This window comes from Candidatus Methanoperedens sp. BLZ2 (assembly GCF_002487355.1).
GTDB lineage: Archaea > Halobacteriota > Methanosarcinia > Methanosarcinales > Methanoperedenaceae > Methanoperedens.
The window spans coordinates 1-57,671 of sequence record NZ_NTMG01000054.1; the positions used below are offsets into that span (position 1 = coordinate 1).

Below are 57,671 nucleotides of genomic sequence, written 5' to 3' on the forward strand. Positions count from 1 at the left end.
CCCAAACGGAAGGGGTAGCTCTTGGCAATACATGATGTAACTTCTTGTCACGGGCGTTCTTTGCGCCCTTTGCGGTGAAAAGCGCAATACATTTATAATACTTTAAATATAATTTACATTCAGCTGACATGCTACCGAAGCAACAAATGCGAATCAAAGACAGAGCAAGACCCCCATTTCGACAGGATGAACAGGATCGACCGGATCCGAAACCCAAATACATCTTCGCCATATATTTATAACAATTAGAATATTATTACCCCGGCGCACCCGTGTTCCCGCGGCAATCATCTTCATATTATGAGCATGGCCGGGGAAATATAAGAAAAACCTAAATACATGCTAAATGTAGAGGAAGATAACCTTAGAAGCTGCCTTTTGTGCATCAACCAGGTAATTGTAGGACCCAGGGTCCAATGGTGGTAAAAAATGGTAAATTTCAGTAAATTGATCTCCACAGGCATTCCCGCATTGATCCTCCTGTATGTTTTTTACCTCATCGCATTTAACGCCCCTGTCATCTATACCATCGATATCGGCTCAGAAGGAGATGTGGACGCAGGCAAAGATGCCTACCTGCGTAATATGACGAGTCAGGCCAGGTTAACCCAGAGCATGTCGATCGAAGGCGATACCTTCAGGAACATGACTGGATCGCCGATAAATTTTTACATTACGCCCGGGAACAGCATCACGGATGAAGCAAAAATAATGACTGAGCTCAGGTTCATGGGGAGGACTTAAAAACCGATACCAGCGTGTGTATAAAAATATTGGAGGCCCCTACACATAAGTCTTCTTGATATCCATGAACAAATTCAGAGATTCATTAAAGAGCAAGATATTTATAAAATATAGGATAAAAGAATTGAAGAGAATGAACAATATACCAACAATAATTTCTTGAAATGTGGATTATGCGGATTAATGAAATCTTGTGGATTGAGAGGTTTGTAACCAAGATCCGAAAAAAGCATAATGTTACAAATGATGAAGTGGAAGAAGCTATGCATTCAAATGCACTCTTTCGCCGAGTAAAAAGGGGCAGTGTGGATGGGGAGGATGTTTATGTTGGATATGGGAGAACTGTTGCAGGTCGATATCTTTTTATAGTTTTCGTATATAAATCATATAATACTGGACTGATAATATCCGCGAGAGAGATGACACTTAAAGAAAGGAAATACTACAATGCCAAGAAAGCCTGAGAAAATACCTGAAGAATTCAAAACATACGAGGAAGCCGCAGATTTCTGGGATACTCATGATAGCATGGACTACATAGATAACCTTGAAGAAATTGAAATGGAAGTAAATATTCAAAAGAAACACTTTCTAATAGAAGTTGATATGAAAATTGCTGGAATACTTCAGGAAAGCGCCAGGAAAAAAGGGGTATCTGCAAGTTATTTGGCAAATGAACTCCTTCACAAACAACTTGCTGATGCAGTTTAAGAGCTCTCCATACGTTGTTAATTCCAATTATATATTGCGCCAGAGAATTATTAAATCCTAATCATTCAATTGCCGGAGCCAATGCTTCCCTCACACAAAAGAGCCTTAGCAATCCGAACCCGCATGTGAACGCAGATAAAAAAACCCATTGCTGCGCAAATATATGTGCCCTCTCGCATAATTATTACTTATAAAATATTTATACCCTGGCGCAGACGCATACCCAAAGCAACAAACATGAGTCAAAGCCATGTCAAGAACCATATCGACAGGATCGACCAAATCCAAACCGAAAATACATCTTCGCCGCACATTTATAACAATTAGAATATTATTACCCCGGCGCACCCGTGTTCCCGCAGCAATCACCTTCATATCATGAGCATGGGGAATTATATAGAAAAAACCTAAATACATGCTAAATGTAGAGGAAGATAACCTTAGAAGCTGCCTTTTGTGCATCAACCAGGTAATTGTAGGACCCAGGTCCAATGGTGGTAAAAAATGGTAAATTTCAGTAAATTGATCTCCACAGGCATTCCCGCATTGATCCTCCTGTATGTTTTTTACCTCATTGCATTTAAAGTCCCTGTCATCTATACCATCGATATCGGCTCCGAAGGAGATGTGGACGCAGGCAAAGATGCCTACCTGCGTAATATGACGAGTCAGGGCAGGTTAACCCGGAGCATGTCGATTGAAGGCGATACCTTCAGGAACATGACCGGATCGCCGTTATATTTTTATATTACGCCCGGGAACAGCATTTCGAACCATACAAATATCACCGTCGAGCTAAAGTTCAAGGGAGATTCAGATCTGGATATCGGCGTGTACCCGGATTATGCATGGAAGCCCCTGCATATAAAAAATCTTGAGAACTATACTCCTGTCAAGCAATTTGGTGATGTTGTTATTTATGCGAAGAATGACAGCGGGAATTATACAGATTATGATACTATAAATGAATGGATATCAGAGAATATACCCGGAGGTTCAACAATAGGATTGTATGATTATGAGATGGACTCTGAAATACTTATGAACAGGTTTGTCACGGATGAAAATGCATATACGGAGATCAACCAGACATTTCGCGGGTCACTCTCTTTTTTAATAAACCTGAATGACAGCCTTAACCTAACGCTGAGCAAGCAGGATATGAACTGGTATGACGGCAGCGATGAGTATTTGATCGAGCTTTACGATGCTGATGGCGGTCTAATCTTTAGCGATATCATACCCGATGACGGGATCATTGATAACTCCAGCAAAAGAAAGCCTCCGCAAATTCAAACGTTTTTCAGAGGTAGTATCAGAGAAGGGTCATACGAACTCAGGCTTGTTAATATTCAGGGAGAAAACAAAGCCGCAGATTCGACCATAACAAGCTTAGGAATAAATACAGACAAGATCATAACACAGGGGACTATTTTGCCTTTAAACCCAGCTAAACTATTTTTCGATCTTAAACAAAATACAACATTGAAATTTAATGTATGGCAGGGTAAAGCAGTACAGAACATAAGCATCCATGGGGAAATGGATAAAGAAATTGTTATCAATAAGAGTCTCTTAGGAAAATGGGTGCCAGTTGAACTGCCTGAAGGTAGTTACAATATGGACATTAAAGGCAATCTCTATATTTCAGGCGCTGACTTTGCTTTTATTCAAGAATCTCTTTTTCAGCCATATAAATATGAGATCAACAATGAGAACAACCAGTGGGTTATAATCTCAAATTATCAGATTGAGAAGGATAGTTACGGCTGGACTTCAGCAAAGAAGAACTTCAAAGGCTCAGACCTCGAACTTTATAACGACAAAATGATCGTATTTGGCTTAACGAACAAAACGAATAGCGAGGTGATGTTAAACGAATTTAAAGTTACCCTTACTCCCAGATAAAGATACACTTTCAAAGCTAATCTTTGTGATTTTAAGAAATCTGCTGGTCGTTTATGTTATACTGCTTCTATTTGACAATATATCCCCAGGAAATGTAGGGTTCTATTTTGATTTGAATAATTTTCTTTATCTTTTAATCGGGCTGGGGGCTGTATATCTTCTCTTTTATTTAGAGAAACTTGAGAAATTTGACAAAATTAAGTTTGATATTGTCAATAAATACATCTCTTATGCATTTCTTGGATTGCTTATGATTCTGGTGGTGCAGTCAATATTACCACAAATTGTACCTGAATTGGCAAAGACACCCCTGATGGTTGCGGTTGTTGCAATGGGAGCGGTTACTTTCTATCTAGGCCGGGATAAGCTTGAAGCTATTGAAAAGGAGGCACAACAGGAAAAAAATGATGAGAAAAAACGAGAGATGGAGTTTAGGGAGGTGTATTCGGGAGTAAATCGAATATGGGGTGTGCGGTATGTTGCTAAGAAGATATATATAGAGGGATTTTACTTTTGGGGATTAATATCAATTTTCATATTATTAGTAATTCTTTATTTTTTAAATTTAAGTACAATAAAATATATCAATACAGATGAAGCGAGATTATTTTATGATGCTAAATTAATAATAGAAGGAAGTATTCCTTTCAAGGATTTTGATGCCAGATCTCCATTAATTATTTACTTTTTATCCATTTTTATTAAAATTTTCGGTGAATCTTTAGAAAGAATATATATAATATCAATTTGTTTAGTTATTTTAACCACTTTTCTCCTTTATATTCTGGTAAAAAGGTTAACTAATAAGCAAATCGCTTTGATTACAATTTTTATTTTCGGAATCGCACCCATAAATATAATGATGCTTTATGTAAAAACACAAACTTTTCAGATTCCATTAATATTGTATTCAATACTATCGTATGATAATTATCTGATAAAGAAAAATAACAAATATTTAATTTTATCCGGTTTATTTATGTTATTTGCTCTAGTGTGTCGAGAATCATCTTTGTTTTTTTTATCTGCATTTATGGTATTAATATTTATCAGAGAAAAAGAACAAAGAATAAGTAAACTTAAAGTCTTAATAATTTTTTCAGCTATTATTACCGTCATATTTTTTGTAATCTTTTCTTTGTTTTTTACAAATAAGGATGTACAAATGACAAGTTATTTAGCAAAAATTTCATTGAATATTGATATGGAAAATAATGCAAGAATCCTAAATGTCCCCTTTTATTTTTCTTATGGATATTTATTATTATTCTTTATTTCTTTTATAAACTTACCTCTAATTCTACCATACAGGAATAAACTCAAAGATAAAATCTATCCTATCTTATTACCATATATTGTTATTTTTTGTCTAATTCCATTTTATATATACCTATTGTTATATAATGGTTTTTGGGAACAATATTTAATGGAATTTGCCCCCTTTTATTCAATGATTATCGGTATAACTATCTATATATTAATAAGATCTATGAATACAAAAATTTTAAGAATTTTATGCTTTATCTTAATTTTTGCTCTAATAATACCTTATAATTTGGATTCATATATATTCATTAAAGGTGATACTGGTGCATATAATCTTGAAGGGGTAAAAGCAGTTTCAGCTTATATACATGAAACAACATTGGAAGGAGAATATATTTTTGGAGGTAACCCTATATATTCCTTTTTAGCAGATAGGCCGCATTTTATGAAGTTGTCTGCTATGTACTATGAACCGGAAGATGTGATTAGGGTTTTTCAAAACATGGAAATAACTCCACCTGTAATTATAATTGAAGATTCTTATATAAGGAGATATTATTTAATAAATGATGAGTTTAAAAAGTTCCTCGAATCAAAATATTCAATAGATAAAGAATTTTCATATGAAGCATATGGAAGAAAATGGAGTGCCAAAGTGTATAGATTTATAGAATGATTCTATTTCTATTATTTCATGGAAATTTATAATATCAATTTGAAATTATGAAGCGAAAATTACTAGCGACTCTTATAGGTATTACGATCACAATTATTTTAGTTAGCTTACTGCTATCACAAATTCAGATGGATGATATTGTTAGTACTCTGACAACCATTAACACTTTGTATATATTATTCGGTTTTATTTTGTATATTATTATAAATTTTTTTAGAACTTTGAGATTTTATATATTGCTGGACCGAAAGATTGCGATAAGGAATTTATTTAATATCGTTTGTGTGCATAATATGGTAAATAATATTCTACCAGCAAGAACCGGAGAATTATCATATATATATCTCTTGAAAAAGCATTACAATACAAAAATTGGTGATGGTATTGCAACATTATTTGTTGCAAGAATTTTCGATTTTATTGCTATTTTCTTGATGTTTTTTATTGCTTTTATATTGACAAAAGATTTACCTATATTAGTCACAAAAGTTGTATGGTATATTGTTTTTTTATTTATAATATGTATAGTTTTATTAGTAGGTTTATTATTTTTTGGCAAATCTGTTTTAAAATTGGCCATCATATTTAGTAATAAAATGGGATTGAAAGAAACACGAATAGTAAAGTATTTATTAGGTAAAGGAAGGGAAACTATGGAAAGTTTTGAGGAAATTAAATCAAAAAAGTTAATTTTTTCGCTTCTTCTGTGTTCAATCTTAATTATTGGTTTTAGCTATCTTTTAATTTATATCATACTTTATGGTATGAACATTTTTTTACCATTTCAAAAAGTTTTATTGGGATCTACTTTTTTATTATTGTCAACTGTTTTACCAATATATGGGATAGGAGGATTTGGAACAACTGAAGGATTCTGGGCATTAGTATTTGTACCTTTAGGTCTTACTCTAGAAACTGCAATAATATCTGGATTTAGTTATCATATTATCATTTTAATTTATTTATTGGTTACTGGAGGCTATGGTCTATTGATAATCTATCTGAGCCACAAGCAAACATCGTAATTACAGCTTGAGACTCAAAAAAACCTAATCCAAAACTTAATCCTAAATGCCTAAAATGTTAACCGCGGAGTAGATTTCCTCAATTATGGCGGAATAATTTTCCCTACATATGTCTTTTTCTCCAGAGATAATATCCATACAGTGCACTAGAAATCGCTATTGTTAAGATAACTCCATTTGACGGATTTGGTAACGATTTCTGATTACTTTCACTTGCATAGAATTGTATTTCAGAATAACCATCTGAATAGATGAAAGTAATAGCACCTGTTGAATTGCTAGGGAAGTTTCCATATGTGGCCCCATTTTTTAGAACAATCACATTTGTATGTATTGGGAAGTCGCCAATTGTATGCTGTGTGGTTACACTGTGATTTGATGATGATTCATTCCAAACTTTGCGATAATCTCCCGTAGTGTTCCATATGGATACAGTAATATTAACTGAATCAGATGATGGAATCAATGATATATTTATAGCCTGATTTATTGATGGTCGTTGAGAATTTCTATTCCAAGTTACGACACCAGCGGAATCAATTGAATAACTACCTACTTTTGATATTTTTGGATAAGGATAGGTTAATCTTTTGAGTGGAAACATTATAGATACTTGACCTGAACTGTCCGCTGGATTTGGTACAATGAAAGAAGTCACGTTTGTGGTTCCTATAAAAACTGAGGTAGTGATAGGTACATTAAATGTAATCCCTTCTAAATCATCTACAGTAGGCGTAAAGTTTCGTATAGTGCTATTTACCGAATTTATTGTTATCTTACTTCCATCATAAGTATAATTTAAAAATGTTGAAACCTCAGCATATCTCAATAATTTGCCTGTAGTCGTAACATAAATACTTTTATTCTTTCCATTTGTTCCTTTATTGTAGTCAGCCAATGTATGGAGCTGTGTAGTTGTGTTAGAATCAAAAATAGTTCTAAATGTGTTTGTTGAAGTGTTGCCAGAACTACCGAAATGTGATGGTATGATAGAATATAAATTATGTTGAATTAAATTATTTAAAATTAAATCAGTAATTTGTTTCGATAGGTTTCTATTATATGCTGAATTTGGGTATGGGTCTATACATTGTTTACCTTTAGAACAACGGCCTTGATTCCTCCAAAATCCATAAATTAAACTTGAATCGTTTAGAGTTGCAAAATATAAGGGATTTGATATACCTGGATAGAATTTATATGAGACCACAGGTGAATTCTCCCAAAAATATACTAAATTCGGAAGCGATGTTTTTGTTCTATTCCAATGATAATGGGCACTATTTTCAGGATTATCCCCCACAAAGTTATTATTATAAATTCCTATATTTTGAGGAACTTCTGAATGGTCGACCCAATAAGTAATTGGATGGCTACTTTGATTTAGAACTGAAATGGCATCCAAATACCAAGATAAATTTGTAGCCATATCCACATTATTTGGGGACATTGTATGTGGGGCATCAAAATATCCCATATTTAAATAATCTAAAAATATATTTGATTTATCACACAATAAGGTTGTTTCAAGTGTATTATCAGAATAATAACACAATGTATCAATAGCTCCTGAAGCTGAACCTCCATTCATCCAAAAGTTTTGTGATACTTCTAAATCTACTCCACTATCAGTACCATTTACAGAATGATTTGTATTAAGATAATCAAGCGCATCATAGGTTTCATTCGTATCCATGCTGTCAATATCACTTGAAATGGACATTGCTGAAACATATGGGTATGGGAATTTTCGGGTTGTTTCTGGTAGATTTGGTAGCGAATCATCATAAAATGAAATATTATCTAAGAATAATGAACAATTTGAATACGCACGAGTACCAACTGAAACATGATTTAATTCGGTAACATTATTTATATAAATCCCAGAATTTAAATATATTCCATCTAAATACGTATCCATTGTAAAATTTACTGAATTAAAGACCGTAGTTAAATTATGCCAATTATTCAAAGTATAATATCCTAAAAGAATATATGTTGTAGAATTTCTATATTTTAACATATTATAAGTCGAATTATATCTAGTTGAATAATAATAATATCCCATAACGGAACCAATCGAATTTTGGAAATAATCCCAATCAGGATTAGTTGAACTGTTTATATTTGTGAGATTAAACCATATAGTAGTAGAACCTTTCACTATATTTTTTGTAGGATATATTTTTGCAGATGCAAACCCTGTTGAATAATTAAAATCATCTAATCTTAAACTTTTATTTCCGTTATTTGATGTTGTGTTTGATACAGTTATATCCACCCTAAGTGAAGATGAATTTATTAAACTTAAATATCCTGTTAAAGAATCGATTGGTGTATACGTTCCTACTGTATCGTTTTCAAATGAATAGGATATATCTTCAATTGCTGACGCAAAAGGTAGCATCAAAAATAATACAATAAGTCCGACTTGTATTATATTTACTTGTTTCATATTATATCAACTCATAATCAAATTATTTATTTTATATTTACATAATCAATCTTTTGGGAAAACCGTAGACAGAGCTTATTTTAGATGAATTCACACATTACTTTTTTGCTTCTACCCAAAAATTTGAATTTAAATATACAGGCATTTTATTTAATAAATATAAAATTATTACTAAGAGCTTTCCAAAATACTTAATTTTCTTAACCTTGTTTATTTTGTATTCTGTCAAAATATGACGCTTTCTGATGGAAATGTCAACAAATCCATTATCTTTTAAAATGTTTCTTAAATCCCAATATGTTTGTAGTGAACAATGATATATTTGCCATTTAGTCAAACTTTTTGTTATTAAGATTGTCCATGGGATATTGATAATTTTATTTGGAGTTTGAAAAAGATACATTCCATTGGGTTTTAACACTCTATTTACTTCTTTAAGATGATTATTAACATTTGGTATATGTTCTAAAACATCAAAAGATATGACAATGTCAAATTCGTTATCATTAAATGGAAGTTTATCCCCATTATAAATAAATAATTTATTTTTCAAATTTTTGTATTCATTCATCCCATAAGACACAGCAGCGGACGTGATATCAACACCAATGATTTTTGAATAACCAGACTTTGATAATAAGTTCAATAAACTTCCAATATTGCATCCAACTTCTAGAATATTTGAATTTTTTGGGAGTTTATTCTCCATTAAGAAATTATAACTGTCACTTATATCCCCATACTCTTTACGATATTCTATATTCTCTAAAAAAATTTTGTCGTATATTGAATTTGCAATCATCAAAATTTCCTAGCATTATATTAAATTTTCATATTATTTTTTTTGAAGCCCACAGCTATAATTGACTTAGTAAAAATCTTCGTCTTTCTGCCGTACATTAAAAAAATTATTCTGAAAGTTAAGTTCATAAATTTTGAAAAATATTTTGCTATATAATTCAAAGGATTAGTGTAGAAGATATAAATGTCTTGGGGATATACTTTGACGTCTTCAAAACTACATACTTTTAAAATTTGAGATAAGCTTTCTTCTGTAAAGCTAATTTCATGAGTGAAATCTATATATCTTCCACTATTAGCTAAAAATGGATTTGAAGAATTTAACGTTTTTACAATTACTTTTCCATTATCACATAAATTATTATTGATAAGGTTCAATATTTGAACTATCTCATTTTTATCAAAATGTTCAATAATATCATTCATTACAATCACATCAAATGGTTCAATATTTTTCTCTAAGAAATCAAATGCATCAATATATTCAACATGAAATCCTTTGTTCTTACAAAATTCAATATTTTCATTACTGATATCTATTCCTAAATTATTTTTATAACCCTCTTTTTCAAGAAAGTAAAGAAAATGTCCCATACCAGACCCGATATCTAAAATTTTTAGTTTTTTATCTTCATTCAAGTGTTTTGAGTAATTAATCTTGAAATATTTATGGTAGGTTTTAAATTCATTATACTCATTTTCATGCGCTGCCTGAAAATGGGTTGTTAGGTATTTTTCATAAATTTGTTTTTTTTCAATAATTTTCATAAGATCAACTCTTTGTCAATAAAGCAAATAGCAGCTATGATAACAGACATGTACACTTCATTGTTAAATTTTATTAATTTTTATGTTTTCTTTTTCTTCGATTTCACTTTTGTAAATATTCTCGTATTGTTTTGCAACTTTTTTCCAATTAAATTTCTCTTCCAATCTTTGTCGAGCTTTATTACCAAATTCATTGAAAAGTCTATCATTACTTATGAGTTTATTTAACGCATTTCTAATGTTTTCCGAACTGTTAGGTCTTACAACTAATGCACTATCCCCAACAACTTCCGGGCATCCACAAACATCTGTTGTAATAATCGCACAGCCAGCCGCCATAGCCTCTAATAGCACAGTCGGAAAGTTTTCAGCAGTGGATGGAAATACAAAAATCGAAGATGTCTCATACAATTTTTTTAGCTCTACGGATTTATTATCTAACCAACCAATAAAATTTACCTTTACTTTAAGATCTTTTGCTTTTTGCACCAATGCCTCTTTATACGGTCCCTCCCCCACTATATTTATCTCATAATCGATATCCATATCCTCAATTGCATCCAAAAAATACTGGAAGCCCTTGAATTCGAATAATCGGCTTACTAATAATATCTTCTTCTCTTTTTTCTTTGGATCAAAATTGAATGATCCGATATCAAATCCATTAGGAATAACTGTTACATTATCAGTATCGACGTTTTTCAAGATCATATCTTTTAGATATTTCGATGGTGTTACTACACACTCAGCATTTTGAACTATCTTTCGCCAGAATGGTTTAAGTAGTTCGTGCTGTATTGAAAACCTGTTGGGATTATGACCCGGGACATCACTCCCATGACTTGTAATAATATATGGAATTTTACTTTTATTCAAATAAGAAACAACACCAGTTGGAATAATAAAATGAGTATGGCAAATATTGTATTTATTTTCCTTCAATAATTTCGGTAGAAAACGATATGCAGAATAGCAATATGAAAGCATCTCATGCGTTTGGCATACACTCTGCTCCTTTCTGATACTTGGAACTCTATAAACTGTTACTCCATTAGTCTCTTCTTTCTGCTTCAGTCCCTTAAAGCCCATGGTAACGACATCTACAGTATGACCCAAATTAACAAGCTCTTCAGACAACGATTTTGTTACTGGAGACGCGCCTCCCCCCAGCGGCGGGTACTCATAATTCAGCATCAGTATTCTCATGTTCTCTCAAAGTAATTCCATGCTTTTTATCTCAAGCACGCCCTTTTTGAGACTTCGCCGTTTCTTCGGCGGTCTTAATTCCCCTCGTGAACCGATCATAACTAATACTTGCTTTAACATGGTATTTTTCCAGGAGTTCATTTACTTCATACATATCCAGGTCAAGCAGCTCTGCCAGTTTATCCTTGCTTGTTTTGCCGTTTGAATATTGATTAATAAGATATAATTCAGCACCTTCTCGGATCATCTGTTTTAATACAGATAGGGTATCAATATGCTCTTCCCGTGAACGCTGATGCAAAACTGCATCAATATTTTTGGGTAAATCAATCGTAACACTCATTTTAATTCCTCGATTTTACTTTTTATAAAGAACATGTGCTCTTCCTTTATCATAGGTTTTAACAATTCTAAATACTTTAAACCTTTCTCCTTGTTAAACAATCCATTCATAACACACATTAAAATTATACCGGCTACAGGCGTAAAAGGTATCTCATAAATATCCAGCATCCTGAGGAACGCTTCATCATCTGAGACAATTAAATCCATATCGTTCGCCAGATAATAATCCAGCACACTTTTTTCTCCCGCGCCCAGCCTAAAATTTTCAACTGAAGATTTTCCTATAACCTCTGATACTGTAATTTTACCTTCATGGACAAGTTTTTCCATTCTTTTTGCATCTGGAAGATTCCTTTTCAGACCTGCAGTCACCTGTTCTTTATACACCTGCTCAGTTAAGATTACATCAAATCCAGAAGCAACTATCTCCATGACATTAATTTTTGTCAACTTAATAGATGCATCGGTATCCAACAATATCCTCATTCCACCACCCTCTCTATCAAATAATTCTTCCTCTGGTTCTGCCCATAATAAACCTTGAGCATAATATCAGCAAGTATCCCTGAAACAACAAACTGCACCCCGATTATCACCATCAATACAGCCAGTAAAAATAATGGCCTATCCGAAAGACTTTTCCCAAAAAACAGCCTCTCCATGCCCATAAACCCTCCCAGCATTGCACCTGAGATGCCCAGCAGCAGCCCCAATCCCCCGAACACATGGATCGGTCTTGCTGAGAACTTCTGCCAGAAGCTGATAACGATGAGGTCAAAGAAGCCTTTTGCTAGTCTTTGCAACCCATACTTAGAAACATATTCTTTATTTCTTATGGAGCCTTTATCAATAAAGTAATCTACACCCAGCGGCGGGTACTCATAGTTCAGCATCAGTATTCTCTTATGCGTCATTTTCATTCGTTCTGCTGGATTTCCCAGCGCCCTCCTTTACTTGGTCCCTTCCATGAAATAATGCCTTCCTTTGTCAATTTCCTGATATGATACTTGACACCGTCTAACTTGATATTCAACTGCCCCGCAATTTCTTCCTTTGTCATAACCGGATTTTCCCTGATAAGAAGCAAAATCTCATCCCTGGTTTTGGGGGTAGTTTTGGGGGTAATGCCCTCCTCTGTTCTGTAAAATACAACTAAAAATCCCGTCTTGAGGTCTTTGAATTCAACCTTCATGTTACCGGCCTTACACTCTTCACAAATCCTTTTCAGCCCGGAGCCCCATCGTTCGATCTCTTTTGATTTATATAATATTTCAGCGATCAAAGGATTTCTAAGGACTGACTGCTCATCGCCCGTAATGAAATCCTCAGGCGTGAGTCCTTCTGGAAATGTTCCAGGATTCCATATTTCCACACGGTTCAGGTTTTTTAATGTATTGCTTAATTGTTCATAGAGCGGTTCAATGTTATCTTCTTCGTTGTAAAAAGGGACGATGACTGACATCACTGAAAATTACTCCTGTGCTTTTGCAGGAGCCATAGACTGAATTTTATGTTTTTCATCTTAGATACCACCTTGATCCAATTCATGCAATATTTGCCTGGAAATGCAGGAATCTTAATGGTATGTTACTATTTAATAACATCTATGGTATATCATTGAAAATATTAAAATAATTATGCTTATAATGATAGAAAATTAATGGCATAATATGGAACATGTGATCTTATATTCAAGCCCGCCATCGGCGGCGCATCCCCGGGGTAAGGGGTCGTAACCCCGGCGCAGTAAAGATGAAATTGAGTGCTTTAAAAAATTTTTAATAAAGCTGTGCGCCTTCAGCCTGTATGTTATGATTTCCCGCTGGGTCCAGTAGTGGATGTCCTTTTTATTGATTGGAAGTTTGTAAATGCTGATAGTACTGCCCATCTTTTCTGTCTCAAAGGTATTCGCTGGAGAAGATGTAACAAGATCAACTTCAAGATTCTTCTTCGCAAATTCCTTCAATATATATTTGCAGGCATTGCTCCCGCCTCCCCCCAGTGGCGGGTACTCATAATTCAGCATCAGTATTCTCACGAGTTCCTCCGATTAATCTTGCCAGAGCTTGTCCTTTGCTTGAGTTCCTTATGAGAGATCAAAAAGTATCAACTTCCATTTTGCGTATTTTTTTGCGTAATTTTTGCGTAATCTGGCAAGACATAGAGTATGTTTCGCTTTCCATCGCCCACTCTGGTCAATAATCCTTTCATGACCAGTTGTTTCAGGTCAGTCGTAGCAGTCTTACGTGAAATAATGTTTAGAGAAACATATTCTTTATTGCTGATAGAGCCTTTCTCAATAATGTAATTCATTGCTTGTATTTGTCTTTCATTAAGCCCCATTTTTTCAAGTTCCTCTGGATTATGAGGCAATCTAAAAGTAACCACAAACGCTCCTGAAATATGTTCAAACAAAGGTTCAGGGATCCCCCATTCTCTGCATTGGTTAATCATATCCAGAGTTCCTCCACCTACATCCTCCACATATTTTACCCATAACAATTGTTTGAATAAGAGAGGATTACGTGGTACAGATATGTGTTCTCTCCTGAGGTCTTCTATAGTGATTTCATCCGGAAGTTTTCCAGGATTCCAAACTTCTAATCTATTATCGAATATCCTGACCTGTACCTTGGATGGCGATTCATAATCCCTGTGTGCAATAGCATTAACAACAGCTTCCCTTATCGCATCGGATGGGTACTGATATTTTTCTTCTCTTTGAACCTTCCCGGGCACCAATCGTATTGATTTTCCGATATTACGCAACACAAAGTCCATTGCTCTATCGATCAAATCAAACACAGTCCCTTCGATTGTCTGGAAATCAATATACGGCTTAACAGGTTCATTTCCAGAAAACCTTATGCATTTCACTTCTGATTGTAAAAAAAATGATTCCTTATAAAATAGCAAAAGTGCGGCGTTTGTCAATTCCCCATTTTTCAATAATTTCAATTTCATTAAAGATTCTTTGATCGGAGAATCAACTGGAAGATTTAATCCTCTCTGTTTTCTGGATTCTTCTAAAAACCATCTCAGTTTTTCTCTATCGATGAAATCCAGATTTCCTTCTTCACTTATTCTTTCATCCCAGTAATTTTTTGCGCCACTTTCTTTCGCCAATTTTCTTATTTCACTCGATGAAATTCTTAAGTTTGTAGTTCCAACTCTTTTATAAGCATGGTTTTTGAAAAAGACTGGCTTTTCTGGATTTTCTTTTATTTCGACCTTAATAATATCTCTTTCATCAATATCGATTGTATTTATACAAGGGAATATCTGTGGATCAGTATTCCTTTTTATGTAATTCGCTAATTCTTCTAATGAGTTATTTCCGATGTCAACTCCGAGAATTTTTCGATTGTCTGAAACTCCAATAATGACAAACCCATCATTTGAATTCGAGAATGCTGAAATGGTTTCTCCGATTTCGTTTAATAATCCTAATGATTCTTTGAACTCAAGACACTGTGATTCACCACCATCAATGAGTTTTTTTAAGAGCATGATCCTCTGAATTTTGTTATGTTTTTAATAAAGCTGTGCGCCTTCAGGCTGTATGTTATGATTTCCCGCTGGGTCCAGTAATGGATGTCCTTTTTATTAACTGGAAGTTTGTAAATGCTGATAGTACTGCCCATCTTTTCGGTCTCAAAGGTGTTCACTGATGAGGATGTAACAAGATCAACTTCAAGGTTCTTCTTCGCAAATTCCTTCAATATATATTTGCAGGCATTACTCCCGCCTCCCCCCAGCGGCGGGTACTCATAATTCAGCATCAGTATTCTCATCTAAATCCTCTGGTGCATGGGCATTTCACAAATCCATATCTTAAATATATCAATGAGATCATAGCAACCGTTTCCTCATATCGTCACTGAATTCGTAATAGTCTTTAATTTTCAAATCTTGTATGATGCACGAAATCTCATAAGTATTCAGAAATGCTGCACTTTTACACGCAAGCAAAAAAGCTGGTATGTTGATTGCCATTACACCTTGTTTTCTGGCTATATCGAGTGCCTTTTTATCGCTTGTCAACAACAATGATTTTCTATAGTTTTTACAAAGAGCAATACATTCTTTTTCCCCATTGCCCAAATTATCAAAATCCATGTCCAAATTCGCAATGCTTTTTTCGTCAACTGTCTCTATTTGCAGATATTTCACTTCAAACACATGTTTTACAAGTTTCGTTCTTGCGATTTCATTGAAAACTGCAACTGGAATAAATAATTTTTCCACTTTGAAAAAATTCTTTATTAAAGCCAATTTGCCTATTTTTAAAAAAGAGCTGAGGAAGTCAGCATCTATAATGACAACGCTATTTTCTTCCTGCAAATTTCACCGCCTCTTCGGCAATAAATTCAATTTCTTTTAGTTCCATTCCTGATTCCCTCACAATCCCTTTTTTATGCAGGATTTCTTTCATTTCTTCCATATCAACTTGGGCGATCTCAACGGCTTTTCCGAATGATATCTCACCTTGCTTATATAATTCGCTGGCGATAGCGACCCTCACGTCTTTCCTGGCAGCTAAAAGCGTATTTATGGCATCTCTGATAAAATCATCCCCGCTTTTATAAAGCCCCGTACTCGGGATCACACTTATTTCTTTGTCTATTAAGGTTCCTGACATCATTTAAATCACTTCAATCAAACTAGATGTTTTCATATTAATAAGATATCATCATAGCAATAAATATATCTCGTAAATTATAGATGTACTCATAATTCAGCATCAGAATTCTCATTCCACCACCCTCTCGATCAAATAATTCTTCCTCTCGTTCTGCCCGTAATAAACCTTGAGCATAATATCAGCCAGTATCCCTGAAACAACAAACTGCACGCCGATTATCACCATCAATACAGCCAGCAAGAATAACGGCCTGTCCGAAAGACCCTTCCCAAAGAACAGCCTCTCTATACCCATATATCCGCCCAGCAGCACGCCTGAGATGCCCAGCAGCAGCCCCAATCCCCCGAACACATGGATCGGCCTGGCTGAGAACTTCTGCCAGAAGCTGATAACGATGAGGTCGAGGAAGCCTTTTCCAAGTCTCAACAATCCGTACTTCGTCTTTCCGTATTTCCTGGGATGGTGTTTAACTTTCACTTCCCCGATCCTGTAGCCTTTCCAGGAAAGCATTGCAGGGATGTATCTGTGCGTCTCTCCATACAGATCAAGGTTCTTCACACATCCGTTCCTGTACGCCCTGAAAGTGCATCCTGAATCGTGTATTTTGCTATTTGTAGTCAATTTGCGCAGCATGTTGGCAAATTTTGAAGTGATTTTTTTAGAAAACGTGTCTTTACGGTCAGCACGCCATCCGCACACTACATCATAATCCTCCTTCCCGATCTTCTCGATCAGCTTCGGAATATCAGCAGGGTCATTCTGCAGGTCGCCGTCCATGCTGATAGTGATATTCCCCTCTGCATGATCAAACCCGGCCTTCAGGGCTGCGGTCTGCCCGAAGTTCTTCCTGAACTTTATTATCCTGACATTGGTATCCTTCTCACGAGCCTTTAGCATATTCTTGAAGGTATTATCAGTTGATCCGTCATCAACGAAAATGATTTTGTGCTCCCTGTTCAAACTTTTCAGGACATCGCTCAATTGCGCGTGCAGGGGTTCAATATTATCTTCCTCGTTGTAAAAAGGAACTACTACCGATATCATCGAGCCACATCCTTATACCAATTTACAAAATTCTCGATCCCCTGTTCAATGCGAACCTCAGGTTCATAACCGAGAAGCATTTGCGCTTTTGATATATCAGCATAAGTCACTGGAACATCCCCTGGCTGATCTGGCATTTTTTGGATCCGGGCGCTCTTTCCCAGGTTCTCTTCAATTAATTGTATCAAATACCTCAATTCCACTACATTTGAATTACCGAGGTTGATTATTTCATAACCCAGTTTCTTATTAACAGCCGCTATTATCCCGTTCACGATATCGCTGATATAGGTATAATCCCTTCTTGACTTACCATCGCCATACATTTCAATAATTTTACCCTCATCTATTGATCTTGTGAATTTATGGATCGCCATTTCAGGTCTTTGCCGTGGCCCGTAGACAGTGAAAAACCGAAGACTTGTTATCGGTATTCCATAAAGATGATGATAGGTATAACAGAATGTTTCACATGCTTTCTTTGTGGCTGCATAGGGAGAGATGGCTTTATCAACGGGATCATCTTCCCCAAATGGTATTTTTTCATTTATTCCATATACAGATGAACTTGAACCGAAAATAAAGTTTTTAATGCCATGCTCTCTGCTTATTTCAAGGAGATTCATCGTTCCTCTGATGTTTACATCCTGGTATAGCAATGGATCCTGTATTGAAGGCCTCACCCCGGCTCTTGCTGCAAGATGGATCATGGTATCGATCTCATCATTATTAAATATTTTTTCCATCCGGGCTTTTTCCCTGATATCTGCCCTGTAAAAAGTGAAATTTTCGTTATCAAGATTATGATGTATATTTTTCATCTTGATAGGCTGATCATAGAATGGGTCAAAATTATCAATACCCACAACATTTTTTTCCATATCCAGGAGTTTATCCACCACATGCGAGCCGATAAATCCTGCGCAGCCAGTTATTATGATCGTCATATTCCAGGAATCTGAACTTCATCAAAAGCGCCAGAATTGTCGCCAAATGTGGCGTTTCCTCCAGGGAGATTCAAAATATCTTCTTCCGGGGCTGAGCTTGCCGATATTGCAGAAGCCGACTGCATGAAAAATGCAATAATTGATACAACAGGTAAAATCATTTTTCTTTTCATTTGATACCACCTTTGACTTATAATAAAGTCATGAATCTAATTTATCTGTACATCAAAAAGATACATAAATCTTTCTACTTTTAAAAATTTTTTATTATAATGATTATAATCACTACCCCCGGGTGGTTTGAAGAATTATAAATAAGTTAATGTTAATTATCTTAACCTTGAAACGCCCTGCTTTACTTTGAGTATCAAATTGTCAGGAACACTATCAAGAAGTTCAGGAGAAGTATATACGGCTTTAATGAACGCCTGTGATGCTTTCTCATAACTCTTAAGTTCATAAAATGAAAGTCCCATTCCATAATGAGCATCTGCAAAATCAGGATCGGTATCCAGGGCACTCTGGAATTCTTTTATTGCTTCATCATACTTGCCCGACTCCAGGAAAAAATTCCCGATATTCGTATGGGCAGCAGGATAACTGGGGTCAATACGAAGCGCCTCCTTGAACTCGTTTATTGCTTCCGTACTTCTTTTTTGAAGAGCGTAGATCTCTGCGAGACTATTATGGGCTGGAGCATGTTCGGGATTTATCCTCAAAGCCTCATTAAGTTCAAAAAGCGCTTCCTCCAATTTACCTGTACATGCATAGATATTTCCAAGGTTGCAGTGTGCTTCCGGATATCCGGGATTAAGCCTTATAGCTTCCTTCAGTTCCTTTTCCGCCTCATCTATCAGACCCATTTTATAATAAGTTACCCCAAGGTTATTGTGGACTTCAATATAACCCGGATCAAGATGCAAAGCCTCATGAAGCTCCTGTATTGCTTTTTCGAACATTCCTATTTTATCATAGGCAAGACCGAGGTTATTATGGATATTATGGTTCAGGCCAATTCCTGAAGTCAACTGGAAAAATGAGTAATATTCAGTTAGATAATGCGCAGTCTCTGGATCAAGAGCCGATAGATTCCGGTCTTTTTTCAACTTCCAATTTTTTCCATTCACATCATAAAGGCTTACATTTACTTCTCTAATCGAATCTATACTGAAATCAACGAATATCTTTGAATCCGCACGAAAACTATCAATTACCAGGAAAACATGCTCTCCCGAACTTGCGGCTTTTACTTCGGAAACAAGACATTTTAACAGGATATATCCAAGCTGAGTAATGGCTGCGCATGATGCAAGAAACTCCATTTCCTTTAGTTTTTCTTCCATTGGTATTTTTGCCCTGGCAATGATATAAAAGATGTCTTCGTTGTTGATATTAAGTCCATTGACCAGCTGCTTTATCAGGTGTATGGGCGCATCGGGACGGTAAATGCTTTTTCCTTCAAGAAGGAACATGAGGTCCTTAAGGGATTTGATGAATCCATCCGTATCCTCGACCCGGGCGGCCTGGCTTGCTCTTTGTTTTATGCTGTCAAAATCTATATCTTTAAACAATTTATTAAGCTGTGCGCTTATGTCTTCTATGAAGTTCACAGGATAACCAAGATCATGAAGGCAATTTATTAAGTTATTAGTCTCCTGTTCCATAATTTGCCTGACCTATGGATTTGATGATATTTTTTTACTGCGGAAAAGTGGCTCTATAAGCAAAATATCATCCTGTGAAGCATCTTTCAATTCTCCATTTTCAATTTTTTCCGCAAGTATCTCATAAAGCCTTCTTGGTTCTAATTTATCCAGAAATTCTTTTTGTTTATTACGATAACATTTATATTTGTACCATACTGAAAATAATTTTTCATCAATGGCGCTTGTTTTTCCGGACGGAAATATAATATTTATCTTCAAAAAATAGAGGATCAGGATAAGAGAACTAAATAGCATGAAAGTAAGTACTCTGGAAGCAATTAAAATATTATAGTCAATTGTATTGGGGTTTATTAAAGGCATATTTTTCTCAATTGTATAAACGATAATAAGAAATGTGGCACTGATCAAAATGAAAATAAGCAATATCATATCTGTAAGTTCACAGATTTCCCTGGAATAAGATTCTACTTTGCTGCATAATGCTTTTTTATCAGTATCAGAATTATTCTCTGGATCGGAATAGACGATTTCTTTAATCCATAGTGCATAAGCTTCCCTGTACTGGATAATATATTGGGAAGATATGACTCCGAATAAGCCGAAAAGCAATACCAAGAAAACAAGAAGACTCATCATAAAAATACGGCCATTGAAATACGCAAAATATACTTTAAAATACGAAAATAAGAATTAATGCTATTATCAATGTTCCAAAATAAATAATTTGTAGATTCTTTGCGAGTCTTATAATTCCCATTTTTTTTCTCCTGAATCGATTATATTATTATTAGCGGTAAGTATTTATAATTTATCTACCTTTAACATTTTTATCAGTTTATTAGAGTTCATTCCTGGTCTGATTGCGCCACAGTCCTGATTCTCTTTACACCTTTGATCTCTTTTATGATCTCTACAACATTTTTCGGTACAAAATGCTCCCATTTTTCACCTTTTAACATCCTGCGCCTGATCTCTGTACCGGAATAACTGTTTCGCATAAAAAGAGGCGATTGTTTGACTTCTATTCCGGCTTCACGCAGCAATTCTATCACGAGAGAATTATTAGTATATGCAATATCAAAAGGCGGCACCATGGATTTAACATGCGATACCCAGAGGGAATTGCGCTGGATATCCTCTATTGGTATTACATAATGCTTGATATCAAATTCCATGAGCGCACTTGATACCATGAGAACCCTTTCACCTGCTGTGAACGGATTCTCTACCTCATGGCTTTTCTGGGCGCTGCCGATGCCAACGATGATTTCATCTACTTCATTCACAATCTGTTTTAAGACCTCATGATGCCCTAAATGATATGGCTGGAATCTTCCAAGATAAATCCCGCGGCGCATATTATTAAGTTGGTTGTGCAGCCGGAGGCTTTGTGGCAGGCGGCTTTGCTGCTCCCGGTGGTTTTTCGGCTGATGGCGGGGGTGGAGGCGGTGGCGGTGGGATATTAGCGAGTCTCTCTGTTCCCCATGGCCTGACAGGTGTGTCGCGATTCCATATCTCTTTCATGAATGTGCGCCAGTCCCAGCTGTTATGTTTATGCTTCATATCTGCGAGTTTCTTGACCATTTCCTTGTTTATTGGTTTGTCGGTCCACTCAATATCATTGACTTTATCAAGGTATTTCTCGCCGATCTCCGTTCTTACAAAGACAGTGCTCCAGCCTTCATCCGAACCAACCGAGCCTACGGATATGTCTGCATAATATGAGGTATAATCTTGGCAAAAGTGGCATCCTTTCCTGGCAAGGGGCGCAACGACCTTGATAGGGACTTCTTTTACTTCTTTATTAGTTTCGACAATAAAATTACCTTTATGGAAGTTCATCTTCCTGACATCCCTGATATCAACACCCATGATCTTCGGGACCATTTCCTCCAGCATAATCTCTTCAGAAAAACTCTCCATGCATATAAGTCCGATTATCAAATTGATCCTGTCATAATTCTCACGGAAAAGTTTTGCGCCGTGGATCTGGCATGGTACTCCCACGAATGCGACTTTTTTATGTTTTTCCAGTATTTTCTTAATCTCAACGTATGTCCTTGGTTTCTCCTGCATTGTACCATCCGGCGCGATAAGAGGCGATTCGGCGCTGTCAACATATGCTCTGTGTATGTCCCTCATTGTTGAAACAGCAGGTTGATATGTATACTTCGTACCGCTTGCGGCTGTAACATCCTCAGGTTTGGTGAACACCACAATTTTTGTTTCCCATTTCTCGTTTCGCACCACACCGACTGCACAGTCGATCTCTCCCTGTTCAAGAAGAGATTTCAATATCTGGGAAACAATTGCTCCATCCTGGCCGTGAAGGGTTTTGCTTTTTCCTGCTTTCATTACCCTTATATTATTGAACTCATCTACCGGGAAACCATCAAGTATGGGGCAAACGCGTTCACATGCATAGCAATTCACACACGGGTTTATTTCCTGTTTTGTAGGATCGACATCCTTGAAAAGAACCTCGGTTTTTAATTCCATTTTATTATAATTGTTCTTTTCTTTTGAGATATCAACAGGACCCCTGCGTACTACGGGGGCATTCACCGGACAGATAGCTTCGCATGTACCGCAGGAAGAGCAGTAGTTGAATTCAGTAACATCTGCAATTTTTGGCAGCCCAACGTCGGGGGCATACATATTGCCCAGTCTGATGAGTACCTTATCCTGATCGGATTTAATGACGCCCCTTTCTGTAAGGGGTCCTGCGACAGCACTGTCCGGTTTTGCTTCCACTTTACTTTCCTCCGATGATTTCCTTTCCTATTAATTTGATAGCTGTTTCCTTGTCAGGACCAATTGGTGAACCTGCAACGATCTGGGTGACGCCGATCTTCTGGAGGGCCTGAACTTTTGCCTTGCAATCAGCTGGTGTCCCGCATATGGAGAAAGCATCGATCATCTTATCAGTGACAAGTGCGTTCAATCCGGGGAAGTCACCTTTTGCAATTGCATCGCCGATATTCTTCTTTGCACCAACATCAATCTCATGTCTTTGAAGAACGGTATCCGGTGAACCTGCAACGATGAATGCAACGACGACTTTTGCTGCGTTCTTTGCTTTTTCCGCATCCTTGTGAATCGAGAAGCATGCATATGCGCCTACGTCAACGCTCTTGGGATCGCGTCCGGCTGCTTTTGCACCCAGTGCAATTTGTTTGATTGCAAATTCAAAGTCTTTTGGATGTGATGCATTAATAAGTACACCGTCAGCGACTTTACCTGCCAGTTCAAGCATCTTCGGACCCTGGGCTCCCATATAAATCGGGATGTTACCTGTTTTGAATGCCAGTTTTGCGCCGCCGATCTTTACGCGTTTTCCATCCTGTGCAACCTTCTTACCACCAAAGAATCCCCGAAGAGCTGTTATGCTTTCAGCGATCGTGGTCATAGGCTCGACCCACTCAATCCCCATAGCATCAAAAGTGGCCTTATCGCCAGGACCGATCCCAAGAACTGCGCGGCCGCCGGAAATCTCATTGATCGCGCCAATGCTCTGGGCTGTGATAGCAATATTCCTTGTATAAGGATTTGTAACGCCTGTTCCGAGTTTTATCCTGTTGGTGTTCATTGCCAGTACGGCAAGTGTGGTATATACATCACGATTATTGTAGTGATCTGTAATCCATACATTGTCAAAACCATTTTCTTCTGCGAGCTTTGTGTAATATGCTAATTTTACGACCGGGTCTGCCGGTACAAATTCAATACCAAACATATTTTCCTCCTGCGTTTTAGGGTCATTCGTCTTTCTTTATTTAAAAGCATATTGGTTTTGTTCTGCAATTTCTTCTGGAATTCAGTGGTTTTCCAGCAAGCTATGAATTTTGGAAATAAAAAAAAAGAAAGGGGAAAATAGCCCCTTTATGTTACTTCTTCCTGATCATAAAGAAGTATGCTGTCGCCCCAACGGCTGCCACGACCAGTAAATAAATTATCCAGTTCCATGGAGTTGGCGGTGTTTCCGGTAGTAATGCAGGTGTTCCCTCTACAGCAGGAATGGAAGTCTCTGCAGCCGCTGGATTTGTGGTAATTCCCGTAATCCCGGAAATCGCAAACGGCGAGAAACCATCGGTTCCTGATTCAAAGTAGGTGGTTGTTGCATCCTTCCTTATTTCATTTGTATCCAGTGTGATCCACTTGCTTCCGTCCCATCTGAGGAGTTTGAGCTGACTTGCGGTAATCTTATTATCTGTAAGCCATGAGTTTTGCACATTGAACACGATCTTTGATTCCTTTAAATTAGCTGGCGTGGCAAAATTTTTCGTACCCACCCATATATTGACATTTTTGTATACCTTGCCAGGCGCTGCGCTTGAAACCAGACTCGATGTGCCCTTGAGGACTTCAACAGTTGTGGTTATCAAACCTGCATTGACATTGCCCGTAACATTACTGAATCTTATCGGATTAAGGGCATGGGTGAATCTATATGATGTAAGAATGTCTTTGAAAATCTCAAGTTCGTAGGATTCTTTCACATCTATATTGGATAGGTTCTCTCCTGAAGTTGTTCCTCCACCGCCTCCACCACTTGACCCACCGTTTGAACTTCCGCCCGGGCCTGATGGGACTGTGAAACTCAAGTCAACCCTGTTATCAGTCTCAGGCCCTGCGAATGTGCTGGTCTGCTGAGCTGCTACATCATTCAAATAGAAAGTCACAGTAGAGTTAATTTCATTCTGGTATCCTCTTATCCAGAGTTTTGTCGGACCCTGGTTGTCACCATAGAAACCTGATGCTTTGGTGGTTATGGAACCTCTTACTTCTCCTCCAATCTTAGCAATAATTGTTGTCCCTTGAGGTGCTGGCTGCCCGTTCACTGTCACAGTTCCGTAATAACTCGATGGATTTAAAGGTTCATTTTGTGCTGAAGCTATCCCTGAAGTTATTAGAATGGTCAATACCATCATTAAGATTATATTTTTTTTCATTTTCATTGTATCACCAAAAATTAGAAAAGGGATTATTCGATTCCCTTTTCTTTATTTAATTAGGCAGCCATGGCTTTCCTGCCCAAACCAGGCTGTCCTTGTTTGTACCGGTCAATGTATTCATAAAGAGCCAGTATCCCTGTCCCTTATTCAATGGTGTACGAGCTGTCAGATCATCGCCGACAGTGTAAGTATTGTGGGGATCCTTATAGGATACCAGGTATGAATACAGCGGTTTTCCATCTGCCTGGAGGGGCTGGAAAAGCAGGCCTGCGTCCAGTTCTCTATTCTGCTCCTGCTTACTTGCAACGACCCCGATAAGATTCCAGCCTTCAAAGAGGTCCCTGCTTGGCGGTACGGATCTGATATTCGTATCTGCAATGAATCCAATACTCTGGTTGGGTGCAGTAACATTGATCCAGTACCCATACAGGGGTTGCAGGTCAGCAGGCGTGGAGAAGGTCTTATTTCCAGGATCGTATCCGGCAACTCCGTTGTTCTTCACGTTCTTCAGTATCATGTCAACACTGCCCGGATCTGCGAAGTTCGGGACAGATATTAAATTCCAGCCCGGATCCAGGTCAAATACCATGTCTGCGAATGCGATCTCTGTGCTGCCTGTTATGCTGCCGCTTGTTGCTGTAACCGTTACGAACTGAGCCATATTTGAAGTCACTGGCAGGATAGCGATCCCATTGCTGAATGTTACGTTTGGCTGATATATTACAGCGCTTGCATTCTTGCTTGCATTAACAGTTATATTCGCCATTTCATTAAAGGTCGTATCTGTTACATTAGCATTTAGAGCTTTTATGGTTATGGTTATGGTGCTTCCTTTCAGTGCAGCAGTTTTACCGGGTGTTAACTCGAAGGATGTTACATTTGGTTGCGACGGATGTGCTGATACTGTAACATTTGCACTTCCTGTGATATTGCCGCTTGCTGCAATTACCATTGCGGTTCCTGCTCCTGCTGCCTTGAACGCGGCTGTTGCGATTCCGTCTGCGCCTGTTATTGATGTCTCAGGAGATATAGTTCCAACAGCGGTATCATTGCTTGTAAAGGTTATATTGATTCCCGCTATCGGAGCGCCATTTTGATCCAGTGCTGTTGCATTGAATACCTGACTATTTCCAACATTCATTATGGCAGTTGACGGTGAAATTGTTATTGATCTCAATTCTTGAAGAACTCCGGATGCTGTAATCTGTCCCCGGATCTCGCCTCCAGGATACTGATTTGTATGGACATTTACATAGGTGTTACCTTTTATCATAGCTCCTAACAGGGCATTGAGAGGTTGTCCTGCCAACGGACCGGAAAGGTTGATCGACGTGATATTTCCTTCAACAAGGAGCCCGTCGAATCTTCCGGGAATCAATACTGCTGGCGGAACCTCCGGATATAGCCACGCAACAACAGGACCATCTACCCCGGCAGGAGCTAGATGTATATGAGCCATGCTTACATTTTCAATATTTTCCACCATAATCTTGTAATGCAGCCTTGTGCCATTATCACTGAGCTCAAAAGTTGCATTGCCTTTTGCAGAGCTGACCACTGGTTGCTGCACGATCTCGTTACTCGATAGGTTGGCTGTGAAATTATTGGGTATTGTGAACTGCTTGATCTTGTATATCTTGCCAGTATTGTTCGTTGGTCCCAGCATCTGCGAGGTCAGAACATACAACTCATGGTCAGCATCCTGTCCAAAGGAGCGCACGAATTCATTGATGCGTCCATTGCTGCTCGTGGCAACCCGCAACTCTTTAGTTGACCACATTCCTTCTCCGGAAGAGGGGGGCCTGGCAACGAACAAACTGCCGTTGCCTGCGGTAGGTCCTTTGCTGAAGTCGCCAAAGATATAATTCCCGTTGAACTGCGGAAGTTCACTTCCTCTATAAACATATCCGCCAACAACCACTACGCCAATTCCTCCGGGTTGTCTGGCATTCGCATATTCGATAACCGGATCGATCAGGGGCTGGCCATTTGCATCTACATCCGGACAGCTCTGGTTCGAGAGGTTGGGATTATTAGGATCGAAACAATGGGCACCTTCCTTGATGTTCCATCCATAATTTCCACCTCTGGCAACAATATCCACTTCTTCCCAGGCATTCTGCCCCGCGTTGCTGGCGAACAGGGAATGGTTCCCGCCAGTATCGAATGAAATGTGGAATGGATTTCTGAATCCTGAGGCAAAGATCTCATCAAGCCCATCTTTCCCTACATATGGGTTGTCCGGAGGAATACCATAGGGATCTCCATTATCAACATCGATACGAAGGATTTTTCCGAGCAAAGTTGAAGTATTCTGTCCATTGCCAGGGGGTGGATGGCCAATGCCGAAATCATCCGCTCCACCTCCATCTCCCAGCGGTATATAGAGGTATCCATCAGGCCCGAAGGCGATCTGGCCGGCATTGTGATTGGCCTGGGGTTTATCAATCTGAAGCAAAACCCTTTCTGAACTATCATTGGCCCTGTTCTGATTGTCCTGTAAGACCTTGAATTCAGATACAATACTGGTGTGATTCCAGTTAGAAGGCGCCTGAGTTCGCAGGGGCGAACTGTAGTAGACAAAGAAGCGTCCATTTTGCGAAAAGTTAGGATGGAAAGCCAATCCCAGCAGGCCACGCTCATCATACTGTGGTGCTAATGCCACTATCCTGGACCTGAGGTCAAGAAATGGCTCTTCAATTACCTGTCCGCTTGTATTGATGATTTTGATCAAACCTATCTGGTCGACAATGAACCTCCGTCCCGTTCCATCTTCAGGAGAAACAAGAGCAACTGGGGATGTGAAGTTATCAGCTACAAGTTCAAGCCCGATTCCAATTTCCTCCATCGGAGGTATGGTTGGAGCCGGAGCGGCTATTACGATTATTTCTCCATGCATAGTTGGATGGAGCGCACAATGATACTTAAAAGTCCCGGTATCATTGAACATAAATTCAAAAGTGTTTCCCTGATTGAGAGTACCTGAATCAAAGACTCCGGTATCGCTCGTCACAGTGTGTGCATCAACATCATTATTCGTCCAGGTTACAGATGTTCCTTTTAATACCGTAATGTTTGCTGGATTGAAAGCAAAACTTTGGATGGCAATGTTCACAGCTGTTGGAGGCCGTACTATCCAATCCCATTTATGTATATCCGTTCCATTAATGTTCGAGGCAACTGCTGTAACATTCCATGTACCCACAGCTGCACTGCTTACATAAGAAGATGAGATCACGTTTGTAGCGCTGGATACTTCAGTGCCGTTGATCTGCCAGGATATATCCGCCAGCTGGTCAACTGTAATGCTGAAGGTTCTATTTTCGCCAGCCTGATTATTCACGATTTCAGTGGATGGTAATATACTGATAATATTCGCGCCTGAGATGTTGGGTTTTTCTCCTGGCTGTAACTGCCTGTTAGTGAAATTCTGGTTCATCATATCTGTGCCGTTTATGGTGACTGCCATAGGCATCACAGATACATTCATCCATCCTGGCTGCATCTGTTCCGCGATAGTATATGTGCCGTTTGACAGATTCATGAACTGGTACATGCCACCTGCATCGGTTACATTGTTCTGGATTGTGCCATCTGGTTTTGTCAGGCTGATATTCCAGTTCGCAAGACCCATTCCTGTACTATTATCGATCTTGAATCCTGAAATGTTGAATGTTCCTTCTGGCGGTAATGATGGTGTCAGGGCAAAGTTCTGCGTGGCTGTGGCTCCAGAGGTTACTGTGACGCTTGTGCTGTTGCTCTGGTATCCGGCTGCACCTGCTGTTAAAGTGTATGTCCCGGACCCGATGCTTATAGTGTAGTTGCCATTGATATCTGTATTATTGCTCTGGCTGTCTGCTGCCACGGTTGCATCTGCTATCGCTGAGCCTGATGCGTTGGTCACTGTCCCAGCTATTGTGCCGTTAGCAGCAACCACTGCAGGATCAACGAACCCGCTTGCATCTCCTCCAGGGCCATTGTGGCACTTGAAGCACCAGCCACCGCTTGAAGTGTTTAGCGGGATTATATTCGCATAATTCGGCTGTTTAAAGGCCAAGTTACCATGGCATCCACTGCATGTGTCTGTGCCATTATACACTATTCCATGATTATTTGATCCAAGGATCCATGTCTGGAATGGATGTGTGATTCCGGTGGTTGAAAAGTTACTCAATTCCTCTGAAGTGTTAACTGCGCGCACTTCGATCTTGCTTGTAAGTGCCGAAACTATCACAAAGGGATACTTTGTTTCATTCGCGCCTGTATTGTAATTCACAACCGGGTGTCTTCCCCCCGACCTTGCCTTGATCCTGTAGATCGCCGGGGTCGTTTCATTACCGATGACGCTATTTATCAGCCTCATTCCGACGGACTGGTTGATGTCGGATTCGTTGCTGTCAATGCGCGTAGGCACGCGGTCATCTGCAAGACCGTTGACTTCTATAAAGTAGTCACCCGGTGTTATGCCATTCAGGTCAAACTGTGCTGTCATGTTGTCTGGTAATACTGCTGTTTCGATGATTGCGCCCGCCCTGTCAAGCAAGACTGCACCAGTGATGCTGGTCACTGTCGCATTCCCACCATCCATTGTGCTATTCAGGGTCAGGGTAATGTTTGGCGCGGCCGAAGCCATTGCACCTAATATGGTTAATATAAATACTGATATTACTATTCGTTTCATATTCTCACTCCCTTGTTACTTTATTATACTGTTTAATAGGATTTTGCCACCCCACAGGTAAAATACATGATTAAATGATCATGAAATAACTGTTAGCTTTAATCCCACTAGCTTAACGTTACCACTCGTTTTGTTGGCTATTAAATGTTATAGTTTTTACTCTTTATAAATCTTGCGGTTGCTGTTTATAAACCCTGAGGTTATTTATATTCAAATATATTCAAAAAAATCGGTTGATTTTTAAGAACAAAATAATGGTAACAAATATCATCATTCCCCATAACATTCGGTTGTAGCGCCAGACTTTTGCCCCATCAAGCGGTCCGAAAGGTATCATATTGAAGCCTGCAAGGAATACATTGATAAAGGCTGCTGTTAGCAGAACATCATATGCAACAGGTACTAACATGAAATTTGAACTAATATAAAAAATCGTTGCAAGAACCAGGTTTACCGCAGCCCCTGAAACAGATATGTATGCCAATTCTTTTTCGGTCTGTTCCATATTCGGGTATTGTTCATAAGGACTGTAAGATACTTTTTTTCCCCTGATCATCACTGCGCCAGGTGCTGCGAATACAAAATTCCCACCGGTGAAAATTGACAAACCAATAGCCATTACCAATCCCATGGGGCTTGCCTCGTAATCTGCTACATAGCCGTATCTCCGGGCTGTGAACTTGTGAGCAAGTTCATGAAGAAGAAAACCCGTACCAACACCAACGGCGGCTATAGCTAATGCTGCAAAACTTGTACTGGGATAAGAAAACGCAATTGTTAGAACAAGTAAAGAAGCTACAAGATGTACAATCTCCCGCAAACTGTTTCTATTCATGAGCCTCAAGTTAGTTTAAAAATATATAAATCATACCATGCCGCATGCAAAGTTTGACAATAACTCATCATCCTGTGGGGCCTTAACGCCATAAAGGCATTGCCGTGCATCCTTGTAATAGAGTCGCTCTTCCAGTATCCCTTCTTTCTTAAGTATACTCAGGGCATATCGCACAGTGCGGGGAGGAAGGTAGCTTTCAGCGACAATTTCTTTCTGGGTCATGAGTCCTTTAAATTCAAGAACTTTGAAGACAAGTTTTACTGAAGGTGATAATTGTAATATTTTCCGTGTATAAACGTTTTGCATTGCCGCAGTTTCAGAATATGTATATCCAGCTGTTGATTTTGTCATGTTAAATATTTGGATTACGATATGATATGATTTAAATCTTTAGGCAAAATATGCCTCTATTGAAAAAACAAATAATATTTACTTAACAGTAAAAAAACTGATAATTCAGATAGGATATCCGAATCCGAATTATATTATACTATTGCCTTCAATAGATCTTTATCGCGTACCAGACCCAGTAGTTTTTTTGTGTTGGTGACGACGGGCAGCTGATCTATTCTATGACGCCTCATTTTACGAGCGCATTCGCTTACAGACGAGCTTAACAATGCAGTTTCAGGTTCACCGGTTAACTTTATTATTTTTTTCACAGGCGAATTCGGAAGCTGGATCTTAGAGACGCTGTAATATAAGCTCATAGTGTCCCGCATGGATTCCCATGTCCAGGCATCATCATCAGATCCTGCAGACATATTGGACATCTCTGTCTTGTCATCAATTATACTGGCACTAATAAGATCTTTATCAGATGCTACCCCAACCAGTGTAAGTGCTGAATCCAATATTGGAACAGCTTTAACATCGGCAATCTCCATGATCTCACCAACTACGCAAAGGGGTGTTTCGCTCCAGACCGAAACCACGCCATTTCCAATATGATCACTTATCGGGGAAGTGATATTCAGTCTTCCTATTGCGCCCACAATATCGGCTATTGTAATAAGGCCTGTAAGGACACTATCTTCAACAACCGGCAAACGCCGAATTTTATTATTCAGGATTATCCTGGCTGCATCAACGATTGACTTGTCGGGTGTGATCGTAATGGGATTTCTCGTCATCAGGAGCGCTATCTGTTCCTCTTCGGGATGTTTCAACAGATCAGTTCTTGTTACGATACCTACAAGTTCGCTACCCTTTACTATCGGAACTCCCGAAATATGCTTTGACTTCAGGATTTCAAGAACTTCATCCCTTGATCCTGGCAATTCAGCGCGGGCAACGTCCCTGACCATCACGTCATCAACTTTTATGGTATGTGGCGTATTCGGCATTTTTGTCTCCTTTTGTTATTTTTTAGCGTGGACAACCAGCACTGGTATTTTTGAATTGCGAACTACTTTCTCGGCAACACTCCCCAGAAGGAACCTGTCAAGCCCGCTCTTCCCCAGTGTTCCCATTATTATGACGGAAACCGAGTTTTTTTCAGAATATTTTATTATTTCATCCGCAGGGTGGCCTTCAATCAAATTCCCTTCAGCTTCTACTCCTTCTGCTTTTGCTTTATCTATCACATATTTTATGGCTGCGTCGCCTTCCTGTCTAAGAAGTTCATACATGCTCTCCCACGCTGCATCCATCGGGATCGAAGCAAAAGCAGCAGTATCAACCACAAAAATTGTAAGCAGCTTTGCTCCTGTGTTCTTTGCCAGGTCGATACCGTAATCAACCGCATTTTTTGTATATTCCGAACCATCTGTTGCAATCAATATTTTTTCATACAATTTACTAGCCATAATGTTCCTCCTTCAAATTTTTAAATTATTCTAATAATATCATCCGGTCTGGCCCGCCTCACTAAACCGCTCAATGGATCTCGTAATCCCTGCATATTATAGGATTTTTTAGTTAAGATCATCAGTCTTGCTTTTTTCCCCATTTTTATGGAACCTGATTCTTTATCCATACCTAATAGTTTTGCTCCATTTAGCGTGCACAGCTTAAATACTTGTCTATCATCGTAAAGATTAGTTTTAACAAGAAATTCCATCTCAGAAAACATATTAACGGAGTTAAGCATTACATTATCAGTGCCCACAGCAACAAGAATTCCTGCATCAAGCATTTTTGCAACCGGGGGAATCCCCGACCTCGTGATGTAATTCGAGCGCGGGCAGACCACAACAGGAATATTGGCATCTGCGATATCCTTAATATTTTTTTGTCCAGCCGTCGTAAGATGTATCAGAAAATCCGGATGAAGTGCAAGTGCACTGGAAATATCTGTTTGATCCCTTTCGCCTGCATGTATTGCAAATTTCTTTCGCCTTTCCCTCGTTTGTTTCACAATATCCCGGATGTATTCATATTCAAGGTCGTTCGTGCTGCTAAGTCCTGTCCCATCGCAGGATTCAAGATAATTCATACCCTCATCATCCGGCCGTCCGAAAATTAAAGCTTTAATGCCTGAACCGATTCCGAGGGCGTCATTAAGCGCCTGTATTCCTGTAGAACCGCCTTCACGAAAGTCACAAAAAGCGTATGTTCCTGTTTTTATCATGTCCTGAATGCTTGCCTTTATTGAAGAGACAAGGTCGGAATAAGAGGTTTCCCTTAATATCCTGTGTTTTAAACCATCAGGAGGCTGCACGAGTTCGGGAAGAGGTAAAAAAGGAGGGTCTTTCAGGATTGAATCACCTATATGAGTATGCGCATTCACAAAGCGGGGAGCGATTATTACATCAGTCGTGATGGTACTTTCTTCAATGTTTTTGATTATGCCATCCTTAATAGTAATATAACCATCGATAGGTTCAAACTCATCGCCGTATATTATTGTGCCCTTGAGGGTTTGCTCCATGTGTAGTTATTTTTTCTTACTGTGCATTCGGTACATTCCTATCACTGCTAACATCAGTAAGACCAAAACCGGGAATTCAAATTCAAATCCTGGAGACTCTTTTGTTTGTGAAGGTTTAACCGTTGTAACAGTCGGGCTGGCAGTTTGTGCTGCTGGCAGGGGTGTTGTTTCCTTAACAGCAGGCGTTGAGACTCCCACAGTTCCTGAATACGCAAACAATAGCCCGCTATGGGTTGCTGCGAACAGCATGTTGCCCGATATGGCAGGAGAAGTTATGTAATCCTTATCATTCTGGCCGGTTGAATTTTTCCAGAGCGTTTTTCCTGAGTTGGCATCAAGTGCATATATAAAATTATTTCTTGTCCCAAAATAGACGATATCATTTGAAATTGCCGGTCCGCTAAGAACAGAGCCGGAATTTGGGAATTTCCAGATGGCATTTCCGGTTAATGCATCAAGTGCAAAGAAATTTGAATCTGTTGAGCCAAAATATACTACGCCATTTCTTACAGATGGCGAAGACTCAACATTATTACTTGTGGAATATTTCCATTTTAGTGCCCCTTTATCTGTGGTAATTGCATAGACTGATCCGTCATTTGACCCGACAAATAAGGTTCCGTCCGCTATTACAGGTGAAGATTTGATCTCAATCGCTCCTGTATTGTAATGCCATTTTTCTTTTCCTGTTGAAACATCAAGCGCCACTATATCTCCGCTATCGGTTCCAAATGCAATAATTCCCTCCCCGACAGCAGGTGAGGATTCAGATGCTTTTCCAATAAGTGTGGACCATATAATTTTTCCATTCATTATATCAAATGCATAAAATGAACCATCTTTTGGCATTGCATAAACCATATTGTTTGTAACCGCAGCCGAAGTAGTATAGCCATCCAGAGCTGCATCATTTGTCCATAGAAGGGTTCCATCTTTTGCATTTAATGCATAGAACTTGCGGTCATTCGCGCCAAAATACACAACATCATTTGCAACCGCCGGGGCTGATTTTACAAAACCATTAGTATGATATCTCCAGATCTCATTTCCGGATAATATGTCAAGCGCATGGATACCAAAAGTTGTTCCGATATACAGAACATTATTAACTATCACAGGGGATGAGTCTGTTTCAAATCCAAGATCTTTTGTCCATTTTAACGTGAGTGGCGGATTAACCGTATCACCTGTATAGCCGGAACGTGAAATGTCGTTTTTGAACATGCTCCAATCGGCAGCATATACCGGCGTAATAAGCGTAAGCATCGATACAAATACCAGACTTATTATTATCATCCTGTAATTTCCCATATTAAATCTCTCACTTGGATATTTTATTTTTATTATTATTTCGTTTTCTCCTTTTTAAAGTCAGTGTTTTAATTTATGCCGGGCAAGAGTATGTGACGGGTCCAATTCCATTACTTTCCTGAAGCAATCCTGGGCATCAGCATCACTTCCAAGTTCTTTTGTAATCAATCCTTTCTCATACCATGCATTAGCGCTATCGGGATTTATTTCAATTGACTTATCAAAAGCCTCGAGTGCTTCATTAGCCTTGCCAAGGTTATTGAGAATAACACCTTTCTCAAACCATAATACCGGATCATCCGGTTTTAATTCCAGTGCTTTTCCATATGCGCCCAAAGATGTTTCAAATGCTTTCATTGCATCATATTTCCGGTCTATTGAAATAAAGTCGTTGCCCTTTAATCCCCAGACCTTTCCTTTACCATACCATGCATTCCAGTTAGACGGTTCGCTCTTAATCGATTTTTCAAGTAAGTCAAAGCTCTCGGCGTATTGTCTTTTCGTTCCTATGATCAATCCTTTCCTGGCAAGAGCCCCTGCATGTCCGGGATCGATCCCCAGCACTTTCTCATATGACAATAATGCATCAGCATCTTTTCCAAGACCTGATAACATTAATCCCCTCTCAAACCACATTTTAACATTATTCGGGTCTTTCACAAGAAGCAGGTCATAAATTTTTAATACTTCGGAATCCTTTTTCAATTCCTTCAATATTATTGCCTTTTCATTGAGCAATTTCATATTTCCAGGATCGGCTCCCAGGACTTTGTCATAAGCAACAAGTGCTTCTTCCAGTCTCCCAAGATTCACAAGTATGAATCCCATTTCATGCCATGCTTTTATATTCCCGGGATCAAGTTCCAGGATGGTCTTATAAGCATCAAGAGCCGGAAGATATTGTTCAAGGGTAAGGTGTATTGAGGCTTTGTCATACCATGCTTTAAGATTCTTTGGTTCAATGTTAAGGATGTTCGCATAAGATTCCAGGGCACGGTCGTATTTTCCCGAATTCTTATAATCCTGTGCTTCTTGCATCAAATCTTTTTTCTTGAAAAACCCGTTTAATTTCATATATTATATACCTCAGTCTAAATCATTTAGAGTATTTATACAGTATATACCTTTCTATAGCCGCATTGTGAATATTTAGAAAAATTTGATATAAATGGATCGGGGTTTGGCCGAATTACCAATAAGGATATATAGACGTTCAAACATTACGAATTCAGCGTTATTAATAATCATTAATTGCCGAATGTTTTGGAGAATCTTAAATGCTCAAAGTTAATAATCTGGTTAAAGACTATGTAATCGATTCTGATACGATCAGAGTACTCGATGGTGTAAGTTTTGATGTAAAAGAAGGAGAAATACTTGGTATAATAGGAAGAAGCGGGGGCGGAAAATCAACAATATTAAAGGTATTGCGCGGAATGGAACCATTCGTGGGCGGTAGTTTCGAACTTGATGGATTTACGGTAAAACCGGATGCGTCGATAGAAGATAAAAAAACGCTTCAGAAAATGGCGGCGATCCATCTCCAGAGAAATTTCGGGCTATGGTCCGGTGCTACATATGAGAACGTGCTGCGCCGCGTTTATGCCGAAAAATTCGGATATGAGTCGCTCCCTGATAGGGATTCTCCTTATTATCAAGAATGTTATGAAAAAAGTCTTGAGTACTTAAAACTTGTAAATCTTGACTCCAAGGCAGAACATTTTTCACAGGTATTAAGCGGTGGGGAAAAACAAAGGTTGCTGATTGCAAGGCAGTTAGCATCCAAACCCAAACTTCTTCTTCTTGATGAACCGGCCACAATGACATGCCCTGCAACAAAACAGGGGGTTCTTGACACAATAAAGAATGTCAATAAGAAATTAAAACTTAAGACGATTGTTGTATCCCATCTGCCGGAGATTCATTCATATCTTGCAGACCGTGTGTTATGGCTTGAAAACGGAAAAATAATAGATGAAGGCGAACCTGAGGAAATATTGAACAAATTCCTTAAGAAAATGAAACCTGCGATTCCGATGCCGGTTAGAACCCTGGATAAGACTGTGATCAAGGTAAATAACCTTTCAAAGAGATACTGGCTTATCAGGCAGGGAGAAGTGCTTGACCTTGATAAGATAAATCTTGAATTCAAACAGGGTGAGATGGTTGGACTTATTGGCCCAAGCGGTGCAGGAAAGACAACATTGCTTCATGCCATGGATGGGCTTATTTACCCGGATGACGGGGACATAGAATTCCGTGTAAATGATGACTGGGTTGAAATGTCAACGTATTCTCCAAAAAGAATGGAGGTCAGAAGGATTACAAGCATAATGTACCAGGAATTCGCTCTTACACCTCACTCAACCATTAAGCAGCAGCTTGCATTCAGGCTGGGCGTAAAGGGACAGAATGTTGTTGAAGAAGCAAGAAAACGCGCAAAGGAGCTTGGTATATCTGATGTGGACCTGGATGAAATGTACAAGATGACCGATATGCCCGAGGAAAATGGGAAGGAGAGGCTTGCCAAGATGGGCTATACTCCTGCAATCCTTGGAGTCCTTTTCCCGAGCTATCCGCTTACAGAAGTTTTAAAATTTGCGAAACCTGTTTTTGAGGCAGTGGATTTGCCTATTGAAGTTCTTGATCTAAAACCGTACCAGATAAGCGGCGGTGAAAATGTGAGGGCTGCTCTTGCTCTTGCTCTTTCTACCCAGCCGTCTATACTGCTTCTTGATGAACCGTTTGGCGACCTTGATCCGATTACTTTGAGGGATGTGGCAAATGCTCTTAAGAATGTCAATAAGACTTTTAATACGACAATTATATTCATAAGTCACCATATTGATTTCATAAGGGAAGTCGCACAAAGGGCGATATTGATAGATAAAGGACATATTGTCATGGACGGGGCTCCCGGAAAAGTATGTGATGAGTTCATAAAAGCAAGCAATGCAAGATACCTTGACCACTGTATTGAGGAGAAATAAATCCCTTTTTCAGGAATAGCATTTTTATTAAAATGACACAATCATCAAGAAAAATCATACATTTTATTGTTATTGTTCTTATATTATTGTTCATAATAGCAGGCAGCTTTTACTTGATCATGGGGGGTAAGGACCTCGGGATTTCAACAAATCGTGTTGAGGTAATTTATGTGCAGGGAGAAATGCTGACAGGGAGTATCCCCACTGGTTTTGGGATAGCAACATCTGAGGATATTGTAAAAAGCCTGAAGGATGCTAACGAAGATGAAGGCGTTAAAGCCATTGTTATGCGGATAAACAGCCCCGGGGGTTCTCCCGCATCTGCAGAAGAAATTGTGGGCGCAATGAAAAAAATCGATAAGCCAATTGTTATCTCGATGGGTGATGTAGCGGCAAGCGCTGCTTATTACATAAGCGCTCCTGCTGATAAGATAATTGCTAATCCTGATACAATGACAGGAAGCATAGGTGTTATATGGGAATTCCAGAACAGGTCTAAATTTTACGATAAGGAAGGAACATCGTTTTATATTGCAAAATCAGGCGAATTAAAGGATATGGGCGGTGACTGGAAAGGATTATCAGATGAAGAAAAACAGTATGTAGACCAGGTGATCACTGATGCTTACAACCGTTTTATTAAAGAAGTGGCAGATGGCAGGAACCTCTCTCTGGGTAAAGTCAAGGACCTTGCTGACGGCAGGATATACACAGGCGCAAAAGCAAAGGAACTGGGTCTTGTGGATGATCTCGGAAGCCTTGATGATGCCATTGAAATCGCCGCAAGACTTGGGGGTATTGTGGGAAAACCCGAAGTGGGATATGCCAACAGGCCATCTCTTTCTCGCTTATTATTCGGCAGTGAGAAAACTGATGCTTCGGCATTTACAAGTTATTTTTTTGATAATCGTTTCGGACGGCTTTTATCTATTTATCACTAAACCATAACCGGGAACCGTAAGTATTATTTACTTACACATAGATACTGATGGTGATGGCTCAATAGTTTTTCGGATAGAGGGAAATTTAAAAAACAATGAAAAAGAAATTCAACAATAAAATTCTTATTATTGGCTATGGCTCAGTTTCACAATGCACACTGCCTGTTCTATTAGACAAAATCGATGTTCCGTTACAAAACATTACGATAATTGATTTTGAAGATAAATCAAAAGCTTTGAAAAAATATACAGATCAGGGGTTAAAATATGTTTGTGAAAAAATTACTCCTCAAAATATAGATCAGGTTTTATCAAAATATCTGGATAACGGGAGCCTGCTAATTGATCTTGCATGGAATATAGGCGCCAATGATATTATTAAATGGTGCCATGATCACGAAGTATTGTACGTTAATACATCTGTTGAAGTCTGGGATCCTACTGAGGGAGTTTATACAAAAAGTCCGTTTGAAAAATCACTTTATTGGCGGCAAATGCAATTGCTCAACCTTTCCCGTGATTGGAAGGATGCGCCAACCGCTGTTATTGACCATGGCGCAAATCCCGGCCTTATTTCTCACTTCGTCAAGGAAGCTTTACTGGATATTGCTGCGCGTATCATTTTTGATAAAAAAGCATCTGTACAGGATGAAGAAGAAATTGCCCAGCTTGCAAAAGACAGGAATTTTCCCCGGCTGGCGAAAAAATTAGGAATTAAAGTAATTCATTGCAGCGAGCGAGATACTCAAATTGCCAACAGGCCAAAAGAGGTAAACGAATTTGTGGGGACATGGAGCATTGAAGGATTGCGGGAAGAAGGGACAGCTCCGGCTGAGATCGGTTGGGGGACGCATGAGAAGAAACTGCCGCCCCTGGCAAATATACCTCCATGTGGACCGAAAAACCAGATATTTTTACCCCAGATGGGCATTAATACATGGGTCAGATCGTGGATACCGGATCAAGAAATTATCGGTATGATGATCCGGCATGGTGAAGCATTTGGCCTTTCAGACAGGTTAACTGTCTGTGAAGATGGTTTGGCGGTTTACCGGCCTACCGTAAATTATGCTTATATGCCCTGTCACGATACGCTTTCCTCGCTCTGGGAATTGCGAGGCAGGAATTACGAACTCCAGCCAAAGATCAGGATTATGACAAATGAAATTATATCTGGCGAGGATACGCTGGGAGCTCTTTTGATGGGGCATCCTTATAATTCCTGGTGGACAGGCAGCTCTTTGAGTATTGAAGAAGCCAGATCCCTTGCTCCTGGTCAGAACGCTACGACCCTTCAAGTAGCTGCTGGTATTGTTGCTGCAGTACTCTGGATGCTTGAAAATCCGCGAGAAGGTATTAAATTGCCCGACGATCTGCCCCATGATTTTATCCTGGGTATTGCCAAACCTTATCTTGGTAAATTTATTTCGACCCCGTCTGACTGGACGCCTCTTAAAAATCGTAAAATATTTTTTAAAGAACATCCGTCAGCGAAATACAATCCTGACCCATGGCAAATTGAAAATTTTCTTTTTATAGGATAATAATGATAAACAAACAAAAAACAATGCTGGAAAAAATTGCCCGGGAACATGGTACGCCGGTTTTTATTATAGATCATAAAAAAATCAGGGAAAATTATAATGAATTCAGGGAAAAATTGCCTGAAGTCCAGGCATATTTCGCTGTCAAAGCCAATTCCAATCCGGAAATTATCAAAACGATGTACGATATGGGTGCAAGTTTTGACGTGGCTTCTTTCCCTGAATTTATGCTTGTTTATGACAATATCAAGCATCTACCTGAAGAAGAAAGGCAAGATTTTATCTGGAATAAAATTATTTATGCTAATACCATCAAGCCTGCCGAAGTTCTGGCTAAGTTAAATGCTTATAAGATTTTAGTTACTTTTGACAATATTGAAGAATTAAGAAAGATAAAAAAATATGCTCCGGATGTTGGCCTGGTTTTAAGGATACGTGTGCCTAATACCGGTTCCATGGTTGAGCTGTCTTCAAAATTCGGGGCCCATCCCGGGGAAGCAGTTGATCTTATAGCAGAAGCCATAAATTTTGGGCTTGGAGTTGAAGGGATTAGTTTTCACGTTGGCAGCCAGTGCAATAATTTTGATAACTATTCACAGGCTTTGAATTTCGCCTCCTCGATTTTCAAGGAAGCACAATTAAGAAATTATCATATCGGGTTTACTGGCAAGGAAGAAAAGAAAAGAAAAATTTTAGATATTGGCGGTGGGTTTCCTGTAAAGTATACGCCGGATGTAAAATCTTTTAGCTCTTTATCTGAAAAATTGAACTCGGAAATAAAGCGTTTGTTCCCCATTGATGATATTCAGGTTATTGCAGAGCCCGGAAGATTTATAGTGGCGACTGCCTGTACTTTGATCACGAAAATTGTTGGCAAAGCTGTCCGCGACGGGAAAACATGCTATTACCTGAATGATGGTGTTTACCATACTTTTTCAGGACAGGTTTTTGATCACCAGCCCTATCCGCTGCATTCCATAAAGGGCGGAGTGAAAAAAGTATGTGCTACGTTTGGCCCGACTTGCGACGCGTTCGACACTATTTCCCTGGCCGATGAGCTACCTGAGGATCTGCAAATTGATGACTTGCTTTATGCTGAAAATATTGGGGCATATTCGATCGCTTCAAGCACTCATTTTAATGGTTTCCCGCCAGCTAAAATAGTGCATTTAAATAAACTTTAAGAGCCAGTGCAAGTAACCTCATCATTATACCCGAAATTCCGGTTCATATAATCTATGATCTTACTCAAATTTCCCTTTCTTAATGATACCTTCCTCCCCGACCTGAATAGCTTATATGCCTTCCACTCAGAATCGCTAACCTTTCTTATCATTAATGTGTAAGATAAAACATTACCATGCAATCTATAGTCTATTTCATGTCCGATTTCTTGCTTACTGTTATCGATTAGCATTTTTGATCTAATTTCAAAAAATCTGAGATATAAATAATATGCCGACATCATCAGGAAGAATAAAAACAAAATAGAGAGTGGCACAAAGATGTTTGTTACTGTGTACTCGCCAGGATGTATTCCATATGTTCCCAATTTAGATCACCCTTTAGAATTTATTATTTTATTATGTAAATCTGCTACAATGAATAATAAAGTTTTCCATGTATCCAGTCATCTGATTTCATCACAGGAGAAAAATGACACTTCTTCAGGAAAAAAAGAAAAAAGATGTCCTCAAAAGAGGACAGTTTAATGGCCGCGTGCTGCCATAGGCACGCCGTACATCCACAGGGCTATCAATCCGAACATCAGCATCAACACAATATAAGGAAGAACCGATGATTTCGAATTGGGATTATTCTGTGATATCTTATATGCTGTGTAAATAGCTCCCAGAACGCCCAGTATTGAAAGAATATACTGTATTATCTGAATCGTTGGCATATTCAGGAGCGATGGATCACCTGTAATATTCCATCCCACAAGTGAAGCTGATGTATATATCACAGCCAACCCTTCACCCAGGAAATGCTTTGCATTGTGGGCAAGGTGTATTCCAAGTCCCAGGGGGATAAGAGCATATCCATAGCGAATGAAGTTGGAAAGTGTTGTTTCCGCAGGAATATCCATATCAATATTCAATTCCGCAGACGAGTCAGAGATTACATTTGTATTCTGTGTTTTTGTCGGCAATATACTCGAAATGAAACTTGCACCAAGCATTAACAGGAGAGCTATTACCATTGCTGCTGCAAACATTATTGTCCATGCAATTGTGAAATTAGCGATTCCAGTGGTGCTTTCAAACCATTCCATGAACGGCCCCCATACTTCAAGCATGACCACAGTCTGGACTACCACGATCCCGATCAGGGCTGTTGCAAGGAAAGACTCCTCAAACCGCGGTTTCTTTATGAACCAGAGTTCACTTGTAGGAGGTCGAGGTGTTATTCTTATGGCATCAAAATGGCATGTCTTTATACAGTTTGAACAGAAATTACAGAACCTGTTTGAGTCCATCGTTCTTGGGTACTCGAACATTGAGCACCCGTCAACCTTCCCGTCTCCTTTAAAGCATGTGGGAGTCTTGCAGGCTTTACATTTTTCACTTTCAGCCCGCAGTTCCAGCGCTGAACTCATGGAATAATTGCTTGACAGGCCGCCAAGGAAACACAGATACCGGCACCAGGCTCTCCTTTCATATACTGCGCCCATAAGGACTACACCCGCGAACACGAAAAGCAGGAGATAGCCTGTGTTCCTTGGATTTTCAACAAGCCCGAGTACTGTATCAACCCATGTTATTACCAGGAAAGCAAATATTATGACCCAGACGCCATAAGTCTGGAGGAATTTTGGAACTTTTTTATTCATCCCCACATTTCTTTGCACTTCATCACTGACTCGTGACATAGGACAAACTGAGCACCACAACCTTCCGAAAACAAGGAACAAGACCGGCAAGATTGGCCACAGGAGTATCCATACCATTACAGAGCCGAAATTAAGAGCTGTTTCCTCATGTCCAAAAAACAGCTGGATGACAAGGATGCCAAATATTAACATTGTTGGCAAAACAAATATCAATGGGTACCATTTGCTTTTTAAAAGGGATTTAATCTGCGGATTATTAAGGAAATTTATTTTACTGAGCTTCCCGGTGTTGAATGCAACAAATCCTAAAGCCACTGTGCCAAGCAGGAATAAAGCTATGACTAACCAGTTGACCTGTCCTTCCATGGAGTGACCGCCTTCACTTGTTGCGGCGGCATGATCTGATGCAGGCATGTCACCCATATCCATATTTCCCATGTCCATATTCTGTTCATTTGCAACTGCTGGCAAAACGAATGCAGCCAGAAGTAAAATCGTATATAAGACTAACAATTTTTTAGGTTTCATATTTTTCATAATCCCAGTTTATACTCATCGTGTATTTTTTACACCCATCGTGTGTGTTTTACATTCATTGTAAACAAGTCTTATTCATAATTTCCGGTATATAAAGTAATATCATTTAAAACTTAATTATAGTATTTTTGCAGGAACAAACCACAGCTTTGCCTGTTTCAAATCGTGATATCAATGGTTTTATGATGGTCTGGATAAGTATCCGGATACTTCTGAATGTTTTTGAAAATACTTATAAGCTTTACCAGACAAATAGTAATTAAAGCATTATGAAAAATGGGGAAACGTAATGCTTGTAATATATGGGAGGAATTATATGAAAATATGTAACTTCAATAAATCAATAGTGGTAGGATTGTTGATATGGCTGTCGCTAGGCATCGTATTTGGTTCAGCCGGCACTCTTACTTCCGTAAAGGTGGCAGCCGCACCGGTCATAGATGGCACACCTGAAGCATTGTGGAACCAGGCAACTGCCATGACGGTGAATGTAGCTGGCGGAGCAAATACAGGCTCGCATGTAGTAACTCTGAAAAGCATTTATACTGATGACTCGGTGTATTTCCTTGCGGCATGGAATGACCCGACAGAAAGCTTAAGGCGTGAGCCCTGGGTAAAACAGGCGAACAATACATGGATGCAGCTCAAGGATCCGGATGATAAAGGTGGAGACAACAACATGTACTACGAAGATAAGTTCGCTCAAATCTGGAACATAAATTCTCCGGGATTCGATACAAGCGGGTGTTTCTCAACATGCCATGCTGGAGAGACTGGAAAAGCATATGGTAATAAATATACTGCAAACCCGGGTGAAATGGCGGATATCTGGCATGCAAAACTCGTACGAACAAATCCATCAGGCTATATAGATGACCAATATGTGGATTCCACACGTTATAATAAAGACAATGCGCCGGATGCGGGAAGGAAGAGTGATCCCGGACTCGTTCCTTATTATACAAATATCAATGCTGCCGGTACAGCTCCAAACTTTACATCGGCAGACCAGCCCGCTCCGCCCTATTGGATTATTGATGCCGGGAAGCAGCCCTTCATGGATACATACATGGCTAATGACGAAATAGCCGCAATCATAGCGAGACCTCCTGACGGAGACAGGGCAGATATAATGGCAAGGGCTGTTTATGCTGATGGCACGTGGACAATGGAATATGGCAGGAAGCTGACAACAGGAAGCCAGTATGATGTACAGTTCCAGGACATGAATAAGGAGTATTCCTTTGGTACTGCGATCTTTGATGGTGCACAGGTAAGGCATAGTTTCGAGACTGGCGTGAGTAAGCTTGTATTTGCAGCGCAGGCTACACCAATATCAACACCAACCTCAACTTCCACTCCAGGTCCGACAGCAACGGCAGAAGCGCCAGCTTTTGAAGCGATCCTTGCTATTTCAGCACTGTTCGCGGCAGTACTGATAAAAATAAAAAGAAGGTAAAAAGATATCTTCTTTTTTAATTTTTATTTTGACCCAGATTATATAATCTTAAACTGTTATTTTAGTTTCAATGTATACCCCATCTGATAAATGAAGTATGAGAAAATGAAGGATATTGGTAAAAATTGAGATGATAAAATATGAAATTCGCCAGCGAAGCAATAGGTATTAGATTAATTGAGACCGTAACATCCGGTCTCTACGATGGTAACCTTAATTGTTTGAGGGAATATGTACAAAACGGCATAGATGCAGGTGCAAAAAATATTGAGATCTCTTTTGAAAATGGAGACCAAAATCTAATCATACAGGATGATGGCTCTGGTATGAATAAATTCGAATTAGAGAATAAGGCGTTAGGTATAGGAGTATCTGACAAAACTGAAGAAGATGCTGGATGGAGAGGCATAGGAATTTGGAGTGGAGTCCCAATATGCCAGAGAATTGTTATAATAACTAAAAAATGCGATGATAAAAAATTCAGGATACAAATTAATAACGATGCTCTGCGGAACGAATACATGAGTAATAGACCCGTTCTTGATATTTTAAGCAATGCTACAGGAGAAATTGAAGAATTACCATTAGGCAACGACGAATCCTTTGAAAAAGATCATTACACAATAGTAAGGTTAGAATCTATTTTGTATAATCAAAAAAATATTTTCAACAAAGATGATATACATAGCTATCTATCCAGTGTAGTACCAGCGCCTTTCGATGCAAAACAATTCGAACTCGCTACTGAGATTGATAAATGGCTTAATGAAAAGGGTGTGAAATATCCATCAGTTAATATCAATTTTTATGGTAGGATCTTTAGACCCCCGTACAAAAGTGATATTTTCTTTAAAGGTTTTATTCAAAAAGAATTTATAGTAGGTGATAAATTAATTGCAGTTGGTTGGTTTCTTACCACCAATAAAAATGAGAAACTTGACAAACCAAACGGTGGAGTTTATTTTAAGAAAAAAGGTTTTACACTTGGAGATGAAAATCTTGTATTAAGACAATATAGTGGTACTTACCACCCGTGGCAATATGGAGAGATTCATATCATTTCCAGGGAATTACGTGAAAACGCTGCAAGAAATAACTTTGAATATAATAATAGAATTGTACAAACTTTTTTAGCTAATGTGGAAGAATATATCCGCCAACTTGAGATTCAAAACCACTATCAATCTGATAGAATTGCAGCAAACCAGATTAAAAAAGCACAAAAATATTTAGAAAATGAAGATTTACAATCTGCAGAAAAACTTGCTGATAAGATAAAAAGAAGATTAAATAAATCTGCACGTTTCCCTGTTGAGCCATCTCTTAAAATTATGCAACCACTAATAGATTCTAAATTTGAACAGGACAAAAAAGAATTTTCTATTTTAGAGACAAAAATAAACGAAATAAAATCAACTACCAGAGGTAGGAAAAAAGATTTCTTATTAAATACAGTCATCAACAATCTGTTCAAACCTGTGAGAGATAATGTCACAAAGCTATCTTCAAAAGGTCGGTTGTATCCAGAAATAAGCATCACAGAAGCCGTTAAAGAAATTCTTGAAAAGAAAACAGGGTTGAAGTTCACAAAGAATGAAATCTTCGAACTAAGTAAAGCTGCTTATGGATGGACTGATGTAGTTGGAAACAATACTCCAATATTACGTATAGATAAAACTAAAGATCAACATAACCGTCGTTTTGGCGTAATGGTTTATACCTTTTATGACCTGTTTGTTAATCTATGTAAGCATGAAAAAGGTAACGACTCCTTTAACTGGTTCGAAAATGCTCCTGAAGAAGAAAGGGAGATATTAGTTGCTGAAATGTATGCTGTAATTGATTTAATCTACAGGTTGATAGATAAATCAGAAAAAAGTCAACCTTAGGATCTTTCGGTTTGGTTATTTTAAGATCTTAATTTAGGATTTTATAGGAATCTTTATAAATAGAGTTGACTTAAATAGTGATGTGAAGATTTTACTTGTCGAACCAGATTATTATACAAAATATCCGCCATTAGGATTGATGAAATTAGTCTCATATCATCGGTCTAAGGGGGATCAAGTTAAATTGGTTCGCGGTTTAAAAACCGATTTAAATTTTAATCCAGATAAAATAAAGATTACATCGCTTTTTACTTATGCCTGGCTCCCAGTTCATAATACGATTGAATTTTACCATGGGCTATTTCCAGATGCTAAGATTGAGGTTGGTGGTATTTATGCATCAATAATGCCAGACCGGATTAAGGATTCATACCCTTTTGTAAATGTTCATGTTGGTTTATATGAAGAAGCAGAACTTTATTCGCCAGCTTATGATATTTTATTGGATGTTGAAAAATGGAAAGATTGGGATAGCTCAATAATATTCACTTCACGGGGATGTATAAGAAACTGTCCATTCTGCATTGTACCAAAAATAGAGGGAAAAATAAGGTCTGTTGCTTCTGATGTTCAAAATTATATTTATTCAGATCATAAAAGAGTAATATTATGGGATAATAATTTTTTAGCCTCGCCTGATTGGAAAATCACAATTGAGAATTTACTGGAAACTGGTTTAAAGATAGATTTTAATCAGGGGCTTGATGCAAGATTAATGGATGAAGAAAAAGCTGGATTTTTGGCCAGTCTTAGAATGCCAATGTTAAGAATGGCTTATGATTGGATTGGTGAAAAAAAAACCATAGTAAATGCTGTTGATTTGTTAGAAGAAGCTGGAGTAAAAAGGAGAAATATTTTATTTTACACATTGTACAATTTTTACGATCCCATTCAATCACATGGCGACTCGGCAGAAATGTTTTTAGAAAAATTGAAAGATATACAAAAACTTGGTTGCGTTTCATATCCTATGAGATTCGAACCGTTGAATTCATTGAAAAAGAATCAATATATTTCGCCTATGTGGACTACTGAACAACTAGAAGCGGTCTCAAAAGCGAGAAGGGTAATAGGATATGGGGGGGCTTTCCCACCTTATGAAGGCTTGATTAAGAAATTCGAGGCTGCAAAAGATTTTAATGAGGCTTTCCGTTTGCGCCTTTGCAACAATTAAATAAATCAGGATAGTAATTTTCCGATTACATTGCTCCCTGTTTTTTCCCGGATATATCTATCTACCGACAGTTCGCCTCCACCGTTGATCACAAGATATAACGCCATCAAAAGCAGCGCGAATACGTATTCAAATCCTATCTTATCGCCTGCTATGAAAAATCCCTGCGAAAGGTGGACCGTGAACAGCGCTACAGCCATGGTTGCAGCTATACCTGCAGCACCGATACGGGTGAAGAATCCGAGGAGTACCATGAGCCCTCCGAAGAACTCAGCCAGGATCGCAAGCGTGCCAAGAGCAGGCGGTATGCCCATCTGCTGGAAAAACTGGACGGTTGCATCAAAACCATATCCTCCGTACCAGCCGAGAAGCTTCTGGGAGCCGTGGGCGAAAAAGATTATGCCCAGGGCTGCACGCAGAAATACCAGGCTGAAATTTTGCGTTTTTTCCGACATCTGGCTCACTCCACGGATTTCAAAGCCTGCCTTGCCATACTTACCGGGCATTCGTTGGTGTGGCTGCTGCCGCAGTGAAGGCATGCATCGTTTACAGCATTGAGTGCTGTTTCTATTTTTTCTTTGTCAAAATTCATATTTTAAAACCTCAAATCCCTATTAATTATTATATTATATTTAAAATTAAAGTTACCAACAGGTAACCTCATGTAAAAAGACCATCATTCAAAAGACCAAAGATATATTATATAACACTTATATATACCGAATTGTGACTCCTGGTACATCAACTTCAAATAAAGAGATTTGTCCTGTAGTAGAATCGATATATACAATAGGGAATAAGTGGTCTCTTGTTATTACGTATAATTTAATGAAATCACCAAAAAGGTTCAATGAATTGAAAGCCTGCATTCCCGGGATATCTTCCAAGGTTCTCACCCAGAATTTATCCGAACTTCAAAAGAACGGGATTATCGAAAAAAAGACAACTTTGGACCAGCCCGAAAAAACAGAATATATACTTACAGAGAAGGGCGAAGACCTGAGAAATTTAATGCAGGAGGTAAAAACCTGGGGTGAAAAATGGCTCACCGGGCAGCAACAGCCAGAGTCTGGTCAGGGGCTGGAACAGATAAATGCCCTCCTTACCATCCCTGCTCAATCTGTATAACTTTATATGTAAGTAGAACATGTTTCTTAACTTCCGGTCCATTTTTTGGGATTCAGTCCACTGAAGAATCCTGCATCTATTTTTTGCCTCCGTACATTGTAAATATTCCATATTTATAGAAGCAATCCACATCTTTGAAGCCGATATATTTTAAGGCTTCAATCTGTGCATCTAAAGTATCAGGTTTATTTTCCGCAAGTTTATATCTTTTGATGATCTCGTCAAAATAATTACCTTCTATTTTTAAGAGGGTTTTTCTTTCATCAATCCATTCTTTCCAGAGCAAGAGATACCATCGCTCAAGGGCCTCTGTCGGAGCAAGGACAACATCAATGTTCAGAAAGTATCCATCTGTATCCAGATGGGAATAGATACTCCTGAATAGTGCTTCTTTCTCATCCATTGTTATATGATGTATTGCCAGTGAAGAAACTATAAAATCAAAATTTCCTTGTACAAGGTTTTTATCAATAATCTCTTGAAAACTTGCTTTAATAAAATGAGTATGATTAAAGCCAGTTAGACGCTTTCTAGCTTTATTGAGCATATCCTCCGAACCATCTATCAAAGTGGCTGATATTGAGTTATTAACTTTCAAAAGTTCATGAGTAATAATTCCATCTCCACATCCAAGATCAAGAATTCTAATATTTGGTTTTTTGTTGATAAAATGGTTGTAAAAAGATCTCAGAATCTCAAGCAACCTTCTGCGCTCAACGATATAGATATCCGAATTTTCTATGTATTCTTGAGAAAACTCAGCATTTGCCCATTCAGATTTATTGAATTCGATCATAACCTCGAAAAGCAATAGAAAAATGCCGGGAATGGGCACGTACGGGGGGTTTAAGATGGCTGACATACGCAAAGCTTCGCTTGATTCTCATGCTCCAGGTGCTCCTATCCTCCGGAAATGATATGAAAATAAAAAACCTGCAATGTCAATCTAAAATGATAGGTATGAAGCAGCTCATTCCATCTCCCGAATACTGACAACACCATGCTTAAAGACCACTATTTTCTTCGGCTTTTTCGATTTTATATCCTTCGTTTCTATCAGAATAAGTTCGTACTTGCTATATTCAGTCAATACGCCAGTTATTGTTTTTCCGCTAAATGTTTCACAAACAACTATCTTATTGATTAAATCAGATAAATATTCTGATTGCTGTAACTTTTCATTCCTGATTATTTCCTTTTCAGCCATATTTATATCATCCCTTATTCAGCATTTAACCATATCAATCCAATCCATAAAGTTAGCCACCAGTCTCCATAACATATATTAAAGCTGACTGGAGATACGATAAAGTTATCCAGGGAGCAATACCTTCCGCCTCCCGGCTTTTTCAAACCGCGCCATTTCCTCTTTCGCACGTCCTGACACGAACAACTTCTTCAACAGGCATAATAAATATCTTACCATCACCCATATTCCCGGTTTTCCCGATGTCGCATATTATTTCAATTACTTTCTCGACATCCTTATCATCCACGACAAGCTCAAGTTTTGTTTTGGGGAGAAGATCAACCCTGTACTCACTTGTCCTGTATGAGAGCACTATGCCTTTCTGCCTTCCCCTGCCTTTCACTTCGTAGGTCGTCAGACCAATGAATCCTGCCATGGCAAGAGCTGTCTTTATTTCACCGAGCTTTTCTGGCCTTATTATGGCTTCTATTTTCTTCATATTATCACCTCGAAATTCCGGGGATTTATTCTCTTAGACATCTTTTCTCCATCAACCTCGTAGCCTCGTTTCATATACCATTCCTGGAGTTTGTGATCCGGAACAAGAGGATCTGTTGAAAAAACTTTCAGTTCAACTTTCTGGAATCCTGAGGTCATGGCTGTCTTCTCGGCAAATGATAGAAGGCTGCTACCAAGACCTGTGTTCCTGAATTTCCTGTCCACAAATACTTCTTCTACGGAAAGTGCCTTTTCATTCCTGGAAATGTTTATTATGAGTTCTCCTGCCATACCATCAGGCGCATTTATCCTGTGGCATTGGAATTCTCCGCTTTCAGTCCTGTACCTGTAGAGCTCGTCTAACGACATATTCTTATTCTCTCCAACCGTGTTTGGAATTTTATTTTTATGCATCTTAAATCAACTCCTTATAAGTATGCCTTCTCGCCATGCTGGGAAACGTCAAGTCCTTCAACTTCATGTTCATCCTTTACCCGCAGGCCCATTGTCGCATCAAGAACCTTGAGTATAATGGCCGTCATAACAAATGAATAAGCCAATACAGCCACGATCGCTATCATCTGCTTCACTACAAGTCCCGGATTCCCGTAAATAAGACCGTCTGCCCCGGCAGTGTTAATTGCAACGGAAGCAAATATCCCTGTTGCAAGAGCACCCCAGATACCTCCGACCCCATGACATGCCATGACGTCAAGAGAATCATCGATACTGGTCCTTTTAGACCTCAGATGCATCGCAAAGTAGCAGAATATTCCTGCTCCTATGCCGATAATTATTGCAGGGACTACACCCACAAAGCCAGATCCTGGGGTTATTGCCACAAGACCTGCGACACCACCGGTAACGATCCCGACCGCATTCGGTTTTCCTCCATGTGTCCAGCTTACGAATGTCCAGGTAAGAGCTGCTGCTGCCGCAGCCGTGTTAGTGACGATAAAAGCGTTAGCTGCAAGCCCGTTGGCAGCAAGTGCGCTTCCTGCGTTAAAGCCGAACCAGCCAAACCACAGGAGTACACCACCGATTATGGTCATCGGGACGTTGTGCGGCGCCATGTCCTCGCTTCCGTATCCGAGGCGCTTTCCTATAATTATCGCTGCTGCAAACGCTGAAATTCCCGCAGTGATGTGGACGACTGTACCGCCTGCAAAGTCAAGAGCGCCAAGTGTGCGTATCCATCCGCCTACACCCCATACCCAGTGCGCCACCGGGTCATAAACAAGAGTTGCCCAGAGTACACTGAAAACCATCATTGTGCTGAATTTCATCCTGTCTGCAAAAGATCCGGTTATTAATGCGGGTGTGATAATTGCGAACATTGCCTGGAATATCATGAATACAGATGCAGGTATCGTGGCAGCATAATCAGGGTTCGGGGCTGCTCCCACACCATTAAGGCCAAGCCACTCAAGGCCCCCTATCAAACCTCTTCCGGTATCATGACCGAATGCCAGGCTGTATCCGAAAAGCACCCACTGGATGCTTATTATTGCCAGTATTATGAAGCTTTGCATGATGATAGCCAGGACGTTCTTTTTCCTGACCATCCCGCCATAGAAAAGCCCGACAGCAGGAGTCATTAACATGACAAGGGCAGCAGAAACAAGTACCCATGCCGTGTCTCCTGAATTGACCACTCCTGCTTCTTCAGCCAGAGCAGGCATTACTATTATTGAAAAGATCGCCACTATCAATGCAGCAGATCTTGCATTTCCTATCTTGTACACCGAATATCACCTCATTTATTTTTGTTTACCTTTTTTTAACAGGCATACGGTAACTTACTGTATATTTGTTAATATAAATACTTTTTTCTTATTATAGGAATACTTTATATACAATAAGATATTCAGTAGATTGCCGGTACCATGGCAAGGAGGAATAATGAGACAAATAGCAATATATGGAAAAGGCGGGATCGGTAAGTCCACAACAACCCAGAACCTTACCGCAGCTCTTGCTTCAATTGGAAAGCGCGTGATGCAGATAGGCTGTGACCCCAAGGCAGACTCAACAAGGATGCTCCTCTGGGGAAAAGTGCAGGCAACTGTGCTTGACACCATGCGCGACAACGGCCCTGGGGGTGTGACTCTTGATGTTGTCCAGCATACTGGCTTTGGCGGGATAAAGTGCGTCGAGGCAGGCGGTCCAGAACCAGGCGTGGGCTGCGCTGGAAGAGGAGTTATCACTGCAATAAAACTGTTGGAAGAACTGGGCGCATATAATGAAGACTTCGATTTCGTCTTCTATGATGTGCTCGGAGATGTCGTATGCGGGGGCTTTGCCATGCCCATACGCGAGGGATACGCCAAAGAGATATACATTGTGGCAAGCGGGGAACTCATGGCGCTCTATGCAGCCAACAACATCTGCAAGGGTATTGTGAGATTCGCAGAGAATGGCGATGCGCGTCTTGGCGGCATAATATGTAATTCCCGTAATGTGGATAATGAACTTGAGCTTCTGACCGAATTCGCAAAGAAGATCGGATCGCATTTGATCCAGTTCGTGCCCCGTGACAATATGGTGCAGCGCGCTGAGATCAACCGAAAAACCGTGATCGACTTTGATCCAGCCTGCAAGCAGGCCGATGTTTACAGATCGCTTGCCAAAAATATTATTGAGAACACGAATTTTGTGATCCCGAAGCCCATGGCGATGCAGGAACTTGAGGACATGATGGTTGAATTCGGAATAGTGGAGAGGTGAGAATATGAAGATGATACGTGCAATAATAAGGCCAAACAAGGAAGAAAAAGTTGTTGAGCACCTGGAAAAAGAAGGGTTTGTGTCCCTCACCAAGATGAACGTGTTTGGGCGCGGCAAGCAAAAAGGGATCAGGGTAGGGACGGTATGTTACGACGAGCTGCCTAAAGTGATGCTGATGCTGGTCGTGGATGACACGGAAGTTCAAAAGGCGATAAACGTTATCCAGAACAGCGCCCGCACCGGGAATATCGGCGACGGTAAGATATTCGTGACCGATGTTTCAGAAGCGTATACTGTGAGGACAGGCGCATCAGGATTATAGGTGAAAATATGAAGGAAGTTATTGCCATAATCCGAAGGCACAATTTGCAGGAGACAAAAGCAGGTCTTCTGGGAATAGGAGTGCCAGCGATCACAATGATAAGCGTAGAAGGCAGAGGCAAACAGAAAGGGCTGCCTGGCTGGAATTATGAACTCGATCCCGCACTCATAGAGTTAGAGGAAAAAAATTTAGGGGCTGCCATGCGCTTTATCCCCAAAAGGATGATCTCAACAGTGGTTGAGGATGATGATGTCCCGAAAGTGGTTGAGACCATAATCAGGACGAATCAGACAGGGCATATTGGAGATGGCAAGATCTTCGTGTGTCCTGTGGAAGATGCAGTGAGAGTAAGAACAGGAGAAAGCAAAGAACAGGCATTGAATTGAGATCGATCAGTATTGATAAACCACAGAGCACACAAAGGACGCAGAGAAAAACAACATCTCTCTGTGAACTCTGTGTTCTCTGTGGTTGATTTTATTTGAATAAAAAAAGGAGTAAAAAAATGACAACAATATTACCTGAATGCGATATCCCCATACCGCAGCGTCAGCCACACATTATTTGCCATGATCCGGCGAATATCATATTGCCCATGTGCAATGTCCAGACAGTCCCGGGCGACATGACCGAGCGCGGCTGCACGTTCGCAGGATGCAGGGGCGTAGTTGGCGGGCCTGTAAAGGACGCAATACAACTGGTGCACGGACCGATTGGATGTGCCTATTATACCTGGGGCACGCGCAGGAACCTTTCAGACACGAAACTGCACAGAAAGTACTGCTTCAGTACTGACCTGACAGAAGAAAGTGTGATATACGGCGGTGCAAAAAAGCTACTAAATTCTATTATAGAGTCGCATGAGCTTTTTCCCGAAGGAAAGGCGGTATTCGTGTATTCCACATGCGTGGTCGGGTTGATTGGTGATGATACCGAAGCTATATGCAAGCAGGCCCAGGAAAAGATCGGGATACCCGTGATACCTTTCCATTGCGAAGGTTTCAGGGGCGTGAGCCAGTCCCTGGGGCATCACATCGCCAACCGCACACTGTTTGAGAAAGTGGTTGGAACAGAAGAACCGCAAGAGACCACACCATACGATATGTGCATAGTAGGTGAATTCAACATCGACGGCGATGCGTGGATCGTCAAGCCTTTATTTGAAAGGATGGGCGTGAGAGTTCTTTCGGTATTTACAGGCAATGCCTCGTATAGTGATATTCCGCCCATGCACAGGGCAAAGCTGAATATCGTGCAGTGCCAGAGGTCATCCACATATATCGCAAAGATGATCCAGGATAAGTACGGAGTCCAATATATCAACGTATCCCTGTTTGGCATGACTCAAACTGCACAAGCTCTTCGAGATGTGGGAAAATTCTTCCGCCTTGAAGAAAATGCAGAAAAAGTGATAGCAGAAGAGCTTGCATTGTACCAGTCCAGGATCGATCATTATAGAAAGAAACTTGAGGGTAAGAAGTGCTTCATATACCAGGGGGCTCCGCGTGCCTGGCACTGGATGGGGCCGATGCGCGAACTGGGCATCGAAACGATCCTCACTGCTACCACGTTCGGTCATAAGGACGACTATGAAAAAATAATGGAAAAGGCAAAGCCAGGACATATCTGCATAGACAACCCGAATGCTCTTGAGATAGAGGAATATCTGGTAAAGCTCAAGCCTGATTTCTTTATCGGAGGATTGAAGGAGAAATACCTGACATACAAGCTTGGCATTCCCTTTATCAACGGTCATTCCTACGAAGAAGGACCTTATGCAGGTTTTGAGGGATTCGTGAATTTCGCAAAGGATATTGATGTTGCAGTGAACAGCCCGGTATGGAAGTTCATAAACCAGCCCCTGGAGGCGAAGTAAATGGCTTTGATAAATAAAAGTTTACCTGTTAAGACGGTTCGAAAACCTCGAAGCGTTACAATTAATCCTCCCAAAATGTGCCAGCCCATGGGCGCTATACTTGCTTACATGGGAGTTCACCGCTGTGTGCCGCTTGTGCACGGTTCCCAGGGATGCAGCACATATCCCCGCTACAATATTGCGCGCCATTTTAGGGAATCAGCAGAAGTTGCAGTTTCCTCGCTTGCTGAGGATGCAGCAGTATATGGCGGAGCAAAAAACCTGACTGAAGCCATAAAGAACGTAAAGTCGCGTCTCAATCCTGCTCTTATCGGAATATGCACAACATGCATGAGCGAGACAATTGGCGATGATGTAAGACTGATCTCAAAGAAGGCGATGGCGCCCGATGATACTATGAGGATAATTCCTGCGTCCACTCCAAGCTATGTGGGAACTCATCTTACTGGCTACGATAATGCCATGCGGGCTCTTGTGGAAACACTGGCTGCAAAGGGTAAGGGTGAACCCAACAACAAAATAAACATCATCACGGGCATAATCAACCCCGGAGATATCAGGGAGATAAAGAATATGCTTCGCATCATGAATGTGAATAACATATTCCTGTCCGATATCTCGGAGACCCTTGATACGCCAATCATGCCTGGCGGTCATAAGCCCTTGCTGCCTGACGGAGGGACGGAACCATCCGATATCATTGATTCGGCAAATTCACTGGGTACAATCGCGATTTGCAGGACAGCAGGTTCTGCTGCAACGTATCTCCAGAACAAGTTCAAAGTACCGGCTGTGCTTGCAGAAGCACCAATAGGTGTTGCAAATACTGACAGGTTTGTGCAAAACATCAGCATGTTAAGCGGTGCCTTCATCCCGGATGAGATAAAGAAAGATCGCGGGCGCCTGATAGACAGCATGGTGGACGTTCATCACTATATGTACGGGCGCAAAGTCGCGATTTTCGGCGACCCTGATCTTGTGTCAGCCATCGTCAGGTTCTGCGCTGAAGCAGGGATGAACCCCACAGTAGCGATGACAGCTACAAAGCATAAGGATTTTGCACCTGACATAAAGGCAGTGAATAGTGAATATAAGACAGATACGCAGATCCTTGAAGGTACAGACCTGTATGAATTCCACGAGGTTGTAAAAGCGCAGGGGGCAGAATTGATACTTGGCAACTCAAAGGGCAAGGACGTTGCAGACGATGAGGGCGTTCCGCTTGTGCGCTTTGGTTTTCCTGTTTATGACCGTGTTGGTGTGTACAGGTATTCCATTATGGGCTACAACGGTTCGATATACCTGCTTGACCAGATGACAAATGCCATCCTGGGACATAAGTATGATCCCAATAAGCTGCATCAGTGAGTGCCCGGTGAGGTGAAAACATGGAATACATAACCGGAATAACTGCATCGGGCGGGAGCTGGACTCCTGCCTTTGTTGTAAGAAGCAATATCAACGACTGCGGATGCTGCGGAAAATGTTTCAAGATATGCGGACGTGGCGTGTTCGAATATATCGACCATCCCAATGCTGATGACCTGTGCGGCGCAAAGGTCATGACAGTGGCGCATCCCGGGAACTGCATCGGCTGCGGCGCCTGCGCGCGCAGGTGCCCGAAGAAGAATATTGTGTGCGAGCCGAAGGTCATGTTTGGGGTAAGAGAAGGATCGGAGGTAACATAGAACTCACAACACGA

60 protein-coding genes are annotated in these 57,671 nt (G+C 39.7%); 21 read left to right on the forward strand and 39 right to left on the reverse strand.

The window, feature by feature from the left end; translation table 11 throughout:
* Positions 1–429 precede the first annotated feature (429 nt).
* The 6 genes from CL181_RS09480 to CL181_RS09505 all read left to right on the forward strand — a co-directional run bounded on the left by CL181_RS09480 (position 430) and on the right by CL181_RS09505 (position 6,330).
* Positions 430–744 carry a hypothetical protein gene (locus tag CL181_RS09480; protein WP_097299070.1) on the forward strand — a complete coding sequence of 105 codons (315 nt, stop codon included), beginning with the start codon at positions 430–432 and terminating at the stop codon, positions 742–744.
* A 173-nt stretch (positions 745–917) separates the two neighbouring features.
* A complete protein-coding gene (locus tag CL181_RS09485) occupies positions 918–1,208 on the forward strand; it encodes a BrnT family toxin (RefSeq protein WP_097299148.1) in 291 nt (96 codons plus the stop codon).
* A complete protein-coding gene (locus tag CL181_RS09490; protein WP_097299071.1) occupies positions 1,192–1,455 on the forward strand; it encodes a CopG family antitoxin in 264 nt (87 codons plus the stop codon). The genes CL181_RS09485 and CL181_RS09490 overlap by 17 nt, the downstream gene beginning before the upstream one ends.
* 504 nt (positions 1,456–1,959) lie before the next feature.
* Positions 1,960–3,363, forward strand: a complete 1,404-nt coding sequence (locus CL181_RS09495) for a hypothetical protein (RefSeq protein WP_097299072.1) — start codon at positions 1,960–1,962, stop codon at positions 3,361–3,363.
* Between the two features lie 25 nt (positions 3,364–3,388).
* Positions 3,389–5,305: a glycosyltransferase family 39 protein gene (locus CL181_RS09500; RefSeq protein WP_097299073.1), complete on the forward strand. Its 1,917-nt coding sequence runs from the start codon at positions 3,389–3,391 to the stop codon at positions 5,303–5,305.
* A 47-nt stretch (positions 5,306–5,352) separates the two neighbouring features.
* On the forward strand, positions 5,353–6,330 hold the full coding sequence (locus CL181_RS09505; protein WP_097299074.1) for a lysylphosphatidylglycerol synthase transmembrane domain-containing protein: 978 nt from the start codon (positions 5,353–5,355) through the stop codon (positions 6,328–6,330).
* A gap of 103 nt (positions 6,331–6,433) precedes the next feature.
* Here CL181_RS09505 and CL181_RS09510 read toward each other — a convergent pair whose 3' ends face one another.
* The 30 genes from CL181_RS09510 to CL181_RS09650 all read right to left on the reverse strand — a co-directional run bounded on the left by CL181_RS09510 (position 6,434) and on the right by CL181_RS09650 (position 35,936).
* Entirely contained in the window at positions 6,434–8,785 is a 2,352-nt protein-coding gene (locus CL181_RS09510; RefSeq protein ID WP_097299075.1) for a hypothetical protein, read from the reverse strand.
* Positions 8,786–8,882: 97 nt separating this feature from the next.
* Complete coding sequence (locus CL181_RS09515; protein WP_097299076.1) at positions 8,883–9,587, reverse strand: bifunctional 2-polyprenyl-6-hydroxyphenol methylase/3-demethylubiquinol 3-O-methyltransferase UbiG; 705 nt, start codon at positions 9,585–9,587, stop codon at positions 8,883–8,885.
* A 20-nt stretch (positions 9,588–9,607) separates the two neighbouring features.
* Positions 9,608–10,354, reverse strand: coding sequence for a bifunctional 2-polyprenyl-6-hydroxyphenol methylase/3-demethylubiquinol 3-O-methyltransferase UbiG (locus CL181_RS09520; protein ID WP_097299077.1), 747 nt, complete (start codon positions 10,352–10,354; stop codon positions 9,608–9,610).
* 63 nt (positions 10,355–10,417) lie between these two features.
* Positions 10,418–11,560 (reverse strand): glycosyltransferase family 4 protein, encoded by a 1,143-nt coding sequence (locus CL181_RS09525; protein WP_097299078.1) that lies wholly within the window; start codon positions 11,558–11,560, stop codon positions 10,418–10,420.
* Positions 11,561–11,591: 31 nt separating this feature from the next.
* The gene (locus CL181_RS09530; protein ID WP_097299079.1) at positions 11,592–11,903 is read right to left on the reverse strand and encodes a hypothetical protein; all 312 of its coding nucleotides are present in this window, start codon (positions 11,901–11,903) and stop codon (positions 11,592–11,594) included.
* Complete coding sequence (locus tag CL181_RS09535; protein ID WP_097299080.1) at positions 11,900–12,391, reverse strand: hypothetical protein; 492 nt, start codon at positions 12,389–12,391, stop codon at positions 11,900–11,902. The genes CL181_RS09530 and CL181_RS09535 overlap by 4 nt, the downstream gene beginning before the upstream one ends.
* On the reverse strand, positions 12,388–12,825 hold the full coding sequence (locus tag CL181_RS09540) for a hypothetical protein (RefSeq protein WP_097299081.1): 438 nt from the start codon (positions 12,823–12,825) through the stop codon (positions 12,388–12,390). Before CL181_RS09540 ends, CL181_RS09535 begins: the two co-directional genes overlap by 4 nt.
* Complete coding sequence (locus CL181_RS09545; RefSeq protein WP_097299082.1) at positions 12,822–13,367, reverse strand: ATP-binding protein; 546 nt, start codon at positions 13,365–13,367, stop codon at positions 12,822–12,824. Before CL181_RS09545 ends, CL181_RS09540 begins: the two co-directional genes overlap by 4 nt.
* A 195-nt stretch (positions 13,368–13,562) precedes the next feature.
* Positions 13,563–13,943: a glycosyltransferase family 4 protein gene (locus CL181_RS09550; RefSeq protein WP_141398862.1), complete on the reverse strand. Its 381-nt coding sequence runs from the start codon at positions 13,941–13,943 to the stop codon at positions 13,563–13,565.
* 68 nt (positions 13,944–14,011) lie between these two features.
* The gene (locus CL181_RS09555; protein WP_097299084.1) at positions 14,012–15,415 is read right to left on the reverse strand and encodes an RNA-binding domain-containing protein; all 1,404 of its coding nucleotides are present in this window, start codon (positions 15,413–15,415) and stop codon (positions 14,012–14,014) included.
* Positions 15,406–15,699, reverse strand: coding sequence for a hypothetical protein (locus CL181_RS09560; protein WP_097299085.1), 294 nt, complete (start codon positions 15,697–15,699; stop codon positions 15,406–15,408). Before CL181_RS09560 ends, CL181_RS09555 begins: the two co-directional genes overlap by 10 nt.
* A 58-nt stretch (positions 15,700–15,757) precedes the next feature.
* Positions 15,758–16,249 carry a hypothetical protein gene (locus CL181_RS09565; protein WP_097299086.1) on the reverse strand — a complete coding sequence of 164 codons (492 nt, stop codon included), beginning with the start codon at positions 16,247–16,249 and terminating at the stop codon, positions 15,758–15,760.
* Entirely contained in the window at positions 16,233–16,550 is a 318-nt protein-coding gene (locus CL181_RS09570; RefSeq protein ID WP_097299087.1) for a UPF0175 family protein, read from the reverse strand. Before CL181_RS09570 ends, CL181_RS09565 begins: the two co-directional genes overlap by 17 nt.
* Before the next feature lie 108 nt (positions 16,551–16,658).
* Positions 16,659–17,594 carry a glycosyltransferase family 2 protein gene (locus CL181_RS09575; protein ID WP_097299088.1) on the reverse strand — a complete coding sequence of 312 codons (936 nt, stop codon included), beginning with the start codon at positions 17,592–17,594 and terminating at the stop codon, positions 16,659–16,661.
* Complete coding sequence (locus CL181_RS09580; RefSeq protein ID WP_097299089.1) at positions 17,591–18,541, reverse strand: GDP-mannose 4,6-dehydratase; 951 nt, start codon at positions 18,539–18,541, stop codon at positions 17,591–17,593. Before CL181_RS09580 ends, CL181_RS09575 begins: the two co-directional genes overlap by 4 nt.
* Positions 18,538–18,714, reverse strand: a complete 177-nt coding sequence (locus CL181_RS20305; RefSeq protein WP_176505145.1) for a hypothetical protein — start codon at positions 18,712–18,714, stop codon at positions 18,538–18,540. Before CL181_RS20305 ends, CL181_RS09580 begins: the two co-directional genes overlap by 4 nt.
* A gap of 156 nt (positions 18,715–18,870) precedes the next feature.
* Positions 18,871–20,205: a tetratricopeptide repeat protein gene (locus CL181_RS09585; RefSeq protein ID WP_097299090.1), complete on the reverse strand. Its 1,335-nt coding sequence runs from the start codon at positions 20,203–20,205 to the stop codon at positions 18,871–18,873.
* Positions 20,206–20,217: 12 nt separating this feature from the next.
* Positions 20,218–20,844: a hypothetical protein gene (locus CL181_RS09590; protein ID WP_097299091.1), complete on the reverse strand. Its 627-nt coding sequence runs from the start codon at positions 20,842–20,844 to the stop codon at positions 20,218–20,220.
* A 209-nt stretch (positions 20,845–21,053) separates the two neighbouring features.
* The gene (locus tag CL181_RS09595) at positions 21,054–21,566 is read right to left on the reverse strand and encodes a nicotinamide-nucleotide adenylyltransferase (protein WP_097299092.1); all 513 of its coding nucleotides are present in this window, start codon (positions 21,564–21,566) and stop codon (positions 21,054–21,056) included.
* Positions 21,567–21,570: 4 nt separating this feature from the next.
* Positions 21,571–22,962, reverse strand: a complete 1,392-nt coding sequence (locus CL181_RS09600; RefSeq protein ID WP_097299093.1) for a Coenzyme F420 hydrogenase/dehydrogenase, beta subunit C-terminal domain — start codon at positions 22,960–22,962, stop codon at positions 21,571–21,573.
* Between the two features lies 1 nt (position 22,963).
* A complete protein-coding gene (gene mer, locus CL181_RS09605) occupies positions 22,964–23,944 on the reverse strand; it encodes a 5,10-methylenetetrahydromethanopterin reductase (RefSeq protein ID WP_097299094.1) in 981 nt (326 codons plus the stop codon).
* A gap of 151 nt (positions 23,945–24,095) precedes the next feature.
* Positions 24,096–25,166 (reverse strand): PGF-pre-PGF domain-containing protein, encoded by a 1,071-nt coding sequence (locus CL181_RS09610; protein ID WP_097299095.1) that lies wholly within the window; start codon positions 25,164–25,166, stop codon positions 24,096–24,098.
* 49 nt (positions 25,167–25,215) lie between these two features.
* Positions 25,216–29,844, reverse strand: coding sequence for a PQQ-dependent sugar dehydrogenase (locus CL181_RS09615; protein WP_097299096.1), 4,629 nt, complete (start codon positions 29,842–29,844; stop codon positions 25,216–25,218).
* A gap of 220 nt (positions 29,845–30,064) precedes the next feature.
* A complete protein-coding gene (locus tag CL181_RS09620; RefSeq protein ID WP_097299097.1) occupies positions 30,065–30,679 on the reverse strand; it encodes a peptidase M50 in 615 nt (204 codons plus the stop codon).
* 30 nt (positions 30,680–30,709) lie between these two features.
* Positions 30,710–31,030: a helix-turn-helix domain-containing protein gene (locus tag CL181_RS09625; protein ID WP_217993138.1), complete on the reverse strand. Its 321-nt coding sequence runs from the start codon at positions 31,028–31,030 to the stop codon at positions 30,710–30,712.
* A 134-nt stretch (positions 31,031–31,164) separates the two neighbouring features.
* On the reverse strand, positions 31,165–32,025 hold the full coding sequence (locus CL181_RS09630; protein WP_097299098.1) for a CBS domain-containing protein: 861 nt from the start codon (positions 32,023–32,025) through the stop codon (positions 31,165–31,167).
* Positions 32,026–32,040: 15 nt separating this feature from the next.
* Complete coding sequence (locus CL181_RS09635; protein WP_097299099.1) at positions 32,041–32,487, reverse strand: universal stress protein; 447 nt, start codon at positions 32,485–32,487, stop codon at positions 32,041–32,043.
* 20 nt (positions 32,488–32,507) lie between these two features.
* The gene (locus CL181_RS09640; protein WP_097299100.1) at positions 32,508–33,551 is read right to left on the reverse strand and encodes an amidohydrolase family protein; all 1,044 of its coding nucleotides are present in this window, start codon (positions 33,549–33,551) and stop codon (positions 32,508–32,510) included.
* 6 nt (positions 33,552–33,557) lie between these two features.
* Positions 33,558–34,862, reverse strand: a complete 1,305-nt coding sequence (locus tag CL181_RS09645; protein WP_097299101.1) for a PQQ-binding-like beta-propeller repeat protein — start codon at positions 34,860–34,862, stop codon at positions 33,558–33,560.
* A gap of 60 nt (positions 34,863–34,922) precedes the next feature.
* Positions 34,923–35,936, reverse strand: coding sequence for a tetratricopeptide repeat protein (locus CL181_RS09650; RefSeq protein WP_097299102.1), 1,014 nt, complete (start codon positions 35,934–35,936; stop codon positions 34,923–34,925).
* A gap of 203 nt (positions 35,937–36,139) precedes the next feature.
* Here CL181_RS09650 and CL181_RS09655 point away from each other — a divergent pair, with 203 nt between their 5' ends.
* From CL181_RS09655 to CL181_RS09670, 4 genes are all read left to right on the forward strand, one after another.
* Complete coding sequence (locus tag CL181_RS09655; RefSeq protein ID WP_097299103.1) at positions 36,140–37,852, forward strand: ATP-binding cassette domain-containing protein; 1,713 nt, start codon at positions 36,140–36,142, stop codon at positions 37,850–37,852.
* Between the two features lie 32 nt (positions 37,853–37,884).
* Positions 37,885–38,793 carry a signal peptide peptidase SppA gene (gene sppA, locus CL181_RS09660; RefSeq protein WP_097299104.1) on the forward strand — a complete coding sequence of 303 codons (909 nt, stop codon included), beginning with the start codon at positions 37,885–37,887 and terminating at the stop codon, positions 38,791–38,793.
* A gap of 95 nt (positions 38,794–38,888) precedes the next feature.
* The gene (locus tag CL181_RS09665; protein WP_097299105.1) at positions 38,889–40,337 is read left to right on the forward strand and encodes a saccharopine dehydrogenase NADP-binding domain-containing protein; all 1,449 of its coding nucleotides are present in this window, start codon (positions 38,889–38,891) and stop codon (positions 40,335–40,337) included.
* A 2-nt stretch (positions 40,338–40,339) separates the two neighbouring features.
* Entirely contained in the window at positions 40,340–41,521 is a 1,182-nt protein-coding gene (locus CL181_RS09670) for a type III PLP-dependent enzyme (protein ID WP_097299106.1), read from the forward strand.
* Here the strand turns inward: CL181_RS09670 and CL181_RS19760 are convergent.
* On the reverse strand, positions 41,518–41,889 hold the full coding sequence (locus tag CL181_RS19760) for a hypothetical protein (RefSeq protein WP_141398863.1): 372 nt from the start codon (positions 41,887–41,889) through the stop codon (positions 41,518–41,520). The genes CL181_RS09670 and CL181_RS19760 overlap by 4 nt on opposite strands.
* A gap of 156 nt (positions 41,890–42,045) precedes the next feature.
* Positions 42,046–43,698 (reverse strand): 4Fe-4S binding protein, encoded by a 1,653-nt coding sequence (locus CL181_RS09685; RefSeq protein ID WP_176505146.1) that lies wholly within the window; start codon positions 43,696–43,698, stop codon positions 42,046–42,048.
* A gap of 137 nt (positions 43,699–43,835) precedes the next feature.
* Between CL181_RS09685 and CL181_RS21155 the strand changes: the two genes are divergently transcribed.
* From CL181_RS21155 to CL181_RS09700, 4 genes are all read left to right on the forward strand, one after another.
* A complete protein-coding gene (locus CL181_RS21155; protein WP_255251522.1) occupies positions 43,836–43,970 on the forward strand; it encodes a hypothetical protein in 135 nt (44 codons plus the stop codon).
* A gap of 53 nt (positions 43,971–44,023) precedes the next feature.
* Entirely contained in the window at positions 44,024–45,166 is a 1,143-nt protein-coding gene (locus tag CL181_RS09690) for an ethylbenzene dehydrogenase-related protein (RefSeq protein WP_176505147.1), read from the forward strand.
* A gap of 140 nt (positions 45,167–45,306) precedes the next feature.
* Positions 45,307–47,055 (forward strand): ATP-binding protein, encoded by a 1,749-nt coding sequence (locus CL181_RS09695; protein WP_097299111.1) that lies wholly within the window; start codon positions 45,307–45,309, stop codon positions 47,053–47,055.
* Positions 47,056–47,137: 82 nt separating this feature from the next.
* Positions 47,138–48,229 (forward strand): hypothetical protein, encoded by a 1,092-nt coding sequence (locus CL181_RS09700; RefSeq protein WP_141398864.1) that lies wholly within the window; start codon positions 47,138–47,140, stop codon positions 48,227–48,229.
* 5 nt (positions 48,230–48,234) lie between these two features.
* On the opposite strand, the gene CL181_RS09705 is transcribed toward CL181_RS09700, so the two are convergent.
* Together CL181_RS09705 and CL181_RS21160 are read right to left on the reverse strand one after the other, a co-directional pair.
* The gene (locus tag CL181_RS09705; protein ID WP_097299113.1) at positions 48,235–48,684 is read right to left on the reverse strand and encodes a DoxX family protein; all 450 of its coding nucleotides are present in this window, start codon (positions 48,682–48,684) and stop codon (positions 48,235–48,237) included.
* 5 nt (positions 48,685–48,689) lie between these two features.
* Entirely contained in the window at positions 48,690–48,821 is a 132-nt protein-coding gene (locus CL181_RS21160) for a hypothetical protein (protein ID WP_255251526.1), read from the reverse strand.
* Between the two features lie 134 nt (positions 48,822–48,955).
* On the opposite strand from CL181_RS21160, the gene CL181_RS09710 reads away from it, so the two are divergent.
* Positions 48,956–49,357 carry a helix-turn-helix domain-containing protein gene (locus tag CL181_RS09710; protein WP_141398865.1) on the forward strand — a complete coding sequence of 134 codons (402 nt, stop codon included), beginning with the start codon at positions 48,956–48,958 and terminating at the stop codon, positions 49,355–49,357.
* Positions 49,358–49,433: 76 nt separating this feature from the next.
* Here CL181_RS09710 and CL181_RS09715 read toward each other — a convergent pair whose 3' ends face one another.
* From CL181_RS09715 to CL181_RS09735, 5 genes are all read right to left on the reverse strand, one after another.
* Positions 49,434–50,153, reverse strand: a complete 720-nt coding sequence (locus tag CL181_RS09715; RefSeq protein ID WP_097299150.1) for a trans-aconitate 2-methyltransferase — start codon at positions 50,151–50,153, stop codon at positions 49,434–49,436.
* 174 nt (positions 50,154–50,327) lie between these two features.
* Entirely contained in the window at positions 50,328–50,564 is a 237-nt protein-coding gene (locus CL181_RS09720) for a hypothetical protein (RefSeq protein WP_097299115.1), read from the reverse strand.
* Positions 50,565–50,706: 142 nt separating this feature from the next.
* Entirely contained in the window at positions 50,707–51,045 is a 339-nt protein-coding gene (locus CL181_RS09725) for a P-II family nitrogen regulator (RefSeq protein WP_097299116.1), read from the reverse strand.
* Complete coding sequence (locus CL181_RS09730; protein ID WP_097299117.1) at positions 51,042–51,458, reverse strand: N-acetyltransferase; 417 nt, start codon at positions 51,456–51,458, stop codon at positions 51,042–51,044. The genes CL181_RS09725 and CL181_RS09730 overlap by 4 nt, the downstream gene beginning before the upstream one ends.
* 14 nt (positions 51,459–51,472) lie before the next feature.
* Complete coding sequence (locus CL181_RS09735; RefSeq protein ID WP_303740879.1) at positions 51,473–52,789, reverse strand: ammonium transporter; 1,317 nt, start codon at positions 52,787–52,789, stop codon at positions 51,473–51,475.
* Between the two features lie 154 nt (positions 52,790–52,943).
* On the opposite strand from CL181_RS09735, the gene cfbC reads away from it, so the two are divergent.
* The 6 genes from cfbC to CL181_RS09765 all read left to right on the forward strand — a co-directional run bounded on the left by cfbC (position 52,944) and on the right by CL181_RS09765 (position 57,657).
* On the forward strand, positions 52,944–53,771 hold the full coding sequence (gene cfbC / locus CL181_RS09740) for a Ni-sirohydrochlorin a,c-diamide reductive cyclase ATP-dependent reductase subunit (protein WP_217993140.1): 828 nt from the start codon (positions 52,944–52,946) through the stop codon (positions 53,769–53,771).
* A gap of 4 nt (positions 53,772–53,775) precedes the next feature.
* Positions 53,776–54,093: a P-II family nitrogen regulator gene (locus CL181_RS09745; protein ID WP_097299119.1), complete on the forward strand. Its 318-nt coding sequence runs from the start codon at positions 53,776–53,778 to the stop codon at positions 54,091–54,093.
* Between the two features lie 8 nt (positions 54,094–54,101).
* On the forward strand, positions 54,102–54,479 hold the full coding sequence (locus CL181_RS09750) for a P-II family nitrogen regulator (protein ID WP_097299120.1): 378 nt from the start codon (positions 54,102–54,104) through the stop codon (positions 54,477–54,479).
* Positions 54,480–54,598: 119 nt separating this feature from the next.
* Positions 54,599–55,969 carry a nitrogenase component I subunit alpha gene (locus tag CL181_RS09755; RefSeq protein ID WP_097299121.1) on the forward strand — a complete coding sequence of 457 codons (1,371 nt, stop codon included), beginning with the start codon at positions 54,599–54,601 and terminating at the stop codon, positions 55,967–55,969.
* On the forward strand, positions 55,970–57,337 hold the full coding sequence (locus CL181_RS09760; RefSeq protein WP_097299122.1) for a nitrogenase component 1: 1,368 nt from the start codon (positions 55,970–55,972) through the stop codon (positions 57,335–57,337).
* Positions 57,338–57,357: 20 nt separating this feature from the next.
* Positions 57,358–57,657 (forward strand): 4Fe-4S binding protein, encoded by a 300-nt coding sequence (locus tag CL181_RS09765; RefSeq protein WP_141398866.1) that lies wholly within the window; start codon positions 57,358–57,360, stop codon positions 57,655–57,657.
* Positions 57,658–57,671 lie beyond the last annotated feature (14 nt).

Bases quoted from the DNA above. Each gene is read 5' to 3' on its own strand.
- CL181_RS09480 (WP_097299070.1), top strand. From the start codon at position 430: ATGGTAAATTTCAGTAAATTGATCTCCACAGGCATTCCCGCATTGATC.
- CL181_RS09485 (WP_097299148.1), top strand. From the start codon at position 918: ATGCGGATTAATGAAATCTTGTGGATTGAGAGGTTTGTAACCAAGATC.
- CL181_RS09490 (WP_097299071.1), top strand. From the start codon at position 1,192: ATGCCAAGAAAGCCTGAGAAAATACCTGAAGAATTCAAAACATACGAG.
- CL181_RS09495 (WP_097299072.1), top strand. From the start codon at position 1,960: ATGGTAAATTTCAGTAAATTGATCTCCACAGGCATTCCCGCATTGATC.
- CL181_RS09505 (WP_097299074.1), top strand. From the start codon at position 5,353: ATGAAGCGAAAATTACTAGCGACTCTTATAGGTATTACGATCACAATT.
- CL181_RS09510 (WP_097299075.1), bottom strand. From the start codon at position 8,785: ATGAAACAAGTAAATATAATACAAGTCGGACTTATTGTATTATTTTTG.
- CL181_RS09515 (WP_097299076.1), bottom strand. From the start codon at position 9,587: ATGATTGCAAATTCAATATACGACAAAATTTTTTTAGAGAATATAGAA.
- CL181_RS09520 (WP_097299077.1), bottom strand. From the start codon at position 10,354: ATGAAAATTATTGAAAAAAAACAAATTTATGAAAAATACCTAACAACC.
- CL181_RS09525 (WP_097299078.1), bottom strand. From the start codon at position 11,560: ATGAGAATACTGATGCTGAATTATGAGTACCCGCCGCTGGGGGGAGGC.
- CL181_RS09530 (WP_097299079.1), bottom strand. From the start codon at position 11,903: ATGAGTGTTACGATTGATTTACCCAAAAATATTGATGCAGTTTTGCAT.
- CL181_RS09535 (WP_097299080.1), bottom strand. From the start codon at position 12,391: ATGAGGATATTGTTGGATACCGATGCATCTATTAAGTTGACAAAAATT.
- CL181_RS09540 (WP_097299081.1), bottom strand. From the start codon at position 12,825: ATGAAAATGACGCATAAGAGAATACTGATGCTGAACTATGAGTACCCG.
- CL181_RS09545 (WP_097299082.1), bottom strand. From the start codon at position 13,367: ATGTCAGTCATCGTCCCTTTTTACAACGAAGAAGATAACATTGAACCG.
- CL181_RS09555 (WP_097299084.1), bottom strand. From the start codon at position 15,415: ATGCTCTTAAAAAAACTCATTGATGGTGGTGAATCACAGTGTCTTGAG.
- CL181_RS09560 (WP_097299085.1), bottom strand. From the start codon at position 15,699: ATGAGAATACTGATGCTGAATTATGAGTACCCGCCGCTGGGGGGAGGC.
- CL181_RS09570 (WP_097299087.1), bottom strand. From the start codon at position 16,550: ATGATGTCAGGAACCTTAATAGACAAAGAAATAAGTGTGATCCCGAGT.
- CL181_RS09575 (WP_097299088.1), bottom strand. From the start codon at position 17,594: ATGATATCGGTAGTAGTTCCTTTTTACAACGAGGAAGATAATATTGAA.
- CL181_RS09580 (WP_097299089.1), bottom strand. From the start codon at position 18,541: ATGACGATCATAATAACTGGCTGCGCAGGATTTATCGGCTCGCATGTG.
- CL181_RS20305 (WP_176505145.1), bottom strand. From the start codon at position 18,714: ATGAAAAGAAAAATGATTTTACCTGTTGTATCAATTATTGCATTTTTC.
- CL181_RS09585 (WP_097299090.1), bottom strand. From the start codon at position 20,205: ATGGAACAGGAGACTAATAACTTAATAAATTGCCTTCATGATCTTGGT.
- CL181_RS09590 (WP_097299091.1), bottom strand. From the start codon at position 20,844: ATGATGAGTCTTCTTGTTTTCTTGGTATTGCTTTTCGGCTTATTCGGA.
- CL181_RS09595 (WP_097299092.1), bottom strand. From the start codon at position 21,566: ATGCGCCGCGGGATTTATCTTGGAAGATTCCAGCCATATCATTTAGGG.
- mer (WP_097299094.1), bottom strand. From the start codon at position 23,944: ATGTTTGGTATTGAATTTGTACCGGCAGACCCGGTCGTAAAATTAGCA.
- CL181_RS09610 (WP_097299095.1), bottom strand. From the start codon at position 25,166: ATGAAAATGAAAAAAAATATAATCTTAATGATGGTATTGACCATTCTA.
- CL181_RS09615 (WP_097299096.1), bottom strand. From the start codon at position 29,844: ATGAAACGAATAGTAATATCAGTATTTATATTAACCATATTAGGTGCA.
- CL181_RS09620 (WP_097299097.1), bottom strand. From the start codon at position 30,679: ATGAATAGAAACAGTTTGCGGGAGATTGTACATCTTGTAGCTTCTTTA.
- CL181_RS09625 (WP_217993138.1), bottom strand. From the start codon at position 31,030: ATGACAAAATCAACAGCTGGATATACATATTCTGAAACTGCGGCAATG.
- CL181_RS09630 (WP_097299098.1), bottom strand. From the start codon at position 32,025: ATGCCGAATACGCCACATACCATAAAAGTTGATGACGTGATGGTCAGG.
- CL181_RS09635 (WP_097299099.1), bottom strand. From the start codon at position 32,487: ATGGCTAGTAAATTGTATGAAAAAATATTGATTGCAACAGATGGTTCG.
- CL181_RS09640 (WP_097299100.1), bottom strand. From the start codon at position 33,551: ATGGAGCAAACCCTCAAGGGCACAATAATATACGGCGATGAGTTTGAA.
- CL181_RS09645 (WP_097299101.1), bottom strand. From the start codon at position 34,862: ATGGGAAATTACAGGATGATAATAATAAGTCTGGTATTTGTATCGATG.
- CL181_RS09650 (WP_097299102.1), bottom strand. From the start codon at position 35,936: ATGAAATTAAACGGGTTTTTCAAGAAAAAAGATTTGATGCAAGAAGCA.
- CL181_RS09655 (WP_097299103.1), top strand. From the start codon at position 36,140: ATGCTCAAAGTTAATAATCTGGTTAAAGACTATGTAATCGATTCTGAT.
- sppA (WP_097299104.1), top strand. From the start codon at position 37,885: ATGACACAATCATCAAGAAAAATCATACATTTTATTGTTATTGTTCTT.
- CL181_RS09665 (WP_097299105.1), top strand. From the start codon at position 38,889: ATGAAAAAGAAATTCAACAATAAAATTCTTATTATTGGCTATGGCTCA.
- CL181_RS09670 (WP_097299106.1), top strand. From the start codon at position 40,340: ATGATAAACAAACAAAAAACAATGCTGGAAAAAATTGCCCGGGAACAT.
- CL181_RS09685 (WP_176505146.1), bottom strand. From the start codon at position 43,698: ATGAAACCTAAAAAATTGTTAGTCTTATATACGATTTTACTTCTGGCT.
- CL181_RS09690 (WP_176505147.1), top strand. From the start codon at position 44,024: ATGAAAATATGTAACTTCAATAAATCAATAGTGGTAGGATTGTTGATA.
- CL181_RS09695 (WP_097299111.1), top strand. From the start codon at position 45,307: ATGAAATTCGCCAGCGAAGCAATAGGTATTAGATTAATTGAGACCGTA.
- CL181_RS09705 (WP_097299113.1), bottom strand. From the start codon at position 48,684: ATGTCGGAAAAAACGCAAAATTTCAGCCTGGTATTTCTGCGTGCAGCC.
- CL181_RS21160 (WP_255251526.1), bottom strand. From the start codon at position 48,821: ATGAATTTTGACAAAGAAAAAATAGAAACAGCACTCAATGCTGTAAAC.
- CL181_RS09715 (WP_097299150.1), bottom strand. From the start codon at position 50,153: ATGATCGAATTCAATAAATCTGAATGGGCAAATGCTGAGTTTTCTCAA.
- CL181_RS09720 (WP_097299115.1), bottom strand. From the start codon at position 50,564: ATGGCTGAAAAGGAAATAATCAGGAATGAAAAGTTACAGCAATCAGAA.
- CL181_RS09725 (WP_097299116.1), bottom strand. From the start codon at position 51,045: ATGAAGAAAATAGAAGCCATAATAAGGCCAGAAAAGCTCGGTGAAATA.
- CL181_RS09730 (WP_097299117.1), bottom strand. From the start codon at position 51,458: ATGCATAAAAATAAAATTCCAAACACGGTTGGAGAGAATAAGAATATG.
- CL181_RS09745 (WP_097299119.1), top strand. From the start codon at position 53,776: ATGAAGATGATACGTGCAATAATAAGGCCAAACAAGGAAGAAAAAGTT.
- CL181_RS09750 (WP_097299120.1), top strand. From the start codon at position 54,102: ATGAAGGAAGTTATTGCCATAATCCGAAGGCACAATTTGCAGGAGACA.
- CL181_RS09755 (WP_097299121.1), top strand. From the start codon at position 54,599: ATGACAACAATATTACCTGAATGCGATATCCCCATACCGCAGCGTCAG.
- CL181_RS09760 (WP_097299122.1), top strand. From the start codon at position 55,970: ATGGCTTTGATAAATAAAAGTTTACCTGTTAAGACGGTTCGAAAACCT.
- CL181_RS09765 (WP_141398866.1), top strand. From the start codon at position 57,358: ATGGAATACATAACCGGAATAACTGCATCGGGCGGGAGCTGGACTCCT.